The organism is Kitasatospora cheerisanensis KCTC 2395 (genome assembly GCF_000696185.1).
Classification (GTDB): Bacteria; Actinomycetota; Actinomycetes; order Streptomycetales; family Streptomycetaceae; genus Kitasatospora; species Kitasatospora cheerisanensis.
On sequence record NZ_KK853997.1, the window covers coordinates 1352756 to 1407549 of the forward strand.

Below are 54794 nucleotides of genomic sequence, written 5' to 3' on the forward strand. Positions count from 1 at the left end.
CCTCCGCCCCTGCCTCCGCGCCCTCCCCGCCGACGCCCGCGACCGCATCGGCTCCCTGGTCGCCGCCACCCCCTACCGGCCCCGGCCGAGCTCACCTGGTCCACCCTCTGGGCCGACTGGCACCACAGCCGCGGCACCGGCCTGGTCGGCCGCCTCTTCGGCCGGCCCCGCACCGGCCCGCCCCGCCGCGGCGCGACCGAACTGACCCCCGACCAGGACGACCGGAGGCCCCGGTGACCCGCCCCGAACGCAGGAGACAGCCGTGATCCAGGTCGGTCAGGTGGTGCAGTGGGCCGGGATCGGGCTCGGCGGGTTCGTCTCGGTGACGGCCGCGCTGACGGTGCTGCGGACCGGCCCGGAGTTCTACGGGGTCGCGGCGTTGACGGCGGGTCGGGCGCTCGGGCCGTGGCAGGCCGGGCGGGACGATCCGCGGGTGCCGCTGCCGGGCGGGTCGGGCGAGCCGGCCCACCGGTCGTACTGGTGGCGGCAGGTGTGGGTGGACGCCGGGCACGCGCTGCTGGCCGGCGTCGCGGAGGCGTGGCAGCGGCTGACCGAGGACTGGCTCGCCGAGCCGGCGTCGCGGAGGCGTGGCAGCGGCTGACCGAGGACTGGCTCCCCGAGCGCGCCTGGCGGGATGATGCTGGGCCGCAGCGCCAAGGCGGTCCGGTCCGGAACGGTCTCGGCCGCAAGCTGGTCCGCCTGGTCGGCGCGGGCGTGGCGCTGGGCGCGTCCTGGGTGCGCTGCTCGCGGCGGCCGTCGTGCTGGTGATGGCCGCGCTGTTCGGCCTGCTGCTGGGGCGCGGCGTGGCTCGGCGCGGGGGCGCTGGCGGTGTCCTGAACGGGCGGGCCGGGTGCTGCCGAAGGCGCGGGGATCCGTCCCGCGCTGCCCGTACCCGGGCTGCTGGGAGGCCGTTCCCGCTGCCGGTGTACGGTGCCCGAACTGCCCCGCGCACCCACCGGGCGCTGCGGCCGGGCCGTACGGGGTGCTGCGCCGGGTGTGCCAGTGCGGCACCCGGGTGCCGCTGGCCGGTTCGGCGGCCGGCGGAGCTGGACGCGTAACTGTCCGCACTGGCGAACCGGCGGTTGCCGGACGTGCTGGGGCGCGCGCCGCTGGTGCACCTGCCGCTGCTGGGCGCGGACTCGGCGGGCAAGACGATGTTCCTGATGGCGGCCGTCGGCGGGCTGCGGGCGCTCGCGGGGCCGGGGGTGACGGTCGGGTTCGGCACGGCCGAGGACCGGGACCGCTTGAGCACGCGGAGCGCCAACTGCGGGGCGGGCCGTGGGTGAACTCCACCGCGGACCCGCTGCCGCAGGCCTTCCTGCTGGTGGTGTCCCGGGGCGCAGGCGCCGCCTGGTGTACCTGTACGACCCGATGGGCGAGACCGTCCGCAACGAGGCCTCGCTGCGCGACCAGCGCTACCTGGCGCACGCGGACGCCCTGGTGCTGGTGTGCGACGTGCTCGCGGAGCCGGAGGTGCGGCGGTCGTTGGCGCCCGCCGACGCGGCGCTGGCCGGTGCGCCCGCCCGCCCGGGAGGGCCCGCGACACGGCCGGGCGGCTGGTCGGCGAGTTCGGCCGGGCGCGCGGCGCGACCCCGGTGGCCGTGGTGGTGACCAAGCGGGACGTGCTGGACGCCTGTCGGCGCTGCCGGTCGCGCCGCGCGGCGACGTCCGGGAGTGGCTGGGCCGGATCGGCCTGGCGCACCTGGTGCAGTTGCTGGCCAACGAGTTCGGCGGCCACCGCCTGGGCGGTGAGCGCCCGGGCGGCGACCGCGCCGGGCGCGGCCCGGAGGAGTCCCGCCTGGGCCGCCCGGCGCTGCTGTGGCTGCTGTCCCGGCGCGGCCTGCGCCTGGCCGAGGACCCCGGACGATCGGAGGAAAGGCATGACGCCCCGTCACCCCGCCCACGGCATCCGGGTGGTGCGGTGAGACTTCCCGCACGTCGTACGGCAGCGCCGCGTCGTGGTGGCGCTGTTCGCGGTCGCCGCCACCGCGGCGGGTCTCGGCGCGCTCGCGCGCTGTGGCTGCTCGGCGCCGGACTGCGCTGAGCCGTCGATCCATTCGTCCCGGGGCGCCGCGTCCGCGCCGGCCCGGACCTTCACCAGGGAGCGAGACACCATGAGTGACATGCCCGGCGGGCCGATGGCCACCCGCCCGGTCCACTTCTTCTGGATTCTGGACTGCTCGTACTCGATGGAGCTGGAGGGAAGATCGCGAGTCTGAACTACGCGATCCAGGAGGCGCTGCCGGAGATGCGCTCGGTCGCGGACGACAACCCGTCCGCCGACCTGCTGGTCCGGGTGCTGACGTTCTCGTCCACGGCGCGCTGGCTGCAGCCCACGCCGACGCCGATCAACGACTTCCGCTGGCAGCCGGTGCAGACCGACGGCGCGACCAACCTCGGCGAGGCGCTGAAGCTGGTGGCCCGGAGCTGGAGGTGCCGCGATGCCGCTGCGGGCGTTGAAGCCGTGCTGGCGCTGGTCTGGACGGCAGCCGACGGACGACTGGCGGGCGGGCCTGCGCGCGGTGGACGCCACCCCGTGGGGGCGCGGGCGGTGCGGGTGGCGATCGCGATCGGCAAGGACGCCGACCGGGCGCAGCTGAAGGAGTTCCTCGGCAACCCGGAGCTCGAACCGCTGGACGCGGACTCCCCCAAGAAGCTCGCGGCGGCGATCCGCTGGGCGTCCACGGTGGCGTTGAAGGCCGCTTCGACGCCGCTCGCCCAGGCCGATTCGGCGGAGGGCGGGTACGGCCCGTACGCGCCGCCGCCGGTGGCCGCGGACGACGATGACGACGACGTCTGGTGAGCCCGGTGGCACCTGAGGAACCGTCGGACGGCGCCGGCCCGGCCCGGACCGCGCCGGTCCGGAGCCGGGCGGCGACGGCTGGCGGCTGACGGCCCGACAGTCCGCGGCCCGCGCAAGGCGCGCTGCCAGGACCGGGCCGTCGCCGCGGAGTTGCCGAGCCGGACGGCGGCCGGCGGGCGTGCTGCTCGCGGTGCGGACGGCCACGGCTCGGCGCCGCACAGCCGCAGCCACCTGGGCGCGGAGTTCGCGGTCGAGTGTTCCTGCGGCTGGCCCGCCGGTTCGCGGCGGCCGCGCTGTCCGGGCGGGCGGCGCTGCCGGCGCTGCGCGCCGAGGCGCAGCAGCGGCTGCCGTGGAACCTGGTCCGGGAGTGGGAGGACCGGTGCGCCGGCCACCTGCGCGCGGAGCCGCTGGAGGGCTTCCCGGAGCCGCCGCCGGCCAGCTGCGGGACCGCTCCCAGCTGGTGCCGTACGGCACGACGCTGCTGGGCGCGGCGCTGCTGCCGGGCCTGCTGGTGGCCTGGCAGCTGGGTGACGGCGACCTGGTGCTGGTCGACCGTTCGAGCGGCGGGGTGCTGCCGCTGGCCCCGGCCGCGCCCGAACTCGGCGACGAGACCGACTCCCTGTGCAGCAAGGACGCGGCCGGCTGGTGCGGACGCACTGGTCGCCGATCGTCGGCGCGGCCGAGCCGCCGGGCCTGCTGCTGCTGTCCACCGACGGCCTGTCGAAGAGTTTCGCGGAGCCCTCGGGCTTCGACGGCTTCGCCGCCGGCCTGTACCAGCGGCTGCGGGACGACGGCCACGCGGCGGTCGTCGAGCAGCTCGGCGGCTGGCTGGAGCGGGCGGCCTCGTTCTCGGGCGACGACACCTCGGTGGCGCTCGCCTGGCACGACCCGCACCGGCCGGCCGCCCGGGAGCCCCGACCGCCGCCGGACGGCGCGCACCGCCGGACCCGAACGCCACCCCGGAGGAACCGTCATGAGCAACGGGATGCTCGATCCCCACCGTCCTGCGCACCGAGGACGGCGATGCCGTCACGGTGGTCGAACTGCTCGGCGCGGGCGGCCAGGGCGAGGTGTACCGGGCCCGCACCGGCCGTGGCGAGTACGCGCTGAAGTGGTACTTCCCGGCGTCCGGCACCGAGCAGCAGCGCCGGATCGTGGAGGACCTGGTCTCCCGGACTTCGACGATCCGCGGTTCCTGTGGCCGGAGCAGCTGGTGGAGGACGGGCCGGCGGCGCGTTCGGCTACCTGATGGGGCTGCGGCCGGAGCGGTTCAGGAGCCCTGCCGCAGCTGTTCCGCCGTCAGGTGCCGTTCACGGTGCGGTCGCTGCTGATGGCGGCGGTGCACATGGTGGAGGGCTACAAGGCGCTGCACTCGCAGGGCGTCGCCTACCGGGACATCTCCTGGGGCAACGTCTTCATCGACCCGGCCGACGGCTCGATCCTGATCTGCGACAACGACAACGCCGTCCCGGAGACGGCGGCGGCCGGGATCAGCGGCACCATGAAGTTCATGGCGCCGGAGCTGATCCGCCGCGATCCGGGGGCGCGGCCGTCCACCCAGACCGACCTGCACTCGCTGGCGGTGCTGCTGTTCATGCTGCTGATGAACCACCACCCGCTGGAGGGCCGGCTGGCGTTGGCGATCCGCTGCCTGGACGAGGCGGCCGAGCGGCGGCTGTACGGGGAGCGGCCGGTGTTCGTCTTCGACCCGGCGGACGCGCCAACCTGCCCGACGAGGACGAGCAGGCCGGGGTGCGGGCGAACTGGTCGGTGACGCCGCCGGTGCTGCGCCGGCTGTTCGAGCAGAGCTTCACCGAGGGGCTGCACGACCCGGGCGCCGGGTCCGCGAGTCGCAGTGGCGGGACGCGCTCGGCCAGGTACTGGACACGGTGGTCGACTGCGCGTCCTGCGGGCGGGCCAACATGACCGAGCCGACCAGCACCCGGGCCCGGGCATGCTGGAGCTGCGGCGCCCAACTGGTGCTCCCGGCACGGCTGGTGGTGACCACGGCCAGCCCGCGGTGGCCCGCACGGTGCGGCTGGGCCGCACCGCCCGGCTGTTCCGGCACCACCTGGTCGCGGAGCCGCCCCGGCACGACTTCACCGAGGCGCGGTGATCGCCCGGATCGGCGAGAACCCGAAGCGGCCGGGGCAGTTCGGCCTCACCAACGAGACCGCCCGGGAGTGGACCGGCCGCCGCACCGACGGCCGGCAGCTGCAGGTGCCGCCGCGGAGACCGTGCCGCTGCTGGACGGGCTGCGCCTCGACCTCGGCGACGGCGTCGAGGCCGAGGTGCACACCGACTGACGGCCGGCCGTCACTGGCCGCGCCGCGGTGGGCGGCCGGCCTGTCACAGGCCGAGGGCGCGCACCAGCCCCTCGGCCGCGGTGGCGGCCGCGCCGCCGGCGGTGACGCCGCGGACGATCAGCTCCCAGCCAGCCGCGCAGCCGTCCCGGTTCGGCGGTGCGGCCCTCGTCCTCGGCGGTGGCCAGTTCGCCGTGCACGGCGTCCGCGGTGGGCGCCAGCGCGGGCGCCTCCTGCTGCACCAGCCGGGCCAGCTCCGCGGCGAGTTCGCGCACCGCGGGGGCCTGGTCGGCGGCCGGGCCGGCGTAGTTGTTCTGCACGTTGCCGGTGCCGCCGATCACCGACTGGGTGATCGGGGCGTTGAAGGTGAACTGGTCGCCACCGGACACGGGGCACTCCTCGGGTCGCTCGCGGGTCAAGGACTGGGTGCGGCGGGCGGGTTGGGCCCGCCGGCGCTGCTGCCGCCGCCGGGCGGGGCGACGTAGTTGTTCTGCACGTTGCCGACGCCGCCGATCACGGCGTTCTGGATCGCGCCGTTGAAGATGGTGGTCTGGGTGTTGAAGATCTGCTGCTGCTGTTGGGCGGTGAGGTCGGCGGTGTCGATGTGGTGGGCCGTCAGGAAGTGCTCGGTGGCATCCAGCACGGCCTGCACCATCAGCTTGAAGTAGGTGGAGGAGTCCCGGCGTTCGGCGAACTCCATGTACGGCCAGAACGAGGCCCGCTCGCGCAGGCTGTTGGTGGTGCCGTAGTCGATGGTGCCGTAGTTCTTGCGGATCTCCCGGCGGGTCCGCTCCAGCCGCCGGGCCTTCCCGGCGGCGTCCGCGGCCCGCCCGAGCAGCGCGCCCACCGAGCCGAACAGCAGGCCGGGGGTGGCGTGCGCGGCGTCCGCGAGCGCCCGCATCCGCAGCCGGACGGGGCCCGCGACCTGACGGTCCGGCAGGTCGAAGCGGGGACCGAGCGGCGGCAGGACGTACGCGTTGACGTTCCAGGTCAGCGAGGTGCGGGTGAGCTGGGCGCGCAGGTGCATGGAGACCACCACCCGGCCGCCGTCGCCGATCATCCGCAGGCACAGGTAGGTCTCCAGGCCCGTGGTGGGGTTGGCGGCGCCGGACTTCACCCACTGGCTGTCGACCACCGTCAGCGGGCGGCCGGTCGGGTCGGGCAGCGCCCAGGGCAGGTTGCCCAGGAAGGTGCCGCGGGCGTAGAGCCGGTTGCGCACCGAGATGCCGTCCAGGCCGCTGTCCTTGATGATCCAGCGGGCGACCTGGTGGTGGATGTCGGCGGCGTTGAACGGGACCGGGGTGAGCGGGTTGCCCGCCGGGTCCTTCGCCGGGCGGGCGGTGTTGATCGGCGCCCAGACCTGCTCGTAGATCCGCCAGCCGCTGCCGACGAACGGGTTCACGCCCGCGACGTCCTCGTGGTAGACCACCAGGTTGGCGCGCTTGAGCTGCTCCAGCTGCCGTTCCAGCTCGGGTTCCACGGGCGGCGCCTGGACGGCGGCGGCGCCCGGGCCCTCGCCGAGTTCGCGGGCGATCCGCCAGGACGTCCACAGCTCCCGGTACACCACCGCGAGCGCGGCCAGCAGCACCGCCGGCAGCGCGGCGGCGGCCGCGGCCGCCGGTCCGCCGTGACCGTGCGTCAGGCTCCAGCCCGCGAGCGCGAGCAGGGCCAGCAGCAGGGTCAGCAGTCCGGCCAGCACCCGGTCCCGGCGCAGCACCCGCGCCTCGGCCTGCCGGGCGTGCCGGACCACCGCGACGACGTTGACCCCGACCGGCAGTCCGGCCGCCCGGATCCCGTCCTCCGCGTACTCGGCGAGCACCTCGCGCGCGAACCCCGGATCCAGCTGGGCCGTCCGGCACATCCGCCGACTGACCAGATCCGTACGGTACTTGGGCAGCGCGGGCAGCGGCCCGATCGGCATCCACCCTCCCCCGGTGAGACGCACCGCGCGACGCCGCGCGTGGGGGCGAGTGTATGCCCGGCGCGCCCGGCCCGGCAGCGCTTCGGGCGGATTCCGGGCCCGCTCCGGGGTCGACGTCCCGCGGGTCGCCGGGCCCCGGAACTTCTTCCCCCGCGACCGATGAGTCCTGGCCGCCGCGGTCGTCGAACCCGGTGAGAGCAACGACCGCCCACCGGGGAGACCACAGATGTCCAGCACCACCACCGCTTCCGCCGCCGCCCCTCCGCCTCCGCCCCCGCCCCCGGCGCGTCCGGTACGTCCGGAAAGGCGCTCGGCCGCACGGTCCTGACGCTGCGGATCCTGCTCGCGCTGTTCTTCGCCCTGGCCAGCGCGCTGCCCAAGCTGCTCGCGCTGCCCGCCGCCACCTCCGTGTTCGACGCCGTCGGCGCCGGCGACTGGTTCATGTACCTCACCGGCGCGGTGGAGCTGGCCGGTGCCGTCGGCCTGCTGCTGCGCCGGCTGGCCGGGCCGGCCGCGACGGCGCTGATCGGGTTCCTGCTGTGCGCGTTCGTCACCCAGCTCACCGCCATGCACGGCGAGAACGCCGGGACGCCGTTCCTGTTCATGGTGCCGCTGGCCGTCGTCGCCTGGCACCGGCGCGCCGAGACGGCCGCGTTCCTCCGCCTCGGGCGCTGAGCGCCGACGGCCTGCCGGCCCGGGGCCGGGCCGGTCAGCCGAGCCGGGCGACGCCGCCGTAGCAGCCCGCCTGCGCGTCGGTGACGGCCGCGGCGCCGGCCTCGGGGCGCCAGCGCGGGCTGGCGACCACCCCGGGGTCGAGCAGCCGCCAGTCGCCGAACAGCGAGGTGACCTCTGCCCGGGTGCGCGCCTGCAGGTCGGTGCCGGAGCTGCGGTAGACGTTCTCCATCCGGGCGGTGGCCTCGGGGTCGAAGTCGGCGGTGAAGTGCGTGATGACCAGGTAACTGCCGGGCGCGAGCCGGGAGGTGAACGCCTCGACCACGTCGAGGGCGCTCTCGCCGGGGCGGTCGGCGACGAAGTGCAGAAGCGCGACCATGCTGAGCGCCACCGGCCGGTCGAGGTCGAGCGTCCGGGCGGCGGCGTCCAGGATGGTCCCGGCGTCGCGGACGTCGCCCTGGACGTACGCGGTGCGGCCCTGGGCGGTGCCCTCCAGCAGCGCCTCGGCGTGGGTGAGCACGATCGGGTCGTTGTCGGCGTAGACCACCCGGGCCCCGGCGTCGACGCCCTGGGCGACCTCGTGCAGGTTGGGCGAGGTCGGGATGCCGGTGCCGATGTCCAGGAACTGGTCGACGCCGAGTTCGGCGATGGTCCGGGTGGCGCGGCGCATGAAGGCCCGGTTCGCGTGCGCGGCGAGCCGGGCGTTGGGGAAGGCGGCGAGCGCCCGGCCGGCGGCCTCGCGGTCGGCCGGGAAGTTGGTCACACCGCCCAGGTAGTAGTCGTACATCCGGGCCGAATGGGCCTGGTGGATGTTGAGGTTGATGCCGATCTGCGGCGTCTGGTGAGCGGTTTCGTCAGCCATCGCGCGTCCCCCTGGTCGCTGAACGTCCTCCGGTTCCGGCACACCTTCGGGCGCGCATGCTGCGCCCCTTGCACGGAACCGGTCCGATCATGCCCCGGAAACGACCGGGCGACCAGACGGGCGTGCGACCCCCGCAGTGCTTGCCCGCGTACGCCCGGGCCAACCCCCGGCGAGGCGCATCGACCGGAGCCGGTCGCCCCGGCCACCCCAACTGCCCGCCTGGCTTACACTTTTGTGCGCCGGATGTTCGCAGATTTCCGTTTTCACCACGGACCGCCGCCATACGCTGAAATGGTGGTGCGAGGGGACAGCGGCCCCCCTCGTCGGGGCATCGGCGTGTGGCGTGACGGGGACGCCGGTCGCGGTCCGGTCGGCGCGGGAGCTCCCCACTCCCGCCGGGAGGGATGACGGTGGACCCCGAGTTCGGGTTGATGGCACCGCAGCGGCGTGACCAGCTGACCTTCGACGCGTTCTGCGAGACGCACGAGCGCGCGTGGCTCGCGACGGCGCGGGCGTCCCGGCTGTCCGACGAGCAGGCCCTCGCGGTGGTCGACACGGTCCGCGACCAGCTGTGGGAGGACTGGCAGCTGCTGCTGCGGGAACCTGTCCCGGCGGCCTCCGCCTGGCGGGTGCTCAAGGACCGGATCGCGCAGGCGGACCTGGCGGCGGCCGCCGCCCGCGGCGAGCACGGGCCTCCGGAGCCCTGGCGGGCCGCCATCGGCGCCGTGGTCGACCGGATGCACCTGACCGTCGGGTCCGCGCCGGACCTGCAAGGCGTCCACGAGGCGATCCGCTCGCTGCCCGAACGCCAGCAGGACGTGGTGATGCTCCGCTTCGCGCTGGACCTGCCCGAGGAGACGGTGGCCGACTACCTGGACTCGACGGTGGCGACCGTGCGCTCCCACGCGCGCCACGCGAGAACCCGCCTCGGCGAGAAGCTCGGCCGGAGGAACGCGTGAACGGTCCGTCCCCGGCGGCGGAGGCGGCGCCGGAGCACGCCCTCGGGGCGGCGCCCGCACCGCTGCGGCTGGCGCACCGTCAGGCCCGGCACGAACTGGCCATGCTGTGCTCGCTGATCCTGGCGAACCCGGCCTCGGCGGCCTCGCTGGCCCGGCTGGTCGACAGCGAGGTGGAACGGCCGGACGGCGCCCTGGTGCTGGGCGTCCTGCTGCACCTGGCCGACTACCAGGAGGGCGCGCGCTTCTGGTGGGAGTTCGCGGCGGGCGGCGGAAACCACCTGGCCGCCTCCTGCCTGTGGTTCTGGCACCAGTCCCGGGCGAGCCCGGGGACGCCCGGTTCTGGCGCGTCCAGGCCGAGTCGCTGGCCGAACTCCCCCAACCCGCCTGGCGGCTGGCCTCGCCGGACCGGCCGCTGGTGCCGCGCGGCGTCCGCGCCGAGATACTCGCCCTCTGCAAGCAGGGCATGGTCCCCCGACTGCCGCCACGGCTGGCCGCCGTCCTGAAGTCCCTCCCCGTGGAGGACGACGACGGCGACTGGCCCGAGATCCCGCACTGGAGCCCGGACGTCGTCCACCGCCTGCGCACCGCCGCCGAGGAGCCGCCCCGCTGACGGCGGGGCGACACCTCGACGCGGGCCCGAGCGGCTCAGGTGAGCGGGTTGTCCTGCCAGGGGCTGTAGTAGCAGCGGCCGCCGTCGATGCAGGTCACCACCCGCACGGCGCCGACGTAGTAGCCGGCGTCGTAGGTGAGGCCGGACCAGTAGCCGTCCGTCGGGTCGCAGCCGTCCGGGTCCTTCCGGTCCTTCGTCGGGACGACCACCCCGTTGAACCTGACCTCGAAGTGGACGTAGGCGTTCTTGCCGTCGCACAGGGTGTCCCGCACCGCGGCGTTGCCGTCGGTCCAACCGGTCGTCGTCCACTGCCAGTTCGCGGACCCGTAGACCTCCGGGCCGTACGCGGTGGCCGCGCCGCGGGCAGCCGCCGAGGCGACTCCGGCGGACGCCAGCAGGGCGGTCGCGGCGGCGGCGGCGACCAGCCCGGTGCGCCGCAGGGTGCCTTTGAGACGTCGTTCCATGGTTCCCCCTTCGGGTCGTCGAGGACGGGTCACGGCGACCTGCCCCCCGACCGGCCCGTCCGACGGTAGGCGGACCCGGGCCCGCACGGGACCTCTGGTCTCAGAGGTTCCGCCAGCCACCGGGACGTGGTACCCGGGGCCGTCCGGCAGTCCCGGCCTCCCGCGTCGGGCGTCGCGCGTCGATGACTGCTGGCCGTTCGCCGTTGACGGGGCATCAGCCACTGAGGGGCTTTTAATAAGTCTTTATGCGCGCCCTCCTTCCTCGGTACGGGCGGAGCGGCGAAGCTTTCGCTCTGTCTCCGCCGGAACGCGCGACCGCGCCGCCGGCGCTGTATGGGGAGGACCCACCACCGTGCCCAACAGGCAACGCCGACGGCTCCTGCTTCCCGCCGTTACCCTGACCGCGCTCGGGCTGACCACCACTCAGGCCCTGGCCGCGCCCGTCGACGCTCCGCGCCCGCACCAGGCCCGGCACCTGGCCGAGATCGGCGCGAAGCACGCCGCGAAGATCAAGGGCCCCGCCGGGCCGGCGTTCAGTGCCGGGGCCGACGCGCCCGGCGAGGACGACGGCGACGAGGCGGAGAACTCCGCCGAGGGCACCGCGCAGTACACCGAGGCCCGCACCGCCCCCGGCGTGGTCGCGCCCGGCGCGTACGGCGCGGCCTGGGCGCAGCTGCAGTCGATGCCGCGCACCGGCGGCGACTGGGACCACGTCACCGACAAGCCGTACAACTCGGACGACCCGCGCTACCGCGACGCCGAGTCCAACTCCAGCGGCGGCTCGGGCTACGTGACGGGCCGGATCACCGGCATCGCCGCCGACCGGGACGGCTACGTGTACGCGGGCGGCGCCAACGGCGGCGTGTTCCGCTCCCGCACCGGCGGCGGCCGGTGGCAGTCGATCTCGGACAAACTGCCGTCGCTGTCGACCGGCACCCTGGACCTCGACCCGTCCGGCCGGCTCTGGTACGCCACCGGCGAGTCCAACACCGGCGCGACCTCGTACGTCGGCACCGGCGTGTACGTGCTCGCCGACCCGCAGCACGGCGAGTTCCAGCCCGGCATGCGGGTCGGCGGCGCCGAACTGGAGTCGACGATCATCCATGCGCTGCGCTTCGGCGGCGGCAAGGTGTGGGCGGCCACCAGCCGCGGCGTGTGGAGCCACTCGGCGACCGCCCTCGCCGGCCCGTGGACGCTGGAGTTCGCGCCCAACCCCGCGTACCTGCCCGGCGGTTCGAAGGCCGCCGACCCGGCCGCGCCGTACAAGAACATCGCCAACGACATCGCCATCGACCCCAAGGACCCGAGCAGGGTGGTGCTGGCGGTCGGCTGGCGCGGCGGCGACACCTACAACGGCTTCTACAGCAAGGCCGCGGACGGCAGTTGGCAGCGCGTCGGCTCGCTGGGCGACCTGCCGGGCGACGCCGCGAACGTCGGCAACGTGACCTTCGCCGCCTCGGCCGACGGCTCCCGCTACTACGCGATCGACCAGTCGCCGCTGCTCACGGCGACCGACCCGGACAGCGGCCTGAAGGGCATCTACGTCTCCAAGTCCGGCTCCCCGTTCGGCCCTTGGACGCAGATCGCGGACAAGGACAAGCTGAAGGACTCCGGCTCCGCGCTCCAGGACGAGGGCTACCAGCCGGGCATCCAGTCCTGGTACAACCAGTTCCTCCAGGTCGACCCCGCCGACCCGGAGCACGTGTACGCCGGCCTCGAAGAGGTCATGGAGACGAAGAACGGCGGCGCCTCCTGGACCGTCCCGGGCCCGTACTGGAACTTCGGCTTCTCCTGCTGGAGCATCGACCCGGCCAAGCAGACCGGCGACTGCTCGCCGACCACGCACTCCGACCAGCACGCCGTCGCCATCGGCGCCTACCAGGGCAGGCCGACCGTCTACGTCGGCAACGACGGCGGCATCTACAGCCGCCCGGTGAACGGCGCCGCCGACGCCGCCGGGCACGCCACCGACTGGAAGTCGCTGGCCGACGGCACCATCGACACCCTGCAGTACTACTCGGTCGGCGTCGGCAAGGACCCGGCGGACCGCTCCGGCCGCGGCGTCGTGGTCAGCGGCGGCCTCCAGGACAACGGCGAATCGGTCCTGCGCGCCCACGACAGGGGGATGGGCTCCAACTTCGGCGGCGACGGCGCCGACACCCTGGTCAACCCGGCCAACGGCTGCGACATCGCCGAGGAGTACGTCTACCTCGACGTCTGGGTGACCCAGAACTGCGCGGTCAACGACGGCAGTTGGCAGAGCGACCCGAGCCGCGCCACCTCCTTCGAGGTGGCTCCGCCGGACAAGGAGGACTCCGCCGCCCGCTTCATCGCGCCGCTCACCACCGACCCGAAGGACGTCGACACCTGGGTCGCCGGCGGGCGGCACGTGTGGGTGCAGCACCACGGCTGGGCGATCCGCAGCGGCGACGAGTGGACCAGCGCCTACGACCTCGGCGCCGGGCACGTCGCCACGGCCGTCGCCACCGTCGACGGCACGGTGTACGCGGGCTGGTGCGGGCCCTGCAACAACCAGGGCTTCAGCCGCGGCATCGCCGTCGGCAGGTCGGACGGCACCGGCTGGCACCAGCTCGACCTGCCCGTGGACGGCACCCTGCCGAACCGGTACATCTCCTCCTTCGCCGTCGACGAGAACGACGCGCAGCACGTCCTGGTCGCCTTCAACGGCTTCTCCCGGACGTGGACCGAGGGCCCGGGCGCCGGCGTCGGCCACCTCTTCGAGACCCGCGACGGCGGCGCCACCTGGACCGACGTCTCGGCCAACCTGCCCGACGTGCCCGCCACTTCGGTCAAGGTCCTGCCGAACGGCGGCCTCGCCCTCGGCACCGACCTCGCCGCCTTCTACCGCGCCCCCGGCGAGACCGACTGGCGGGTCCTCGGTCGCAACCTCCCCACCACCGCCGTCCAACAGCTGAAGACCGGCCCCGACGGCCGGCTCTACGCCGCCACCTTCGGCCGCGGCATCTGGTCCTTCGACCTCCGCCGCCTCGGCCACGGGCGGCCCGACGAGCTGGCCGACTGACCGGCTGACCGACTGGCCGGCTGACCGGCTGACCGGCTGGCCGGCTGACCGGCTGACCGGCTGACCGGCTGACCGGCTGACCGGCTGACCGGACACCGCACCCCCGCCGGGGCCTGAGCGCCGCCGGCGGGGGTGCGCGGGGGCGGCTCAGGCCTGGGCGGCCTGTTCGCCGATGCCCCGGAGGACCGCCTCGATGCCGTTGCGGAGGCTGCTGAGGCGGGCCTCCAGGACGGCCTCCTCCTGGTCCGGGTGGCTCTCGACGAAGGCGTGGATGGGGGTGCGCAGGTTGCCCAGGCGCATGCCGTGGCGGACCCGGGTGCCGTCGCCGTCGGGGGCCAGCTCGTAGTGCCAGCGGGCGAAGGCGTCGCCCTGCGCGGTGGCGGTGTCCGGCAGGACCGACCAGGCGAAGCGGTGCAGCGGGGTGAACTCGGTGATCCGGTTGACGGTCCGCCAGCGCTGCCCGTCCGGGCGGGCGTTGTGCCCGGCGAAGTGGGCGCCGACGGCCGGCCCGTCCGCGCCGTCCAGCCACTCGGTGCGCTGGAGTTCCGGGCTGAAGCGGGGGGAGGTGGAGATGTCCGCCACCAGGTCCCAGACGCGCTGCGGCGGGGCGGGGATGGTCACCTCGACCACCACACCGGGTTCGTCGGAGAGTCGCACTGTTGCCTCGTTCCTGTTCTCGTGTCGATCGTGTCGGCTTGCGCCGCGGCCCGCCGGGGCCGGTCGCCCTGCAAGGGTGTCACCGGCCGACGGCGGAAGGGGAATTCGGAGCGCCGGGGCTACGGCTCGGCGCTACGGCCCGGCCGCCGGAACCTCGACCGCCGAGGCGATCACCCCGTGGGCGACCCGCCAGCGGCCGGCGGCGGCCGGGAGCGGCCCGGGCACGGTGACCGTGGCGCGGAAGCCCCCGGCGGGCTCGGGCCCGGGGTCCACGGACAGCCGCACCCGGGCCTCCAGGAAGTCGAGTTCGCGGCGGGCCAGCGGGTACCAGGCCTTGAAGATCGCCTCCTTCACGCTGAACAGCACCCGCCCCCAGCAGACGTCCGGCCGGAGCAGGGCCAGCGCGGCGAGGTGCGCGCGCTCCGCCGGGTCGGCGACCATCTCCAGCACCCCGTCGGCGAGCGGCGCGTGGGGTTCGGCGTCGACGCCGAGCCCGGCCGTGCCGTCGGACCGGCGGGCGACCGCCGCGGCCCGGTAGCCGGCGCAGTGCGTCATCGACCCCACCACTCCGTGCGGCCAGCGCGGTTCCCCGCGCGGGCCGGGCAGCAGCGCGACCGGCGGTTCGCCGAGCGCCTCCAGCGCCTGTCTGGCGCGGACCCGCACCTCGGCGAACTCCCGGCGCCGCTTGTCGCCGGCGTGGGCCATCGCCCGGATCTCGGCCGGGTGCAGTCCGGCCCGCCAGTCGCCGCCGCGGGCGCCGAACGACTCGACCGCCACCACGTGCGGCGGCAGCAGGGAGGCCAGCAGCAGCGTAGGCACCGGCACCGGCGGGTACTGCGGGGCGGGCTCCGCCCCCAAGGCGAACGGTCTTGCAAGAAAAGCTTGTTGACGTGGCGTCACCGTATCGGTCCTTGCTCTCGCGGGAACGCCGAGCCGGGCGCGGCCGGCGGTGGGGCGGCGTCAGCGCCAGCTGACGGGGTTGCGGTACTGGACGAGGCGCTCGGGTCGCCGCCAGCGGGACCGCAGGCGGCCTCCGCTGTGCGCGAAGCGCGGCTCGGGCGCCTGCCGGGCGGCGGCCGCACGGGCCATCAGCACGGCGGTCAGCACGGCGAGTTCCTCCTCGGTGGGGTTGCCGTGTTCGATGCGCAGGTCCATCGGGGCTCCCTGGGGTTCGGCCGGCTCCGCGTCCCCGGCGGGGCGGCGGCGGGGCCGGCGGGCGGGGTCATTGCGGCGGGTTGCCGTGCTTGCGGCTCGGGAGCGCCGCGTCCTTGGTGCGGAGCATGGCGAGGGAGGAGGCGAGGACGGCGCGGGTCTCGGCGGGGTCGATGACGTCGTCGACGAGGCCGCGTTCGGCCGCGTAGTACGGGTGCATCAGCTCGCTCTTGTACTCCTTGATCTTCTGCGCGCGCATCGCCTCGGGGTCGTCGGCGCCGTTGATGTCGCGGCGGAAGATCACGTTGGCGGCGCCCTCGGCGCCCATCACGGCGATCTCGTTGGTCGGCCACGCGAACGACAGGTCCGCGCCGATCGAGCGGGAGTCCATCACGATGTACGCGCCGCCGTAGGCCTTGCGCAGGATCAGCTGGATCCGCGGCACGGTGGCGTTGCAGTACGCGTACAGCAGCTTCGCGCCGTGCCGGATGATGCCGTCGTGCTCCTGGTCCACGCCCGGCAGGAACCCGGGCACGTCGAGCATGGTCACCAGCGGGATGTTGAACGCGTCGCACATCTGCACGAACCGCGCCGACTTCTCCGAGGCGTTGATGTCCAGCACGCCCGCCAGCGACTGCGGCTGGTTGGCGATGATGCCCACCACGTGCCCGTCCACCCGCGCCAGCGCGCAGATCACGTTGGTCGCCCAGCGCTCGTGGACCTCCAGGTACTCGCCGTGGTCGACGATCTCCTCGATCACCTTGCGCATGTCGTACGGCCGGTTGCCGTCCGCCGGGACCAGGTCCAGCAGCGAGTCGTTGCGGCGCTCCACCGGGTCGTCGCTCGCCACCACCGGCGGCATCTCGCGGTTGTTCTGCGGCAGCAGCGACAGCAGGTAGCGGACCTCCTCGATGCACGACTGCTCGTCGTCGTACACGAAGTGCGACACGCCCGACACCGAGGAGTGCACGTCCGCGCCGCCCAGACCGTTCTGGGTGATCTTCTCGCCCGTCACCGCCTGCACCACGTCCGGACCGGTGATGAACATCTGCGAGGTCTCACGGACCATGAACACGAAGTCCGTCAGCGCCGGCGAGTACGCCGCACCGCCCGCACACGGGCCCAGCATCACCGAGATCTGCGGGATCACCCCCGACGCCCGCGTGTTGCGCTGGAAGATCCCGCCGTAGCCGGCCAGCGCCGTCACACCCTCCTGGATGCGGGCGCCCGCGCCGTCGTTCAGCGACACCAGCGGCGCACCCGCCGCAATGGCCATGTCCATGATCTTGTGGATCTTCTGCGCGTGCGCCTCACCCAGCGCACCCCCGAAGATCCGGAAATCGTGCGCGTAGGTGAACACCGTCCGCCCGTGCACCGTCCCCCAGCCCACCACCACACCGTCGGTGTGCGGCTTCTTCGCCTCCAGGCCGAAACCCTGCGCACGGTGCCGCCGCAGCGGCTCCACCTCGTGGAACGAGCCCTCGTCCAGCAGCAGCTCGATCCGCTCGCGCGCCGTCAGCTTGCCCTTCGCGTGCTGCGCCTCGGTGGCCTTCTCGCTGGGGCCCCGGCGGACCTGCTCCCGCAGCTCGTGCAGTTCCTGCACGCCGCCGCGCGCGTCGGCCGTCACGCCGCCACCTGCACCGGGGCGGCGAGCTCCAGGACGTCGCCCGGGCTGCGCACGGCGAGGGTGCGGGCGTCCGGGTCGGTGCGCTGGAGCAGGCGGGTGAGCGGGCCGGCCGGGGCCAGTTCGAGGTGCAGCGCGCCCGGGGCGAGGCGGGCGATCGCCGCCGCGCACAGGTCCCAGCGGACCGGGGCGATGATCTGGGTGATCAACCGGCTGCGCAGCTCGTCGGGGCCGGTGACGGGCGCGCCGTCGGCGTTGCCGAGCAGCGTCGCGGCGGACGGGACGAACCGGGCCTGCCGGGCGGCGCGGGCGAACGCGTCCACGGCGGGCGCCATCGCCGAGGTGTGGAACGCGCCGGCCACGGCCAGCGGCGAGACCCGGGTGCCGGGCGCGGGGACGGCGGCCAGCGCCTCGACCCGCTCCAGCGGCCCGGCGGCCACGAACTGGTGGCTGCCGTTCCAGTTGGCCACGGTGAGGCCGGCGGCGGTGATCGCGGCCGCGATCTCGGCGTCGGTCGCGCCCGCCCGCCTGGTCGGCATCACGGCCGCCATGCCGGTCGGCGCGGTGGCGCACGCCGCGGACATCGCCGCGCCGCGGACCCGGGCCAGCCGGACCGCCTCCCCGGGGCTGAGGTACCCGGCGGCGGACGCGGCGGCCAGCTCGCCCACCGAGTGCCCGGCGAACAGCACCTCGCCGGCCGCCATCGGGAGCCGCTCGCGCAGCAGCCGGTACGACAGCAGGGAGGTGGCGACGATCAGCGGCTGCGCGTAGGCCGTGTCGGCCAGCAGTTCGGCGTCCCGGCCGGCCTCGGCCAGGTCGAAGCCGGCCGCCCGCGACCAGTCGGCGACCAGGGCGTGCGCCCCGGGGACGCCGTCCAGCCAGGGGTCGAGCATCCCGGGGTGTTGCACTCCCTGTCCGGGAGCGGTCACCACGTAGCGGTACACGATCGGTTCTCCTTCACGAGCGGACGGACGGGCGGGTGGTGCGGGTCGAACGGGCTTGCGGGGAAGGGCGGGTGGGGCCCCGGGCCGGACGGACGGCCGTCGGGCCCGGGGCTCAGGCGGCGCCGGCGTCCAGCGAGCCGGCCGGGCGGATCAGGGTGATGGCGCGGTCGACCTCCAGGACGACCCGGCCGTCGCCCGCCGCCCGGGAGCGGCCGGTGAAGGTGGCGGTCTCCTCGTCGCGGTCGACGAGTTCGACGTTGTGCACCAGCAGTTCGCCGGCGCCGACCGCGCCGAGCACCCGCACGCCGCGGGCGGAGCCGAAGATCAGCAGCTGGCCGCCGGCGTCCTCGGACTCCTGGAGGACCAGCAGCCCGCAGGCCTGGAGGAAGGACTCCAGGGCCAGCGTGGCGGGGAACCGGCCGGGCCGGGCGCTGCCCAGGTGGCTGTCCAGCTCGTGGTAGGTCACGGCCTTCACGGCCTCCAGCGCGCCGGGCGTGTGCCGGACGATCCGGTCGACGTGCAGGGCCGGGTAGCCGTAGGGCAGCAGGTCGCCCGGGTCGGGGTGGTGCTGCGTCATGTCCGGTGCCTCCACGTCGCGTTGATGCGGGCGCAGCGCCGGCCGCCGGTGCTGCAGTCCGCGCGGGTGGTCAGGTGGGTGCCGTCGTCGGTGAGCGTGACGTCGAACCGGACGTCGTCGCCGGCCAGGGCGGGGCTGCTGAACCTGGCGGAGTCGATCCGGACCAGTTCGACGCCGCCGAGGGCGCCGTCGAGGTGCAGTTCGAGCATCTGCTGCAGGCTCTCGATCAGGAACACGCCGGGGTAGACGGTCAGCGAGGGGAAGTGCCCGGCGAGGTACGGGTCGTCGGCGGTGACCCGCTTGCGGCCGGTGAAGCCGCCCTCGACGGCCTCGATGTGGTCCACGGCGACCAGCGGCAGCCGGCGGGAGTCGCGGCGGATCGGGAACGCGGTGGCCACGGCGTCACACGCCCATGCCGACGCCGCCGCCGATCGGGATCGACGAGCCGGTGATGAACCCGGCGTCCTCGGAGACCAGGTAGGCGACCAGGGCGGCCACCTCCTCGGGCCGGCCGGTCCGACGCAGCGGCGTCTGGGAGATGATCTCCTTGCGCCGGGCCTCGGAGAGGTCGGCGATCATGTCGGTCTCGACCAGGCCGGGCAGCACCACGTTGGAGGTGATGCCGGCGCGGCCGAGCTCCCAGGCCAGCGAGCGGGCGAGGCCGATCAGGCCGCTCTTGGAGGCCGCGTAGTTGACCTGCCCGGGCGAGCCCCACAGCGCGACGATCGAGGACACGAAGACCAGCCGGCCCCACTTGTTGCCCATCATGTCGGGCACGGTCTCGCGGGCGACGTTGATGGAGCCGGTGAGGTTGGTGTCCAGGACGTCCTGGACGGCCTCGTGGGTCTGGGTGAGCAGCAGGCCGTCGTTCATGATGCCGGCGCAGTTGACGACGATGTCGATCTCGCCGAGGATCTCGCGGGCCTGGGCGGCGGCGGTGGCCACCGACTGCGCGTCGCGGACGTCGCAGTGGACGAAGGAGACGCCTTCCACGTCGGGCGTGGTGGTGGTGCGGGATGTGCCGACCACGCGGTAGCCGCGCTTGTTCAGGTCGGCGGCGATCGCGGCGCCGATGCCTCGGCTGGCACCGGTGACGAACACTCCTCGGCTGGTCATCGTGCTGCTCCCTGGTAGTGGTGGGTGTCGGTTGCGGCGGAAACGGTGGCGGGGGTGCGCAGCAGGGCGTCGATCCGGGCGACGGCGGCGGGAGTGGAGGACCCGCCGCCGGGGATCGCGGTCCAGCCGGCGCGGCGGGCGCCGGCCAGGTTGTCGTCCAGGTCGTCGACCAGGACGTTGGCCTGCGGCGGGAGGCCGGAGCGGCGCTCGGCGAGGCGGAACATCCGCGGGTCGGGCTTGCGGGCGGCGACGTCGCAGGAGAGCAGCACCTCGTCGAACATCTGCTCCCAGGGGCCGAAGCCGGCGAAGTGCTCCTTCCAGTCGGCGGGGAGGTTGGAGATCATCCCGACGAAGACGCCCGCCGAGCGCCAGCGCAGCAGGGCGCCGATCCACTCGGTGTCGACCCGGCGGTCGCTCCACCACTCGGCGCCGAGGCCGGACAGGTCGGCGTCGATGCCGTACCGGGCGGACAGCTCCTCGGCGATCCGGCGGGTCCACTGCCGCTCGTCGAGGATCCCGGAGTCCAGCACCGCCATGCCGTCCGGGCAGCCGTGGGCGTCGGCGAGCGCCCGCAGGCACGGGCCGAGCTGTTCGGGCGTGAACGGCTTGCCCTCGCAGTAGCGGCGCAGGCCCTCCCGCAGCGGCGGGGTGAGGACGCCGCGGAAGTCGGTCCAGATCGCGTGGCCGGTCACCGCGCCTCCCCCGCCGGGGCGACCCGGAACGACATGCGGGTGACGGGCAGCCCGTGCTGGAGGCACTCCACGTCCACCCACTGCTCCCGGCGCGCCGCCACCACGCTGGTGGGGGCGTCGAGTTCGGCGAACTGCGGGAAGGTCGCGCGGACCGCGGTCACCACGTGGGCGGTGGGGTCGCCGGTGGCGTGCAGGGCGAGCTGGCGGCCGGCCTCGATCAGGACCATCGCCGGGAAGTGGTCGTAGTCGTGGTCGAACAGGCTGGCGTTGGCCAGGTCGGGGGCCAGGGTGGCCTCGACGGTGTCCGCGCCGGTGCGGAGGTCGGCGAGGACGACGTTGGCGGCCAGCGTCCGGGCCACACTGCCCGGGGCGGCCAGGGTGCCCGGCCGGGGCGCGGCGCCGCGCAGTTCGGCCGTGGTCGGCGGGGGCGAGCCCGCCCGCTGGTAGGCCCGCAGCTCCTGGTAGCGGTCCTTCGGGACGCCCTGGACGGCCATCGAGGCGCGGGCGGCCGGCTCCCCGCCGGGGGTGGTGCAGTGCTGGGTGTAGGCGATCTGCTTGGGCGAGCCGTCGGACCGCAGCCGCAGCGCCTCGAACCCGGTGGTGATCGCCAGTTCGCCGCCGGCGGCGGCCAGCGCGGCCGGGTCGGTGAGCTCCAGGTCGATCGAGTTGAAGAAGAACGCGATGCCGGTGGAGAGGCCCTCGTACTCGTGCGCGGCGCTGAGCGCGGCCTGCCGGCAGGCCTCGACCAGCAGCAGCGCGTCGAGCAGCGGCGGGCCGGGGTGGTCGCGGTAGTAGGGGCTGACGGCGTCGGTGGCGGTGGTGCTGCGGTAGCCGCCGCCGGGCTCCCGCCGGGGCGGGGAGACCAGCACCTCCTGCTCGTTGGCGCGGTGCACCAGCTCCCGGCGCACCCGGGCGCCGGCCGGGGCCGGGGCCCCGGCCAGGACCGGGGCCGCGGCCGGGGTCACGAGGCGGCCCCGAGGGTGAGGACCGCCGCGGCCACCGCGCCGGAGGCGTCGATGCCGGTGATCAGCACCCCGCTGCCGGGCTCGCCGAGGGCGAGCGCGGCGGCCAGCTGCATGGCGCCCAGCGCGCCGCCGCACTCGCCGACCGCGGTGCGGACGTCGACCCGTTCGACGCCGGCCAGGGCGTCGGCGCCGTCGAGGGCGGCCTGTTCGGCGGCGGCGAGGGCGGTGCCGACGTTGCCGGGCAGCACCAGGCGGATGTCGACGCCGGCGTCGGCCGCGGCGGCGGTGGCGCGGTCCACGGCGCGGCGCAGGGCGGTGGCGCGGCCCTCGGTGCCGCGTTCGGGTGTGAACAGCACCTCGCAGGCGGTGACGGTGGCCAGCGCGGGCGGGCCGTCGGCGCTGGCGGGCTCCAGGGCGAGCAGCGCCGCGCCCTCGCCGATCGCCACCGTCTCGTCGACCTCGCCCTTGAGGCGGGTGCCCCACGCGGTGTGCGGGGACAGTTCCTCGACGCCGCCGACCAGCATCCGGTGGGCGTGCCCGCAGCGGATCAGCCGGGAGGCGTAGCGCAGCGCGGACAGCGCGCTGACGGTGCCGTTGGCGACGGTGGCGTTGGGGCCGCGGAAGTGGTGCCAGATGGCGATCTGGCTGGCGCAGCAGTTCATCGTGGTGTTGGGGAAGACCGCGGGGTTGACCAGGTCGATGCCCTTGCCCTCGGATGACGTCGATGTCGAGCTGGATGCTGCTGCGCAGGCTGCCGACGGTGGTGCCCATCGCGATGCCGGTGGTCTCCCAGGAGGCGTCGGTGGTGCCGGGCCTGGCGCCGAGTTCCTGCTTGAGCAGGGTGCTGGCGGCGAGGCCGAGGGCGGTGCTGCGGTCGAGGTTCTTGGTGCCCTTCCGCGGCACGTAGTCGGTGATCGCGAAGCCGGGACGGCGGCGACGCGGCCCGGCAGTCCGGCGTACTGGTCGGCGTCGGCGGGGGCCGGGTCGGCGCCGAGCGGGGCGGCGGCGGCTCGCGCAGGCGCTCGCGGAGCGCGTCGAGGCCGACGCCGGCGGCGGAGAGCACCGCCGCGTGGGTGATGCCGAGTTCCTGGGTGGTCATCGTCCTTCCTCCTGCGCTCCGGCCGGCTCGCGGTCGGTGTAGGCGCCGAAAATGGTGATGGCGTTGTTGCCGCCGAACGCGAAGCCGTGGTTCTGGGCGATCCGGACGTCGGCGGTCCGGGCGCCGTCGCCGACGAAGTCGATGCCCTCGCCGAAGGCCGGGTCCGCGGTGCGGAGGTTGATGGTGGGCGGCAGGAACGATTCCTCGATGGCCTTGCAGCAGGCGATCGCGCCGAAGCCGCTGGCCGCGCCCATGGTGTGGCCGAGCATCGACTTCAGGGAGCTCATCGGGGGGTGCCGGTCGCCGAACACCAGCCGGGTGGCGGTGACTTCGGTGATGTCGTTGGTGGGGGTGCCGGTGCCGTGGGCGCCTGATCCAGTCCACGTCCTCCGCGGCGATGCCGGCGTTGGCGTGCGCCCGGCGGATGCAGTCGGCGATGCTCTCCGCGTCCGGGTGGACGATGTGGTGGGCGTCGCAGCTGAGTCCGTAGCCGAGCAGTTCGGCGTAGATGTGGGCGCCGCGGGCCTTGGCGTGCTCCAGCTCCTCCAGCACCAGGACGGCGCCGCCCTCGGCGGTGACGATGCCGGTGCGGTCCCGGTCGAACGGCTGCGGGACCTCGTCGGCGACCGCGCCCAGGCTGTGGAAGCCGGCGTGGGTGAAGCGGTTGACGCTGTCCGCGCCGCCGGCCACCATCACCTCGGACTCGCCGGCGATGATCTTGTCGGCGGCGCTGCCGATCGCGTAGTTGGCCGCGGAGCAGGCGGTCGGGATGACCACCGTCTCGCCGTACAGTCCGAGTTCGACCGAGACCGCCGCCGCGATGTTCCCGGCGGGGATCTTGGCCACCAGGTCGGCGGAGATGCTCGCCGGGCCGCCCTCCAGCCACTGCCGGGTGAGGGTGTCCACGGAGGGCGCCTCGCCGTTGGTGGTGCCGATGATCGCGCCGGTGGTGGCGCGGGTGTCCTCGTCGAACTCGATCCCGGCGTCCTCGACGGCCAGCCGGGCGGCGGCGGCCGCGAAGTGCGCGGTGCGGCCCACTCCGCCAGATCGATGCGGCGGACGATCCCGGCGGGGTCGAACCCCTGGACCTCGCCGGCCAGGTGCGACGGGAGCTCGCTGCTGTCGAAGGAGGTGATCGGGCCGATCCCGCTGCGGCCGGCCCGGATGCCCTCGGTGAATTCCTTCGCCCCGGTCCCGATGCTGCTCACGCAGCCCAGGCCGGTGACCACGACCCGGCGCGCCCGGCTCACTGGTCGGCGCCCTTGCCGTCACGGATCTCGATGATCCGCTGCACCAGCAGGGTCACCGTGCGCAGGTCGACGACCTGCTCGCGCGGCACCCGGATCGACAGCTGCTTGTTCACCCGGGCCAGCACCTGGATCAGGCCGAGCGAGTCGGCGCCGTAGACGTCGATCAGGTCGGCGTCCACGTCGACGTCGGCGGGCTCGATGTCGAGCTCCAGCTCGTCCACGATGATGTCGAGGGTGGTGGTGCGGACGACCTCGTCGGAAACGACAGTGATCACTTTTTCATCCATTTCTTCGGGAATTCCTGGAATTCATGCGATGACGTGCGGCGGGGATTTCTCCCCGCATTTCGGGGGCCGCCCCGGGATTCTCTGCGGAATACTCCGGAGGTTCCTCCCGGGCGGGGCCCGGAGGCGGGGGTCAGACCCGGGCCGGCCGGTGGCCGGGGACGTGCAGCTGGCACATCCGGGCGACCCGCTCCAGGTGGGCCTGCGGGTCGGAGCCGATCGCCGCGTAGCGGCGGTCACGGTCGGCGATGTCGGCCTCGGCGCCGAGCCCGCCGTCCTTCGCGTGCTCGACGGCGGTCGCCATGATCAGGCGGATCGCATTCTGCCGTTCCGTGTCGTAGTCCGGCAGGAAATCTTCTTCCGTGCCGTTCTTCCGTGCCTCGACAATACGCCGGGAAAGGGCTGCCGCGTCAAGCATTCCGGCATTCATTCCCTGACCGCCGGCCGGTGCCATCAGGTGGGCGGAATCGCCCGCGAGGAAGCACCGCCCGGCGCCGAAGCGGTCCGCGACGGCGAAGCGGGTGTCGAAGTCGGCGGTGGCGAGGATCTCCCGGACGACGGGGCGCGCGTGGCGCGGGCCGCGTTCGTCGAGGATGCGCTGGAAGGCCGCCGGGTCGGCGGGTGCGGCGGCGTCCGGCGAGCCGGGCGCCAGCCGGTGGGCGAGCCGGAAGGCGTGGCGGTCGTGCGGGCCGATGGCCAGCCCTCCGCCGGGTGTCCAGCAGTAGCCGGCCTCGTCGCCGGGCAGGCCGTCGACCAGGGCGTCGGCGATCCGGAACCGGACCCTGGGCCCGACGTCCGCCATCGTGATGCCGAGCAGGTCCCGCACGGTACTTGACGCGCCGTCGGCGCCGATCAGGTAGCGGGCGCTGTGCTGGAGGTCGCGGCCGTCGGCGCGGACCCGGACCCGGACCTGGCCGTCGTCCTGTTCGAGGTCGACGACTTCGCCGTCCTCCAGTTCGCCGCCGGCCGCCCGGAACGCCGCCTCCAGGGCGGCCTCGGTGTCGTGCTGGGAGGCTCCGAGGGCGTAGCCGAAGCGGGTGTCGGTCAGCCGGTCGAGCTCGAACCGGGCGATGGGTGTGCCGGAGGAGTAGTAGCCGAGGGCGGTGACCCGTCCGCCGGTGGCGGCGACGGCGTCCAGGGCGCCGGTGTCCGCCAGGATCTCCAGGGCGTGCGGCCAGATCACCGAGGCCCGGGAGTGGCCGCTGAACGGCCGGTGCTTGCGGACGGCGCGCACCCGCAGCCCGGCCCGGGCCAGCAGGCAGCCGGCGGTCAGGCCGGTGGGGCCGGCGCCGACGATCAGGACGTCGATCACGCCGCCTCCAGGACCAGGCAGGACCAGGTGTAGCCGCCGCCGGCGTTGACGACCACGGTCACCTCGCCGGGGTTCAGCTCGCCGCGGGCGTGCGTGTCGGCGATGTTCGCGCCGACGTCGGCGACGCCCAGGTGGGCGCTCTCGCCGCCCTGCCAGCGGAGCTTGTGCTCGCCGAAGAACGGGCCGAGCAGCGGCCGGTAGACCTGGTCGAAGATCTTCCGGCTCAGCCGGGGGACGGTGACGGTGCGGATCCGCTCCTCCGCGCCGGTGAGTCCGGCGTCCTCCAGCGCCCGGCCGACGCACGCCGTGAGCGAGGCGCCGGAGCGGCTGGTGAAGCCCTGGATGCCGTACTGCGTCAGGTAGGCCTTCTTGGCGGCCTTGAGGTCCACGGTGCCGTCGCCGCGCAGGGCGGGGCCGCTGGTGGGGGGAAGGCCGGAGCGGTTCATCTCCTCCAGTTCGGGGGCGGCGGTGGAGGCCACCGAGAGGATCCGGAAGGAGTTGCCGGCGGCGGGCCCGCGCTGCACCAGCAGCGCGGTGCCGGCGTCGCCGTGCACGCAGCCGTAGTTGAGGTTCCACCGGTCGACGCGGGGCGCGAGCATCGCGTCGGAGGCGGTGACGGCGGCGGTCCGGACGCCGGGGTCGGCGAGCATCGAGCGGGTGGCGAGTTCCAGCGCCGCCATCGGGGCGTTGCAGCCCTGCGACAGGTTGACCGGCAGCGCGCCGAGCGCGTCGGTGCGGTGCGCCACGTAGTGCGCGGCGCTCCAGATGTCCCAGCCCTGGTGCCACCAGCCGCAGTGCAGCAGCAGGTCGATCTCCCGGGGGTCGGCGCCGGTCTCCTTGAGGGTCTGCTCCAGCGCGTCGACGGCGAGGTCGGCGGCCGGGCGGTCCTCGTCGTGGACCGGGACCTGCGGGTCGCCCAGCGACTCGTCGGCGTCGTGGAGCAGCCCCTGCTCGACGGCGAGGGACAGCGGGACGCGGGTGGCGGGGTAGGCGGTGGCGCAGCCGTTGAGGTAGAGGCCGTCGATGCGCATCAGGCCTCCTTGTTCTCGCGCCGGCCCTGCAGGTGGTTGCCGAACAGGGTGAACAGGGCGGCGACCACCAGGAAGGCGGCGGCCACCGCGACGAAGCCGGCCCGGGTGCCGCTCGCCGCGCTCACCCCGGCGAAGACCGCGCCGAGCAGGGCGACGCCCAGGGCCAGGGTGGTCTGCTGGGTGGTGGTGACGATGCCGCTGCCGACGCCGATCCGCTCCGGCGGGATCGAGGACAGCACGGTGCGGTAGACGGTCGGCACGAACAGGCCGTTGCCGACGCCGATCAGGAACATGCCGACGATCAGGTGGTAGAAGCGCAGGTGCGGCCACCACACCAGGGCGGGCACGATCAGGCAGACCAGGCCGAGGACCTGGGCGGCGCCGCCGGCCTGCAGGGTGCGCACGCCGATCCGTCCGATCAGCTTGGGGGCGCGCACCGCGGCGAGGAACTGGCCGAGCGCCATCGGCGCCATCGACAGGCCGGACTCGAAGGCGTCCATGCCGTTGCCGCCCTGCAGGGCCAGCGCGAAGACGAAGATGAAGCCGCCGAAGGCGAGGAAGCCGCTGCCGAGGACGAGCAGGCCCCGGCGCATGACGGCCTGCCGCAGCAGGGCCGGCGAGACCAGCGGGGCGGTGCCGCCGTCCTCCACGCCCTTCTCGTAGCGCCACAGCACCACGCCGGCGACGGCGGCCAGCACCAGCAGCGCCCAGCACCACAGCGGCCAGTGCGACTGCCGGCCCATGCTGAGCGGGATCAGCAGCGCCAGCACGAACGCGCCGAACAGGGCGGTGCCGCCGAGGTCCGCGCCCTGGCGCTGCTGGGCCCTGGTCTCGGGCACCCAGCGGCGGGTGCCGAGCACGGCGAGGACGCCCAGCGGCACGTTGACCAGGAAGATCGGCCGCCAGCCCAGGCCGGCGATGTCGGCCCAGACGAACAGGCCGCCGAGCAGTTGCCCGACCGCGGCCGACAGGCCGCCGACCGCGCCGTAGTGGCTGACCGCCCGGGTCCTGGCGGGTTCGACCAGCGCGGCCTGGATGGTGGACAGCACCTGCGGCAGCAGCAGCGCCGCGGCCGCGCCCTGCACGACGCGGGCGGCGATCAGGGTGCCGATGTTCGGAGCGAGGCCGCAGGCCGCGGAGGCGAGGGTGAACGCCGTGATGCCGATCTGGATCAGCCGGCGGCGCCCGAAGCGGTCGCCGAAGCGGCCGCCGAGGACCAGCAGCACGGCGTAGGTGATGCCGTAGCAGCTGACCACGAACTGCGAGGTGGACGCGGAGACCTCGAAGGAGTCCTGGATGGACGGCAGGGCCACGTTGACGATGAACGCGTCGACGGTGGTCAGGGCGGCGGCGACCAGCAGTGTCGCCTGTCCGAATCCGCTGAAGCCCTCCGTCGCGGGCGCCGCGGGGGGCGCCTTGGCGGTCACGGTGGTCATGGGGCGGTTTCCTTTCACCGGTAGGACTGGTAGACGAACTGGCGCAGCCGGTTCGCGATCGGCAGGGTCCGCGACGGGAAGAGCTGCGGCACGATCACCGCGGTCACGCCCGTCGAGGGGTCGACGAAGAAGTTGGTGCTGCTCGCCGAGAGCCAGCCGTACTCGCCCTCGCGGGTCAGCCAGTGGCTCTGGTGCGGGGTCTTGACGGTCATGAAGCCCAGGCCGAAGCCGACGGAGGTCATCAGCTCGTTGATCGCGGGGACGGGCCAGTAGCCGTAGCCGGAGCCGAGGACGGTGTCGCCGGGCAGGTGGTTGGAGCGCATCGAGGCGACGGTCATCGGCGACAGCAGGTGGTCGTCGGTGCCGGCGATGCGGCCGTCGGCGGCGAGCATGCCGAGGAACGCGGTGTAGTCCTCGGCGGTGGTGTAGATGCCGCCGCCGCCGGAGAGGAACAGCGGCGCCTTGGTGTCGACCGGCAGGCCGAGCGGCGCGAGGCCGCCCTCCGGGCCGGGGGTGTAGATCTCGGCGTAGCGGTGGGCCTCGGACTCGGCGACGTGGAAGCCGGTGTCGCGCAGGCCGAGCGGCTCGAACAGGGCCTCGGCGAGGTAGGCGTCCAGGCTGCGGCCGGAGACCACCTCGATGACGCGGCCCAGCACGTCGGTGCTGACGCCGTAGTTCCAGGCGGTGCCGGGCTGGAAGCGCAGCGGGAACGAGCCCCAGGCCTCGGTGGCGGCCTTCAGGTCGGTCTCCGGCGGCACGCCGAGCGCGTAGCCGGCGCCGGAGTACAGCGAGTCCACCGCGTGGGACTGGTGGGAGCCGTAGCCGAGGCCGGAGGTGTGGGTGAGCAGGTGCCAGATCCGCATCGGCTCGACCAGGCCCTCGGTGATCGGCGCCTCCGCCAGGCCCGTCCGGTAGACCCGCATCCGGTCGAAGCCCGGCAGGTAGTCGGCGACCGGGTCGTTCAGCGCGACCAGGCCCTTCTCGACCAGCGTCATGAACGCGACCGAGGTCATCGCCTTGCTCAGCGACCAGGCCCGGAACACGCTGTCGGTCTTCATCGGGCTGCCCTTGGCGATGTCCGCCATCCCGCCGGACGCCGCGTACTTCACCTCCCCGCGCTGGGCGACCACGCACGTCCAGCCGGGCAACCGGCCTTCCTCGACCTGGCGGTCGAAATACACACCGAGGGCGGACAAGCGATCCGCGTCGAGCTGCACCGAGAACACTCCTGCCATGAGAGAAGAGAAGAAATTTGACGGGCCACGGTCAATCAAGTGGCGACGGCTCCGCTCCGGGCCCGCGACCGCGCCGACCGGGCCACCCCCGCAGGCCCGGTGACCCGCACCTGCCGGGGGCCCCGCGCCGACCGGCGGACCGGACAGCCGCCGCGCGGACGATCCGCGCGACCGTGGGGGGACGGGGGACTTACAGACGGGCGCCGCTCGACCGGCCCAGGTGCTCGCGCAGCCTCGGACCGATGCTGCGGCACTCCTGGGACTCGAGGTCGAACACGACCATCCGGCTCACCGCCTTCACGCTGACCTGCTTCCGGTCGTCGAGGATCCGGAAGTTGAACTCGAAGCTCGACCGCCGGATGTTCGACGTCCACAGCTCGACCGAGACCGGCTCCACCGAGTACCGCAGCGGCCGCAGGTACCCGATCTCGTGCGAGGCCACCACCGCGGCCTCACCCTCGAAGACCCCGCCGGCGAGCAGCCACCGGACCCGGGCCTCCTCGATGATCCGCACGATCTCGCAGTTGTTGACGTGCCCGTAGGAGTCCACGTCGCCCCAGCGCAGCGATATCTCGACGGACGACGGCCCCTCCCCCCGCAGCGGGGAGTCGGAGCGTTCCGGGCGTTCCAGAGTTACGGATGAGGACCTGCTCATCGAATCCAACCTCGTCTCAGCGTGGACGTCTGCACTCGACCGCCCGAAGAAGATTCCTACGGGTAGGAATTCTCCCGAGAGCGGGGTTCACCGCGATGATCCGATCGTGCCACAGGCAACATACCTTTGGGAAGGTATTTTCTTCGGAGCCCGTTCGAGTGCCTGTCCTTCGACACCCGATCAGGGTTGTCCGCGCAGGTCAGAGCCACGCGCCGGAAGCGGAGACGAACATCCGACTGAGCACGGGGCGCTCGGCCGGAGCCGGCGCCCCGGGCAGCAGCCGGGCCCCGGGCAGGCGGGCGGCCAGCTGCGGGGCGCCGACCAGGACGGGGTGCCCGACCTCGGCGAGCATCGGCAGGTCGGACACGTGGTCGCCGTACGCGTAGCAGCGCGCCGGATCGACGTGCGGCAGGGCGCGCAGCACCCCCCGCACCAGCCTGCGCTTCTCCTCGCCGATCACCGGAGCGCCCGCCAGCCCGCCGGTGAACACCCCGCCGCGCACCTCCGGGCGGCTGCACAGCACGGCCGCCCCGACGTGCCGGGCGAGCGGCTTGACGATCGCCGCGAACGAGCCGGACACCAGCACGATCCGGTCGCCGGCCGCCCGGTGCGCGGCCAGCGCCTCGCGGACCGACGCGATCCAGAAGCCGTCCTCGCGCGCCCGCTCCGCGAACCAGGCACGGCCCGACTCCCCCACCGCCGCGGCCGGTTCGCCGACCCACGCCCGGTAGTACGTCCGGTTCGCGCGCTCCCGCGGCACCCCGGAGGCGACCGCCGCCGCCAGGTCCGCGCGCACCGCGCGGGCCCGGCGCAGCCCGGCCGGCCCGTAGCGGCGCCCGAGGTGGAAGTCGAGGAAGTCGAACATGCTCTTGCAGTCGATCAGCGTCTCGTCGACGTCGCTGAACACCAGGCGCGCGGCCACTGACACCACCAGCTCCTCGAAGACCTGGCCCGCCCCGAGCGGGCGGGCCGAACCGGGCCCGCCCGGAGCGCGCCGGGCAGGCCGAACCGCCGCCCGGCGGGCCCGGTCCGGGCCCGCGCCCCGGCCCCGGCGGGCGGGCGGCCGGGGAGGGCGGCTGTCACCCCCTCCGCGGAGGGGGTTCGCGGGTCAGCCGTTGCCCGGGCCGCGCGGCTTGGCGCGCAGGGCCGGGAACAGCAGGTCCCGCACCTCCCTCCAGCGTTCGGCGAAGTCCGCCCGGTCGTAGAGGTTGTTGGAGATGTGCTGCGCGCCGAAGAAGGCGGCGACCGCGACCCGGGCGGCGACCTCCGGGTCCACGTCCTCGGCCAGCTGCCCCTGGGCGGCGGCCTCGCGCAGCAGCGAGGAGATCAGCGTCGTCCAGTCCACGTACGGCAGCGGGAGTTCGACGTCGATGACGTCGCGCTCGTTCTGCAGGCGGGTGCCGGCCTGCATGATCGGGTCGTTCAGGAAGGCGGAGGTCGCCTCGTTGAACATCTCGATCACGGTGTCCAGCGGGGACAGGCCCTTGGCCCGGACCGCCTCCAGCGTGCGGGGCCAGGTCGCGTAGAGCGCCTCGACCACCGCGACCGCCAGGGCCTGCTTGTTGGGGAAGTGGAAGTAGACGGCGCCCTTGGTCATCCCCACCTGCTCGGCGACGTCCTTGATGCCGGTCTGCTGGTAGCCCCGCTCCGCGAAGAGCCGCGCCGCGCAGCGCAGGATCTCCGCGCGGGTCCGCACCGCCCGGTCCTGCCGCAAGTCGGGCCCCTGCGGCACCGCGGACGCTCCGGTCCTGGCCGTCGACCACAGCGGTGGGGTCGCGTCAGCCTGTCTCTGAGTCACAGCTCACTGATCCTTCCTTACGTTCGATTCCCCCTAGCAATATACCTTCCCAGAGGTATATTTTCTCATCGTGCTCAAACGGCCGCCCGGCCAGGCCCCTCCGAGGGCTTCCGAGGCGTCGGCGGCCACCGCTCGGTACGGCCCGAATGGGGAGATCGGAATGACCACCAGCACCGTCGCACCGCCGCACCACATACCCGCCCAGCCCGTCCGCGGGCTCTCCTTCTCGTCGCTCATGTCGCCCGACGCCGTCCACAAGAGTGCCGCCGGGGAGGTCTTCCTCACCGACGCGGTCCGCCTGGCCGAGGACCACGTCGCGGTCGCCGCCCGCTGGCACCGCGACCGCTTCCTCCCCGCCCCCGGCGCCCCCTCCGCCGCCGGCCCGCCGACCCGCTGCTGGTGGTGGAAACCGTCCGACAGAGCCTGATCCACCTGTCGCACCAGGTCTACGGCGCCCCCGCAACCACCCGTTCGTGCTCAACGCCCTCGAACTGGAACTGGCCACCGGGGCCCCCGCCGCCCCCGCCCCGCGCCCGGTGCTGCTCGACATCACCTGCACCCGCAACGCCCGCACGCCCCGCCGCCAGGGCCTGACCCTCGACGCGGCCGTGCTCGCCGACGGCGCCGCCCTCGCCCGCGTCCGGATGCGCTGGGAGATCCTCGACCCGCGCCTCTACGCGCTCGCCCGCACCCGCGCCCGCCAGGACGCCCTGGCCGCCGCCGCCACCCCGAGGCGCTCGCCCCCCGCCGGCTCGCAGCCCACGAGGCCGGCTGCGCCCGGCAGCGCGACGTGCTGCTCGCCCGCACCCCCGAGGACGCCCCCGGCGCCTTCCGCCTCGACGTCGACACCACCCACCCGGTGCTGTACGACCACCCGTGCGACCACACCCCCGGCATGGTGCTGCTGGAGGCGTTCCTGCAGGCCGCCACCGCCGCGGCCCCGTCCGGCGCTGCGGCCCGGGCCGGCCTGACCCGGCTGGCCGCGACCTTCAACGCCTTCGGCGAGCCGGACGCCCCCGTCCTGCTCACCGCGCAGCCGGGCGCCACCGCCGCCGGCCTGCACGCCACCCGGCTCACCGCCGCCCAGGGCCCCACCACCCTCGCCACGGCCCAGCTCACCCACCTCCCCCGCCTCCCCCACGTCCCCGCCGCGCGCCGGAGCGCCCCGCGCCCGACCGTCCCGTTCCAGGTGGCCCCGTGAACCGCGTCGACACCCTGCTGCCCGCCCCGGCCGACGCCGCGCCGCGGTTGCCGGCCGCGGCCTCCACCGCCACCGGCTTCGACGAGGCCGCGGTGCGGAACATCGCCCGGATCGCCCGCAGCGAGCACCTCGCCACCGACCGCCGGCGCCGCATCAGCGCCCGCGCCGCGACGGCCGTCGTCCGGGCCGGCTTCGCCCGGCACTTCGTCCCCCGGCACCTCGGCGGCAGCGCCGGCTCCTTCTCCGCCCTGCTGGACGCCGCCACCGAACTCGGGCGGACCTGCCTGTCCACCGCCTGGTGCGCCACCCTCTACGCCGCGCACGGACGACTCGCCTCCTACCTGCCCGAACCGGGGCGGCAGCAGCTGTGGGCCGACGGCCCCGACACCCTGATCGCCACCTCGATCGCCCCGCAGGGAACGGCCGTCGAGGAGGACGGCGGCTGGCGCCTGCACGGCCGGTGGAACACCGCCAGCGGCGTCACCCACGCGCGGTGGATCCTGCTCGGCGCCCTCGTCCCCGGCCCGGCGGGCCCGAGCACCGCGTCTTCGCCGTCCCGCGCGCCCACTGGACGATCCTCGACAGCTGGCACACCCTCGGCATGCGCGGCACCGGCAGCCACAGCGTCCAGCTGGCGCCCGTGCACGTCCCCCGGCACCTCACCTTCGCCTTCGAGCGGCTGGAGCGGCCGCTGGAGGACGGCGCCGCCCCGTGCCACCGCGTCCCCTCGCTGATGGTCGGCGCCCCGATGTTCGCGATGCCGATCGTCGGAGCGGCGCAGGGCGCGCTCGACGCCTGGCGGGCCGCCGCTCCCCCGCACCCGGACACCGAGCGCCTGCTGGCCGAGAGCTCCGCCCGGATCGACGCCGCCCGGCTGCTCCTCGAACGCGCCGCCCGCACCGCCGACCGGACCGCGCCCACCCCGCTGCTCACCGCGCGCGGCCGCCGCGACGCGGCCACCGCCGCCGCCTGGTCCGTGGCCACCGCCGACGGGCTGTTCCACGCGTCCGGCGCCCGCGTGCACCATCCGCACGACCCGCTCCAGCGGCACTGGCGGGACATCACCACCGCCGCCACCCACCACGCGCTCAACGCCCGGGCCGCCGCTGCCGCGTACGCCGAGGCGCTCGCCCCGTCCTGACCGGGCCTCAGGTCCGGAAGGTGCGGCGGTAGGCGTCCGGCGGGACGCCGAGGGTGCGGTGGAAGTGCCGGCGCAGCGTGGTCGCCGTGCCCAGCCCGGAGGCCTCGGCGACGGCCTCGATGCTGTCGTCGGTGGACTCCAGCAGCTCCTGGGCGCGGCGGATCCGCTGGGTCAGCAGCCACTGCAGCGGGGTGGTGCCGGTCACCGCGCGGAACTGGCGGCCGAGGTGACGCGAACTCAGGTTGGCGCGGCGGGCCAGGTCCTCGACGGTGAGCGGCCGGTCCAGCCGGCGCATCACCCACGGGAGCAGCTCGGCCAGCGGGTGACCGTCCTGCTCGGGCACCGGCGTGACGACGAACTGGGCCTGCCCGCCGGCCCGGTGGGGCGGGACGACCAGCCGCCGGGCGGCCACGTTGGCGACCGCCGCGCCGTGGTCGCGGCGGACCAGGTGCAGGCACAGGTCCATCGCCGCGCTCTTGCCGGCGGAGGTGAGCACGCTGCCGTTGTCGACGTAGAGCACGTCCGGGTCGACCTCGACCAGCGGGTGGCGGGCGGCCAGTTCCCCGGTGTGCGCCCAGTGCGTGGTGGCGCGCAGCCCGTCCAGCAGGCCGGCGGCGGCGAGCACGAACGCGCCCGTGCACAGCGAGACCACCCGCGCGCCCGCCCGGTGGGCCGCGCGCACCGCCTCGACCAGGTCGGCCGGCGGGTCCCGGTCGATGTCGGCCAGGGCCGGGACGATCACGGTGCCGGCCTCGGCGAGCCGGTCGAGCCCGCAGTCCGGCTCCAGCAGGAAGCGGCCGACCCGGACGGCGTGCGGGCCGCACACCCTCACCTGGTACCAGGGGACCGTCACGGCGGCCGGGGCCGAGCCGAACACCTCGTACGCCAGGGCGAGTTCGAGGTGCAGCATGCCGTCCGTGGCGGCGATCGCGACGGAGCGCGGCGCGGAATCCATGTCGGGAATTGTACGGGTCGTGTCGTTCCGGACACTGGGCGGCGGCTCCCGGAGCGGACAGGATCGTTCCCGGCCGAGCACCTCGGCCGGGTCGTCGAGCACGCGGGAGCAGGCAATGGATTCGGGACGGGTCGTGGCGGTCTACGGGGCCTCCGGGCACACCGGCCGGTTCGTGGTGGCGGAGCTGCACGAGCGCGGGTACGTCCCGCTGCTGGTCGGCCGCGACGCGGACCGGCTGGCGGCGCTGGCGCAGGCCGGGCCGGGCTTCGAGGCGCGGCGGGCGGCGGTCGACGACCCGGCCGCGCTGGACCGGGCGCTGCGCGGCGCGGCCGCCGTGGTCAACTGCGCCGGGCCGTTCGCCGACACGGCCGCCCCGCTGGTGGAGGCGGCGCTGCGCGCGGGCGTCCCGTACGTGGACGTGGCGGCCGAGATCGAGGCGAACCTCGACACCTTCGCGCGGTTCGGGCCGCGGGCCCGGGCCGCGGGCGTTCCGGTGGTCCCGGCGATGGCGTTCTTCGGCGCGCTCGGCGACCTGCTGGTCACCGCGGCGATGGCCGAGTGGACCTCGGCGGACGAGGCGCACGTCGCCTACGGCCTGAGCAGCTGGCACCCGACGGCCGGCACGCTCGCGGCGGGCGCGGTGTCGGGGCGGCGGCGGGGCGGGCGCCGGGTCCGGTTCACCGGCGGCGGGCTGGCGTACCACCAGGATCCGCTGCCGACCCTGGTGTGGCCGTTCCCGGCCCCGCTGGGCCCGCAGCCGGTCCTCGGCGAGTTCGCCATGGCCGACGTGGTGACCGTCCCCAGCCACCTGGACGTCCCCGAGGTGCGCTCGTACATGACCGTGAAGGCCGCCGCGGACCTGGCGGCGCCCGCCCCGGCCCCGCCGGCCGCCGTCGACGGGCGCGGCCGCTCCGCGCAGACCTTCGTGGTGGACGTCCTGGTCCGCTCCGGCGGCGCCGAGCGCCGCGCGGTCGCCGCCGGGCAGGACATCTACGCGGTCAGCGCGCCGCTCGCGGTGGAGGCCGTCGACCGCCTGCTCACCGGCCGGGCCAGGACGGCCGGCGTGGCCTCCGCGGGCGCGATGTTCGACGCCCCGGACTTCCTGCGCGCGCTGTCCGGGCACCTCGCCCTGGGCGCCCCGCTCGGCTGACCGCCGTGCCGGGGGCGGCCGTCCGACGCCGGACGCGCCGCCCCGCGCCGGCCGTGCGCCCCGCGGTACCCCAGAAGCACCTGTCGCTGCCCTTGCGCCAATAACATACCTATTGGAAGGTATGTTATCTGTCACCCGACGGCAGAGGAGTGCGAGGTTGCTTCAGCGGTGAAACAGACACGGGCACAACGGACCCACGAACGCGTGCTGGACGCCGCCGCGCACGAATTCGCCCTCCACGGCTACCAGTCGGCCAAACTCCACGACGTCATCACCCGCACGGGCATGACCAAGGGCGCCCTCTACGCGCACTTCCCGTCCAAGCACCACCTGGCCACCGCCCTGGTCGACGACACCGCCGCGCACTGGCAGCAGCCGCCCGCGCCGGCGGCCCTCACCCACCTGCTGCACGACCTGGTCACCCGCCTGCACACCGACCCGCGGTTCCGGGCGGCGCTGCGCCTCACCGTCGACCCGGACTGGACGCCCGACCGGCCGCCGGTGCTGTACCACCGCCTCCACCACCACCTCACCACCGCGATCCGGGCCGGCCACCCCGCCACCCCGCGCCCGCCGCACACCCACGCCCACCTGATCCTCGCCGTCCTGCACGGCACCACCCGGCTCTCCCCCGCGCCCGCCCCGCACCACATCCACCACACCACCCGCATCCTGCACGCCACCCTCCACACCACCCGCCCGCCCGCACCGGACTGACGGACCGTCAGCTGCCCGCGCCGGCGAACGACTCCGGCCGCCCGTTCGTCGGAGGGGTGTGATCACCGCTGTGACCGCCACAGCGAGGAAGGGGGAACGGTGCACTCACCGGACTGCGCGCTCGTACTCGGCCCGGGCGGGCCCGTCGGAACCGCCTGGATGGCCGGTCTCGCCCACGGCCTGCGCGGCCTCGGCGTCGACCTGACCGCCGCGGACCTGGTGGTCGGCACCTCGGCCGGCGCGATCGTGGGCGCCGCGCTGGCCACCGGCCGGGACCTCGCGCTCCTCGCCGAGCCGGGCGGTGCCGACGGCTCCGCGCCGCCGCCGCCCGACCGGCGCCTGATGGGCGAGGTCTTCGCGGTGCTCGGCGCCGGCCTGCCGCCGGAGGAGGCCCGCGCCCGGGTCGGACGGATCGCCCTCGGCGCGGCCGACCCGGACGCCGAACGGGCGCTGGTCGCCGCCCGGCGCCGGCTCGTCGGCACCGACGCCTGGCCGGCCGGCCGCCGCCTGCTCGTCCCCGCCGTGGCGGCGGAGACCGGCGAGAGCGTCGTCCGGGACGGCGACAGCGGCGTCCCGCTGGCCACCGCCGTCGCGGCCTCCAGCGCCTTCCCCGGCGCGGCGCCGCCCGTCACGGTCGGCGCGCTCCACTACGTCGACGGCGCGCTGCGCTCCGGCGCCAACCTGGACCTGGCGGCGGGCGCCCGCACCGTGCTCCTCCTGGACCCGATGGCCCGTCAGGCCGCCGACGCACCGGCCGCCGCCGACGGGCAGACCCTGCTGACGCTGTTCCCCGACGAGGCCGCGGCGGCCATCTTCGGCCCGGACCCGACCGACCTCTCCGGCTGGGCCGCCACCTTCCGGGCGGGCCGTCACCAGGCCGCGGCGGTACGGGAGCAGGTCGCCGCGCTCCGGTGAACCGAGGGGCGCCCCGGCCGGCCGCGCCTCAGGAAGCGCCGCAGGTCAGGTCCGCGGCGGGCAGCCGGCCCGTGGTCAGGTAGCGCGTCACGCCGGCGTCCGCGCAGGACGGGCCGGCCACCACCACGCCGTGGCCCTCGCCGCCGGCGACGGTGACCATCCGCGCGCCGTGCATCGCGCGGCGCATGCCCTGCGCCATGGCGAGGGTCGCCTGCGGATCCCACTCGTTCTGCACGATCAGCGCCCCGACGTCGTTGTTCACGGCGGTGGCCGGCTCGCGGGCCGCCGGCTTCCAGAACGCGCACGGCTGGACGGTGGCCCCGAGGTCGCCGGCCAGCGGGTAGCGGGCCCGGTCGCGGACGGCGTCCCGGCGGTACTGCTCGGGGTCGCGCGGCCAGCTGCGGGAGTCCCCGCAGAAGACGGCCCAGGTGACGGCCGCCGCGTTGTCCGACACCTCGCCCGCCGGCAACGCGGGCGCGGCCGGCCCGCCCGCAGCCGCGGCCCGCAGCGCGACGATCCAGGGCGTGACGGCCTCCGGGTGGACGAACGCGCCGTACCCGGACCGGATCGCATCGCCGTCGAGCGGCCCGCCGTCGGTCGGCACGGGCGTGGCGTCGGCGTGCGCGATCAGCTCCCAGTACGCCCGACGGACCTCGGCCGCGGTGGCGCCCAGGCCGTACCCGGCGTCGCGGGCGGCGGCCCACTCCGTCCAGCGGGTGAAGGCGAGTTCGGCCGCCGGCGCCCAGCCCCGGAAGCTCCCCCGCCAGGCCAGCGCCGGGTCGAGCGCGCTGTCGAGCACGAACCGGTCCGCGCGCTGCGGGAACAGCTGCGTGTAGACGGCACCCAGGTACGTGCCGTACGAGTAGCCGAAGTAGGAGATCCTCCGCTCCCCCAGCACCGCCCGCAGGACGTCCATGTCCCGCGCCGTGTTGCGGGTGGTGAGGTGCGGCAGCACGTCCCCCGCCTTCTCCCGGCACTTGTCGGCGACCGACCGGGCCCGGGCCGTGTCCGCCGCGAAGGTGCTGTCCCGGTACGGGTGGTGGACGGTCCGCTCGTCGGCCGTCAGCCCGCAGCCGACCGGGGAGCTCCGGCCGACGCCGCGCGGGTCGAACCCGATCAGGTCGAACCGGTCCCGCACCTCGGCCGGCAGCAGCGGCTCCATCTCCACCGGCATCGTCAGCCCCTGGACGCCCGGGCCGCCGGGGTTCATCAGCATCACCCCGTGCCGCTTCGCCGCGCTGCCCGCCCGGACCCGCGACACGGCGAGCTCGATGCTCCGGCCGGCCGGGTCCGCGTAGTCCAGCGGAACCCGCACCTTCGCGCACTCGAACCCCGCCGGACCGCCCGCCTCGCAGCGCTCCCAGCGCAGTTCCTGCTGCGCGTACCGCCGCAGCGGATCCCCCGCGGCGAACGCCGCCACCGGGGCGAGCGCCGCCAGCGCGGCCGTCACCGCCCCCACCGTCAGCACGGACCTCGTCCGCCGGTACCGCACCAGCATGCCGCTCCCCTTTGCTTCGAACCGGCCTCTCGCCGTGCCTCCCAGTCTCCGGTCCGCTGCCCCCGCGTCCCGTACGGCCGGGGGACGGTCCGCCCCTCCGACTCCCGGCGTACGCGGCGGGACCGCCGTAGGGCCGGACTCCCACCCGGGTTTCACCGCCGCAGGCCGGGTACACGCGCCGACAGCCGATCACCCGGCGAACCGGAGGAGGACCCGTGGACGACGTTCCTCAGGGCGGAGCCGGTGGCGCTCCGCTCGACGACCAGGACCAGAAGCACCCGCTCAACACACCCGCCGAAGACACCGAACCGGACTCCGGCGAGCAGGGCGACGCGACCACCGCCGAACCGAGCAGGAGTCGCCGCCTCGCCCCGGAGGAGATCAGAGACGAAGACGCCGAAGAGTCGACCGAGAGCTGACGCCGACACCCTCGAATCTCCTCGAAGCCCCACTCCATGAACAGGCGGCCCGCACCGACCGGGGCGGGCCACCGACGTCGTCCAGCAGGCCACCGAGGTGGTGACGCCCACTCAGACCGCATGGCAGGCCGGGCCATTGCGCAACAAGGAGGGGCCGTGCCGCGCCGCACGTCTGCTGTGCGAAGCTCCTCGGATGTGCTTCTCCAAGGCCTTCAGCGGGACGCTGGGCAAGCTCGCGCGACCTGCGAGGACGTGGGCGCGCAAGTCCGGCATGGGCAATGCGCGGGCAGCCGGGACCCGCGCAGGGCAGGTGAACCCGTGACCGGGGCCGTGGCGACCACGCTTGCCGTGGACGGCGGACGGACGGTTCTCAGCGGCGCGCTCGTCGTGGCGGTGCCGGTGGCGCTGCTCGCCGGCCTGGTCTCCTTCTTCTCGCCGTGCGTCCTGCCCCTCGTTCCGGGCTACCTCTCCTACGTCACCGGGCTCTCGGCCGGGGACCTGGCCGACGCGGAAGGCCGACGGCGCGGCCGCCTGCTGACCGGGGCGGCGCTCTTCGTCCTGGGCTTCACCGCCGTCTTCGTCTCGGAAGGCGCGCTCTTCGGCTACTTCGGGCAGACCCTGCAGAACCACCAGCGACTCATCGAGCAGATCTCCGGGGTCTTCACCATCCTCATGGGACTCTCCTTCGCCGGAGTCCTCCCGGGTTTCGCGCAGCGCGAGTTCCGCAGCCACCACCGCCCGGCCGTCGGCCTCCTGGGCGCTCCCGTCCTCGGACTGGTCTTCGGCATCGGGTGGACGCCCTGCATGGGGCCGACGCTCTCCTCCGTCCAGTCCCTGGACCCGGCGGGCGCCGACGCGGCAAGGTCGCCGTCGGCCCGCACGGCCTGAAGAACGGCCTCGTCGAACTCACCACCCGCACCACCGCACCGCAGTTCAGCGCTCCCGGCCGCGGGGCTTGAGGGGGAGGGCGGGGAGGGGTGGTGCGGGCAGGCGGGGGCCGGGGTAGCCGTGGACTTCGCCGAAGCGGGTGCCGGTGGTCCAGTCCTCGCGGGCCTGGGCGATCTCGTCGTGGGTGCGACCGATGAAGTTCCACCACATGACGAGGCGTTCGGTGAAGGGTTCGCCGCCGAGGAGGAGGACGGCGGCGTCGGTGCGGGCGCGGAGGGGGAGTTCGCGGCGGCCGCAGCCGAGGTAGAGCAGCGAGCCGGGTTCGACGGGGACGCCGTCGACCTCGGCGCTGCCGGACATGGCGAGGACGGCGTACTCGAAGCCCTCCTCGACGGGGAGGCGGTGGGCGGCGCCGGCCCGGAGGGTGAGGTCGGCTCCGGTGAGCGGGTGTAGGTGGTGCCGGGGGAGGTCGCGCCGTCGAGGGTTCCGAGGATGAGGTGGGCGGTGAGCCCGTCCGCGGTGACGACCGGCAGCTCGGGGTGGTGCTCGAAGGCGGGTCCGGTGTGCCGGTGGGAGTCGGGGAGGGCCACCCACAGCTGGGCGCCGTGCAGGTAGCGGGCGTGCTCGCGGGGCGACTCCTCGGAGTGCGAGATGGCCCGCCCGGAGGTCATCAGCCCCAACTCGCGGGGCCGGACGGTCTGCAGGCTGCCGAGGCTGTCGCGGTGCAGCACGCTTCCCTCGTGCAGCCAGCTGACGGTCTGCAGGCCCATGTGCGGGTGCGGCGGCACCTGCATGCCGGGTTCGTCGGCGATGTCGTCGGGCCCGTAGTGGTCGACGAAGCACCAGGCGCCGACCATCCGCCGCCCGAGGCCGGGCAGCAGCCGCCGCACCACGGTGGACTCCCCGAGCGGCACCTGACGGCCGGTCAGCAGGTCCTTGACGGGGCCGGCCGCGGCCTGCTGACCGCACACCGCCGGGGCGGGCTTGAGATCGAGGTTGCTCATGGCGGCCAGTATCGGCCCGCCGCCCCGCCCGCCCCGGTTGCGGCGTCCCGACACGTCGCCGGGTCACCGCTGGAGGACCGGCGGTCAGCGGCCCGCGAGCAGCGCCATCGCGTCCGGCATGACGCGCCGCCAGAACCCGGCGGTGTGCTCGCCGCGCGGGAAGGAAGTGCGGGTGGCGGGCGGGCCGGAGAGCTTGCGGGCGGCGGGGCAGAACGGGTCCTCGGTGCCGCACCAGACGCCGATCCGGTCGACCCGGCCGAGCTGGTCGAGGTGCTGGAGCGGCTCGTGCGCCTGCCAGTCCGCCTGGTCGCGGTAGGCGTCGACGGTGCGGGCGTCACCCCAGTTGCGGAACAGCGCGGGGCTGAGCAGGGCGACCGCGGACAGCCGCCCCTGGTGGGCGCGGGCGTACTGGAGCGCCCCCGAGCCGCCCATCGAGATGCCCAGCACGGCGCTGGGGGCGGCCAGTCGGCGCGCGGCGAGCCAGCCGGGCAGTTCGGCGGTGAGCATGGCCATCGGGTCGTCGGCCGGGGTGCGGGCGTGCCAGTAGCTGTCGCCGCCGTCGACCGCGACCACCCGGAACGGCGCGGCGCCGGCGCCGACCGCCTCGGCCAGGAACTGCGGGACGCCGAGGTCGACGAAGTTCGTCGCGTCGCCGCCGTGCCCGTGCAGGGCCAGGCAGACCGGCAGGTCCGAACGGTCCGCTCCGGGCGGGTCCATGACGACCAGTCGGACGTCGCGGCCGCGGGCCCGGGAGCGCTCGGTCTCGGTGCGCACCCGCCCGGGGCTCACCGCGGGCACCTTGCCGTCGGTGCCGGTCAGCCCGACGGCGCGACGCAGCCGGGCGCCGCCGGGCAGCACGTCCTCGATCATCGCGCCGCCGACCGCGCCCGCACCGAGCACGGAGACGGCCAGCGCACCCAGCAGCCGCCGCCGTCCGAGGCTCGGCACGTCCGTCGTCCGCGGGCCACCCTCCCCAGGGCCGGCCGCCCCGCCCGCTCCGTCCGTGCCCGGGCGAACCGTCGCAACGTCAACTACCCCCGTCGGCCGCACGTTTGACCGCACGCCTGACCGCCCCCTCGCCCGCACCTCTGCTCCGCTCCGCCCATGACCCGCCGTCACCTGCGAGTCGCCGCCATTCGTGACACCCACCTCGGCCGTGACGTGCCGTCACCGCTGAACGCCCGGAAGACTCGTCAGGCGCATCACAGGACGCCCGCCGGGTCGGTCCGGTTTCACCCCGGGCCGAACCGCACCGACCCACCGACCGCACCGACCGCGCCGGTGCCCCGGCACGGCTCCGCCGTCAGTGGCGGCAGCCCCACCCGGCCGCGGCCGTCGCCGTCTCGGCCTGGGCCCGCAGGGCGCGCACCGCCTCGGCGGGGTCGGCCGCGCCGTACACGGCCGAGCCAGCCACGAAGACGTCCGCTCCGGCCTCGGCGCAGGCCTCGATGGTGGCGGGGGCGACGCCGCCGTCCACCTGGAGCCAGAGGTCGAGGCCGTGCTTGTCGATCAGCTGCCGGGTGCGGCGGATCTTGGGCAGCATGATGTCGAGGAAGGACTGGCCGCCGAAGCCGGGCTCCACCGTCATGATCAGCAGCATGTCGAGTTCGGGGAGCAGGTCCTCGTAGGGCTCGATCGGGGTGGCGGGCTTGAGCGCCATGGAGGCGCGGGCGCCCTTGGCGCGGATCTCGCGGGCCAGCCGGACGGGCGCGGCGGCGGCCTCCACGTGGAAGGTGACGGAGCCGGCGCCGGCTTCGACGTACTGGGGGGCCCAGCGGTCGGGCTGTTCGATCATCAGGTGGCAGTCCAGCGGGGTGCTGGTGGCCCGGGCCAGGGACTCGACGATCGGCACGCCGAGCGTGAGGTTGGGGACGAAGTGGTTGTCCATCACGTCGACGTGCAGCCAGTCCGCGCCGCGCACCGCCTCGGCCTCCTCGGCGAGGCGGGCGAAGTCCGCCGACAGGATGCTGGGGTTGATCTGCGCCATGACCGACTGCCTTCGTGCGAGGGGGTGGAGGGCAGCGCGGGCCGCGTGCCTGGTCCCATCATCCCGTGCCGGGGCACCGGCTTCCCCGCGCCCCGCCCCCGGGTGATCGTCGTCACACCCCGGCCGGGGTTACCGGGGCCGTCGCCGTGGTCATCAGCACGTGGACGGCCTCCCGCGCCAACGGCCGTCCGCGTCCGTCCGGCAGTCCCGTGGGAGGTCCCGATGTCCGAACCCGTCCACCCCGCCCGCGCCCTGTGGCGGCTCTTCGAGCCGGTGTACGCCGTCGCCTTCCTCCAGCCGGAGAGCCGCGCGGCCTTCGAGGGGATCGGCCTGGACGGCAGCTGGCGCGGCTACTTCGCCGCCCGCTCGGCCCCGTTGGGCGCGGTGGACGCGCCGCAGGTGATCGCCGCGTTCTTCAGCTTCGCGCCGCGGATGGTGGAGTCGGCCCTGCCGGAGGTGTGGAAGCACGCGAGCCCCGAGCAGGCGCTGGCCGCCCGGGTGGAGAGTTCGGCGGCGGCGCTGGCCCGGCTGCTGGAGCCGGTGGACGTCGGGCAGGTGGCGGAGGCGGCGGCCGCGCTGGAGCAGGCGGTGGCCCGACTCGACTGCGCGGGGCGGGTGTTGGCCTCCGCGAACGTCGCTCTCCCGCGGCCGGCGGACCGGTTCGGACAGCTGTGGCAGGCGGCGAACGACCTCCGCGAGCACCGCGGGGACGGCCACGTCGCGGCACTGGTCGCGGCCGGGCTGGACGGCTGCGAGGCGCCGGTGCTGCACTGCGCGCTGGACGCCGACCGCAGGGTGCTCCAGCCGATGCGCGGGTGGACGGACCAGGAGTGGGACGCCGCGGCGGCACGGCTGGCCGAACGGGGCTGGCTGACCCCGGAGGGCGCCGTGACCGAGCTCGGCCGGAGCGGCCACCAGGCCGTCGAGGCCGCCACCGACCTGGCCGCGGGCCGGGTGTGGGAGGGGCTGTCGCAGCCCGAACTCGACCGGTTGACGGCCGTGTTGAGGCCGATCGCGGCGATCTGCCGGGCCCGGATGCCGATCAACCCGCTGGCGATGCCGCCCGTCGAACCGTGACCTGTCCCCACACCGTGGGAACCTCTTGACCCGTCGCCCCGGCGGAACTGTTCACACGCCCGCAATGTCCGCCCTTCCCGCCGCCGACCCGCTCTGGCAGGCTCACGGGGCAGTTGGACCCCACGCGCTCGGCCCGCGCAGTCGGACCACGCCGTTGGACCCGCAGCCCGACCCTCACCGAAAGGCGTCCGATGACCCAGGTCGTCCACCCCGCCCGTGCCCTGTGGTGGCTGTTCGAACCCGTCCACGCCCTCACCTACTTCTCCCCCGAGGCCCGCGCCGCGTACGAGTCGGCGGGCCTGCGCGGCTACTGGCGCGGCTACTTCGGCGGCCGGTCGGCGCCGCTCGGGGCGGTGGACGCCGCGCCGGTGGTCGCCGCGTTCTTCAACTTCGCGCCGCAGATGGTGGAACGGGCGCTGCCGGAGCTGTGGGACCGGGCCGCGCCCGAACTGGCCCTCCAGGCCCGGCTGGACGGCGCGACGGGCGCGCTCGGCCGGGTGCTGGTCGACGTCAAGCCGGACCTGATCGACCGTTCGGTGGAACTGCTGGAACGCGCCGTGGACGGACTGGACTGCGCCGGCCGGGTGCTGGCCGCGGCGAACGCCGTGCTCCCCCGGCCGGACGGGTCGCTGGCCCGGCTGTGGCAGGCCACCACGGTGCTGCGCGAGCACCGCGGCGACGGCCACGTCGCGGCGCTGGTCGCCGAGGGCCTGGACGGCTGCGAGGCGCTGGTGGTGCGCTGCGCGCTGGACACCCGCCGGGAGACCCTCCAGCCGCACCGCGGCTGGACCGACGCCGAATGGGACGAGGCGACGGCCCGCCTGACCGAACGTCACTGGCTGGCCCCGGACGGCTCGCTGACCCCCGAGGGCCGCCGCCGCCACCTCGCCCTGGAGGCCGCCACCGACCTGGCCGCGGCCCGGGTCTGGACGCACTTCCACCGCTCCGAGCTCGACGAGCTCGCCGCCGCGCTCCGCCCGATCTCCACCCTCTGTCGCGCCGACCTGCCACCCACCACGCCGATCGGCCTGCCGAACGCCTCCTGACGACCCGTCGGCCCGGCACCGGCACCGGGCCAGTACGGGCGGCGCATCAGTACGGCAACGCGTCAGCGCCACAGCGCATCAGCGCGTCAGTACGGCGGCGGGCCGAGCAGGATGCCCCGGCCGGCGTAGAACCGGTCGAGGTCGGCCCAGGGGACGCGGGCGGCACGCTGCGAGCCGTCGGGGAAGCCGGACGGGTTGTGGATGTACAGCGCGTCGTCGTCCGCCCCGACGGCCAGCACCAGGTGGCCGCCGGGGCGGGGCACGTCGGCGGCGAGCGTCCGGATGCCGGGGTGGACGGAGATCATCGGGAGCACGCCGCGGGCGAGTTCCTCCGGCAGCCGGTCGGCGGGCAGCGGGCTGACCGCCTGCGCGTCCAGGCCCCAGCGGGTGCGGGCGTAGTCGGCGAACGGCGAGTGGATCAGGCCGTCGAGCCGCCCGTCGGGGTGCCGGACGTACGCGCCGGCGAGCTCGCACTCCTCGGCGAGCCGCACCGCCGCCGGGGCGACGCCCCACCAGTGGTCGAGGACCATCCGCAGGCAGGCCATGCCGCACAGCCGCCACGACCAGTACTCGTACTCGGCCTCGTCGGCCGCGCCGGACCGCTCCCACAGCGGGTCGTCCGCGGCGCGCAGCGTGCCGTCCAGGATGTCGGGCACGAGTTCGGGCGACTCCCACTGGGAGTAGTAGGGCACCGCATGGCTGATCGGCTTCACCCGGTCATCCTGACGTACTTTCATCCCGATCCCGCGGACGTCCGCCCGCGACACCCCACGCCGACAGCCCCACGCCGGCACCCACGCCGACAGCCCTACGCCGACAGCCCCGCACCGTCGCGCCCGCACCCCCGCACCCCTGCGCCCGCGCCGTCCACCCCGCGCCCCCGGTTCCCCAGCCGGGCCGGGCCCCGCGCCGTCCCGGCTGTGCGATGATCGCCGTCTCCCCGGCGAACGGAGCGCCCCATGAACGGAACCGGACCAGTGGTCAACCTGTGGCGGGCCGGCCTCGCCACCGTGCCGGAGCACGTCTGGCAGCGCACCGACGCCGAGGTGCTCATCCTCGCCGACAACCGGCTGACCGAACTCCCGGACGCCATCGGCGACTTCCCCGCGCTGCGCACCCTGGACCTCGGCCACAACGCGCTCACCGCCGTGCCCGAGCGGATCGGCGACCTGACCGGACTCGGCGGCTTCCTCTACCTGCACGACAACCGGCTCACCGCGCTGCCCGCCTCGCTCGGCCGCCTGCACCGCCTGCGCTACCTGAACGTCGGCGACAACCCGCTCGCCGAACTGCCCGGCACCATCGGCGACCTGGCCTCGCTGGTGGAACTCCGGGCGCAGAACTGCGGGTTGAAGAGCCTGCCGGAGACCGTCGGCGCGCTGGCCCGGCTGCGCGAGCTGCGCCTGCAAGGCAACTCCCTGACCACGCTGCCGGATTCGCTCGGCGCGCTGCGCGAGCTGCGCTGCCTGGAGCTGCGCGACAACGCCCTGACGGCGCTGCCGGATTCGCTCGCCGCGCTGCCGCGGCTGCGCGAACTCGACCTGCGGGCCTGCCCGTTGACGTCGCTGCCGGAGTGGCTGGCCGACCTGCCCGCACTGGAGAAGCTGGACCTGCGCTGGGTGCCGTCCGCGCCGGATCCGGGGCTGGTGGAGCGGCTGGAGGGGCGCGGCTGCACGGTCTGGTTCTGACCGTCCCGCGGCGGCCGCGCCCCCGGGCTCACCAGGCGTAGTGCTCCGGCGCGGTGCGGTGGCCGGGGAAGATCTCGTCCAGCCGCTCCAGCGTCTTCGCGTCCAGCTCGACGTCCAGGGACCGTACGGCGGCGGCGAGTTGCTCCTCGGTGCGGGGGCCCACGATCGGCGCGGTGACGGCGGGGCGGCTGCGCAGCCAGGCGAGCGCGACGTCGCCGGGCTCGTGGCCGAGCTCCTCGCACAGGTCCTCGTACGCCTGGATCTGCTCGCGGCGCTCGTTCAGCGTGTCGACGGCCCGGCCCTGGGTGCGGCGCACGCCCTCGCGCTCCTTGCGCAGCACGCCGCCGAGCAGGCCGCCGTGCAGCGGCGACCAGGCGATCAGGCCGAGGCCGTAGTGCTGGGCGGCGGGCGCGACCTCGAGTTCGACGCTGCGTTCGATCAGGTTGTAGAGCGACTGCTCGCTGGTCAGGCCGAGGAAGTGGCGGGCCTTGGCGGCCTCCTGGGCCTGGGCGAGGTGCCAGCCGGCGAAGTTGGACGAGCCGACGTAGACGATCTTGCCCTGGAGGGTGAGCACCTCCATCGCCTGCCAGATCTCGTCCCAGGGGGTCGCCCGGTCGATGTGGTGCATCTGGTAGAGGTCGATGTGGTCGGTCTGCAGGCGGCGCAGGCTGGCGTCGACGGCGCGGCGGATGTTGAGCGCGGAGAGCCGGCCCTCGTTGGGCCAGTCGCCCATGTCGCCGTACAGCTTGGTGGCGATCACGGTCTTCTCGCGCCGGCCGCCGCCCTTGGCGAACCAGTTGCCGATGATGGTCTCGGTGAGGCCCTTGTTCTCGCCCCAGCCGTAGACGTTGGCGGTGTCGAAGAAGTTGATGCCGTGCCCGTGCGCGGCGTCCATGATCCGGTGCGCGTCCGCCTCTTCGGTGTGCACGCCGAAGTTCATGGTGCCCAGGCAGAGCCGGGACACGGACAGGCCGGTGCGGCCGAGGTGGGTGTACTCCATGGCGCCACCCTCTGCCGCACCGGCCCGGATGTCCAGTAGGCGACGCTGGCCGTCGGGTTGACGGCGGATCAGCGCCCGGAGCGGGCGAAGTTGCGGACGGCCAGCGGCACCGCGACGAGCAGCAGCAGGGCGCACCAGCCGAGCGCGGCGGCCACCGGGTGCTGTGCGGGCCAGGCCCCGCCGGGCGCGGACGGGTTGCCGAACAGCTGCCGGCCGGCCTCGACCACGGCGCTCACCGGGTTCCACTCGGCGACCGCGGCCAGCCAGCCCGGCATCCCGCCGGTCGGCACGAAGGCGCTGGTCAGCATCGACAACGGGATGGCCAGGACGGCGAGTTGACCGGCCGTCTCCTCCTTGCCGACGGCCAGGCCGAGCGCGGTGCCGAGCCAGCCGCAGGCGAACCGGAACAGCAGCAGCAGTCCGAACGCGCCGAGCGCGGGCCCAGCCCGTGCCGGATCCGCCAGCCCGCCGCGAGGCCGACCAGCGCGGTCGGCACCAGGACGACGGCCGCCACCAGCAGGTCCGCCAGCGCCTGCCCGGTGAGCAGCCCGAGCCGGGACACCGACATCGACCGCAGCCGGTCGGTGACGCCCCGTCCGGCGTCCCGGGCGCCGCCGACCATGGCGGGCATGACGGCGTTCAGTGCGACCATCGCGAACAGTCCGGGCATCAGGAACTCCCGGTAGTCGCCGCCGCCCGGTACGTTCATCGCGCTGCCGAACACGTACCCGAACACGCCGACCATGGCGACCGGCACCGCGAGCGAGGAGAGCAGCAGCCCGGGCGAGTGCCGGTAGACCAGCAGGATCCGGCGGGCGGACGCGGCGGCGTCCACGGGCATCGTCATCGTGCTCATGCGGCCAACTCCTTCTGCTCGGCGCCGGTCAGCGCCAGGAACACGTCGTCCAGCGAGGGCGTGCGCACCGCCACGTCCACGGCGACCACCCCGGCCGCGTCCAACTCCCGTACCAGCAGCGGCAGGACGAGCGACCGGGCCGGGTCGGAGACGGCGCTGACCCGGAGCTGCTCGGCGTCCACCACGGGCGCGCCGCCGGTGAGCACGGCCAGTACGGCGCGGGCCCGCTCCAGGTCGGCGTCCTCGGGCAGGGTGACCTCGACCAGGGCGCCGATCGCGGCCTTCAGCCGCTGCGGGGTGTCGTCGGCGACGGCCCGCCCGCGGTCCAGCACGGTGATCCGGTCGGCCAGCCGGTCGGCCTCGTCCAGGTACTGGGTGGTGAGCAGCACGGTGGAGCCCTGGGCGGCCAACTCCCGTACGGCCGACCAGATCTCGCGCCGGCTGCGGGGGTCGAGCCCGGTGGTCGGCTCGTCCAGGAACAGCACCCGGGGGCGGGTGATCAGGCTGGCCGCCAGGTCGAGGCGGCGGCGCATGCCGCCCGACCAGCCGCGCACCAGGCGGTCGGCGGCCTCCTCCAGCCGGTACTCCGCGAGCAGCTCCGCCGCCCGGGCCCGGGCCTTCGCCGCGCCCAAGTGGTGCATCCGGCCGAGCAGTTCGAGGTTCTCCCGGCCGGTGATCCCCTCTTCCACTGCCGCGTACTGCCCGGCCAGTCCGATCACCCGGCGCACCGCCGCCGCGTCCCGCGCGACGTCGTGCCCGCACACCCGCGCCTCCCCGCGGTCGGGCCGCACCAGCGTGGCGAGGATCCGCACCAGGGTGGTCTTGCCGGCCCCGTTGGGCCCCAGCAGACCGCACACCGCCCCTTCCGGGACGTCGAGTTCGAGTCCGTCGAGCGCGCGGGTGTCGCCGAACGTCTTGCCCAGGCCGCGGACGGCAATGACCGGGTCGCTCATGGCAGGCCCTTTCTGAGTACATCGTACGTAGTACCGCTGCACAGCAGAGTACTAGGTACGACGTACGGAGAAAAGGGGTGCGCGGCGGCCGGCCGCCGACCCGCGCGGGTCAGTCCTCGGTGTCGAACTCCGCCAGCAGGTCCACCACGTCCTGGAGCGCCTCGCCGAACTCCCCCGGGTCCTCCTCGGCCAGCGCGCGGTGGAGCAGGAGCGCCTCCTGCAGCGCCTCCCGGGCGTCGTCGTCCCGGCCGACCGCCTCCCGCCACAGCCCGAGCCGGACCAGGCACAGTGCCAGCGCGGGTCCGGCCGCGGGATCCCCGGCGAGCAGCGCGCGCCAGTGCCCCGCCGACTCCTCGGCGGTCTCGGCCGCCTCGGCGAAGCGGTCCAGCAGGTGCAGCACCACCGCCCGACTGTCCAGCACGCCCGCCAGCCACGCCGTCCGCTCGGCGCTGCCCGGTTCCTCCGCCAGGCGCTCCCGGCCGACCGCGACCGCCTCCTGAACGGCCGTCAGCGCCTCCTCCGGCAGCTCGACGGCGAGCAGCGCGTCGGCCAGTCCGCGCAGCGAGTCGGCGTACAGCGGCAGGTACCGGTCCGGGTCCTGTTCGGCCGCCCACCGGCGGTGCTCGACGACCACGCACCAGGACTGCCCCGCCGCCTCGAAGCGGCCCTGCCGGTACAGCGCCGCGGCGGCCACGTTCCACCCGCTCGCGAGCGCGGAACAGAGGTTCGCCGGATCCGGCGCCTCCGCCGACCGGATCCGGTCCGCCGCCCCGGCGTCCAGTTCCTCGGCCTCCGCGAGCCGGCCGAGCGCCACCAGCGCGCCCGCCAGCAGGCCGGCCGTCTCGGCCACCGTGGGCAGGAACAGCTCGGGCCGGTCCTCCGCCAGCGTCTCCAGCAGCTCGCCCCCGGCCGCCCAGTGCTCCGCGGCCTCCTCCCAGCGGCCGGACTCGGCCAGCGCGCGGGCCGGCACCAGCCGGACGAACGCCGCCAGCGCCCGATCGGCGAACGGGGCGTCCTCGGGCAGCGGCCCGAACAGCTCCGGAATCTCCCGACTCGCCGTCAGCGCCTCCTCCCACCGCCCCAGGACGCCCAGTTGGATCAGGTGGGCGCCGAGCACCCGGACGAACGTCGGCCGGTGGGTGAGCGAATCGTCCGCCGCCGCGGCCCGCAGCAGGCCGACCGCCTCCTCGCCGGCCGCGACCGCCTCCGCGACCTGCCCCAGCGCTGCCGCCGCCCCCGCCCAACTGCCCAGCGCCCCGCCCAGCTCCGCCGACCCGCCGCCGTCCGGGCCGGCCGCCGCCCGCAGCAGCCCGACGGCCTCCGCCGCCACGGGCAGCGCCTCCGCCGGACGCCCCGACGCCAGCAGCGCCGCGGACATGCTGGACAGCGCCAGGGCGAGTTCCGTCGGGCGCTCCGGCAGCTCCCGCAGCAGCCCGATGGCCTCCGCGCAGTCCGCCATCCCCTCCTCCCAGCGGCCCACCATCAGCAGCCCGCCCGCCCGCGCCGCCAAGGCGTCGGCCAGCTCCGGCCGGTTCCGCCCGTCGGCCGCCACCGCGCGCAGCCGCCGCACCAGTTCGGCGCCCTCCGCCAGCGCCTCCTCCCAGCGGCCGGACGAGGAGAGCATCGCCGCGTACCCGTTCACCGCCCGGACGTACAGCGCCGTGTGCAGGTCGGGCGCCGACCCGGCCAGCGCCGACGCCAGGTCGACCGCCTCCCGGAGGTCGGCCGTCGCCTCGTCCGGGCGGCCCGCCGCACGCGAGCCCTCGGCCCGCTCGCACAGCGCCTCCACCAGGTCCGGCCGGTGCTCCGGATCCTGTCGGGCCAGCTCCCGCAGGTGCCCGACCGCCTCGTCCCGCAACGCCGCGGACTCCTCCGGCCGGTCGATCCGGTCCAGCACCGCCGCCAGCACGACCAGGCTCCCGGCCAGCGCCGCCAGGTGCACGGGGGACAGCGCCGCCGACCGGCGGCGCAGCTCGACGGCCTCCCGCCCGGCGGCGGCGGCCTCCGCCGGCCGGTCGGCCTCCGCCAGGTCGATCGTCAGGCCGCCGAGGGCCGTGGCCAGGCCGTCCCGGTACACCCGCGGCCGGCGGGCGACGGCCGTCCGGAAGTGCGCCACCGCCTCCTCGCGGGCCGCCAACGCCCGTTCCGTGTCGCCGAGTTCGCCGAGGCCCCGGGCGAGCGTGTCCAGCGCGTGCGCCAGCTGCGGCGTGCACCCGACCGGTTGGGCGGCCAGCCCGCTCCGGCACAGTGCGACGGCCTCGCCCGCCAGCTCCACCGAGCGCTCCCACTGCCCGGCCGCGCCGAGGTTGGCCGCCTGGACGTTCAACGCCAGGAACAGCCCCTGCCGGTGGGCGCCCGGGTTGCGGGCGGCCAGCTCCCGGCAGCACGCCAGCGCCTCCTCCCCCGCCGTCAGCGCCTCGTCGGTCCGGCCGACCGCGGCGAGCGCCTTGGCGTGGAAGGTCAGCACCACGCCGAGCCCGGACCGCCGCCCGGAGGCCCGCCGCCCGTCGACCGCCTCGGCGATCACCCGCAGCGCCTCCTCGAACCGGCCGGTGTCGTTCAGCACGCCGTACAGCGCGAGCAGGGCGGTCGCCGAACGGTGCCGCCGGCCGGGCAGGGCCTCGCGGCCGGCCGACAGAATCTCCCGGCTCGCCCGCTCCGCCGCCTCCCACTCGCCCAGCGCGCAGAAGCTCGCCGCCCGCAGCGCGAGCGCCTCTTCGAGCATCTGCTGCCGGCGGCCGGCGCGGAACCCGGCGGCCGCCCGCTCGGCGGCCGGCAGCGCCTCGGCGTGCCGGTCCAGGGCGTTCAGCGCCCGGGCCTCGCTCATCAGCGCCGCCGCCAAGCCGATCGGCTGCTCCGCGGCGTCCTGCTCCGCGGCGTCCCGGTCCGCGGCGTCCCGGTCCGCAGCGTCCTGCTCCGCGGCCGGGTCGAACAGCTCGACCGCTTCCCGGGCCACCGCCCGGGCGTCCTCCCAACGGCCCTGGTCGCCCAGCGCCTTGGCGAGTGCGACCAGGGCCAGTGCCAGTGGCTGCCGGCGCCCTCCGCCGCCCAGTCCCGCCAGGCGGCGGTGGTGCCGCACCGACTCGGCCGCGGTCTCCAACGCCGAGTCCCACTCCTCCAGTTCGCCGAGCTGAATGGCCAGGTTGTTCAACTCCTGTGCCAGGTGCTTCAGTTGAGCGTCCGGGTCGTCGGCCGCGAGCGGCCGGAGCCGGTCGACGGCCTCCCGGGCCAGCTCCACGGCCTCCCCGTGGCGGCCCGCCTCGCCCAGGATCCGGGACAGGCCGGCCAGCGCCTGGGCGAGGCCGAGCTCCGCCGTCCTGCCCCGCTCCGCCAGCTCCCGCAGGCCCGCCACCGCCTCCCGGGCCGCCCCGGCCGCCTCCTCGGCCCGGCCCGCCTCGCCGAGGCACCCGGACAGCACGCCGAGCGCCAGCACCAGGACCAGCAGCTCGTCCGGGCCGGGCTCCGGCCGTGCCCGCAGCCGATCCACCGCCTCGCGGGCCGGCTCCACCGCCTCCCCGGCCTGCCCGACGGCGGCCAGGCCGGCCGCCTGGAGGACCAGCATCAGCGCGAGGTGCGGCAGGTAGCGCAGCGGGTCGGCGCCGGCCAGCAGCCGGAACCGGCCCACCGACTCCCGGGTGGCCTGCGACAGTTCGGCGTCCGGCGGCCGCACCGCCACCGCCCGCCCCGGCCCGGCCGCGTCCAGCAGGTAGCCGCCGTCCAGCCCGGTCAGGCCACGGCTCACCTCGACCGCCTCCCGCAGCACCGGCAGCGACTCCTCGTTGCGGCCCGCCACCAGCAGCACCTTCGACAGCGTGCCCAGGGCCAGCGCGAGCCTCGGCAACTGCTCCTCCGGGTCGTGCTCGGCGAGCCGCCGGTGCAGCTCCACCGCCTCCGCGGCCGTCGCCACCGCCTCCCCGGGCCGCCCGGCCTCGCCCAGCGCCTCCGCCAGCTCCCCCAGGGCCACCGCCAGCACCGGCAGCCCGGCGCCCGGATCGGCCGCGGCCTCCGCCCGGCACCCCTCGACGATCCGCTGCCCCAGCCGCACCGCCGTGTCCGCCAGCGCCACGCTCGCCGCCGGGAACAGCCCGTGCAGCGCCCGCAGGTCCGCCAGCGGCACCGACCGGTCCTCGATGACGGTGCGCAGCGCGGCGACCAGCGGCGCCGGCCGGGCGCTGCGGGTGACGGCGTCCACCACCGCCCGCGCCAGCAGGCCGTGGTGACGGACGCACAGCTCGGTGAGGTGCGCGTCCAGGCCGCCGGCCAGCAGCGGATCCGCCGCGGCCCGCGCGTACACGGTGACCAGCTGCCCGCGCTGCGCCCGGTCCGCGCCCGCCACCAGCCCGCCCGCCAGCGCGGGGTCCGCCTGCAGGACGCGGGCCACCTGACGCTCCGCCAGCCGGTCCGGCTGCAGGCTGCCGAACGGCTGCGGCGCGACGGCCGGGTACAGACCGGCGAGCCAGCGGGTGACCCGGTCGCGGACGTCGGCCGGCTGGTCCGCGAGCACGGGGACCCGCAGCCACAGCTCGCGCGCCTGCTCCAGCCCGGCGGCGCCGGTCAGGTGGGCGGCCGCGAGCGCCGCCTCCAGGGTGTCCGGCGACAGCACGGCGGTGAGCCCGCGCGCCTGCGCGGCGCGCAGCCAGTAGCGGCGCTCGTGGTCGAGCAGCCGGTCCTCGACCTGCTGCGTGCCGCCCTGGCGGGCGCCCGGCCGGGCCGCGTCCAGCAGGTCGGCGAGGGCGGTCATGTGCAGGGTCAGCGGATTGCCGTACCGCAGGTCGCCGAGCCCGCCGGGGCCGGGGAGCGCGGCGGCGAGCGCCGCCCAGTCCGGGCCCTCGCAC

57 protein-coding genes and 5 pseudogenes (1 of these 62 cut by a window edge) are annotated in these 54794 nt (G+C 75.2%); 25 read left to right on the top strand and 37 right to left on the bottom strand.

The window, feature by feature from the left end; all coding sequences use genetic code 11:
- Window positions 1-262 precede the first annotated feature (262 nt).
- From KCH_RS36930 to KCH_RS46500, 8 genes and pseudogenes are all read left to right on the top strand, one after another.
- Window positions 263-601 carry a hypothetical protein gene (locus KCH_RS36930; protein ID WP_051652794.1) on the top strand — a complete coding sequence of 113 codons (339 nt, stop codon included), beginning with the start codon at window positions 263-265 and terminating at the stop codon, window positions 599-601.
- Between the two features lie 490 nt (window positions 602-1091).
- Entirely contained in the window at window positions 1092-1286 is a 195-nt protein-coding gene (locus tag KCH_RS36935) for a hypothetical protein (protein WP_157031914.1), read from the top strand.
- Between the two features lie 67 nt (window positions 1287-1353).
- Window positions 1354-1611, top strand: coding sequence for a hypothetical protein (locus KCH_RS36940; protein ID WP_051652796.1), 258 nt, complete (start codon window positions 1354-1356; stop codon window positions 1609-1611).
- A gap of 637 nt (window positions 1612-2248) precedes the next feature.
- A complete protein-coding gene (locus KCH_RS05995) occupies window positions 2249-2803 on the top strand; it encodes a vWA domain-containing protein (RefSeq protein ID WP_244305198.1) in 555 nt (184 codons plus the stop codon).
- Window positions 2804-3182: 379 nt separating this feature from the next.
- A pseudogene (locus KCH_RS47070) lies at window positions 3183-3434 on the top strand (protein phosphatase 2C domain-containing protein); the annotation flags it as partial.
- A 14-nt stretch (window positions 3435-3448) separates the two neighbouring features.
- Window positions 3449-3913, top strand: coding sequence for a PP2C family serine/threonine-protein phosphatase (locus tag KCH_RS46490; protein WP_157031915.1), 465 nt, complete (start codon window positions 3449-3451; stop codon window positions 3911-3913).
- Window positions 3914-4106: 193 nt separating this feature from the next.
- Window positions 4107-4577 carry a protein kinase domain-containing protein gene (locus KCH_RS46495; RefSeq protein ID WP_341865348.1) on the top strand — a complete coding sequence of 157 codons (471 nt, stop codon included), beginning with the start codon at window positions 4107-4109 and terminating at the stop codon, window positions 4575-4577.
- A 180-nt stretch (window positions 4578-4757) separates the two neighbouring features.
- Entirely contained in the window at window positions 4758-4919 is a 162-nt protein-coding gene (locus KCH_RS46500; protein ID WP_341865349.1) for a hypothetical protein, read from the top strand.
- A 45-nt stretch (window positions 4920-4964) separates the two neighbouring features.
- Here the strand turns inward: KCH_RS46500 and KCH_RS46505 are convergent, their stop codons facing one another.
- Together KCH_RS46505 and KCH_RS06015 are read right to left on the bottom strand one after the other, a co-directional pair.
- Window positions 4965-5495, bottom strand: a complete 531-nt coding sequence (locus KCH_RS46505; RefSeq protein ID WP_341865350.1) for a hypothetical protein — start codon at window positions 5493-5495, stop codon at window positions 4965-4967.
- Window positions 5496-5521: 26 nt separating this feature from the next.
- Window positions 5522-7027: a hypothetical protein gene (locus tag KCH_RS06015; protein WP_051652798.1), complete on the bottom strand. Its 1506-nt coding sequence runs from the start codon at window positions 7025-7027 to the stop codon at window positions 5522-5524.
- A 330-nt stretch (window positions 7028-7357) separates the two neighbouring features.
- Between KCH_RS06015 and KCH_RS38555 the strand changes: the two genes are divergently transcribed.
- Complete coding sequence (locus KCH_RS38555) at window positions 7358-7702, top strand: DoxX family protein (RefSeq protein WP_425268885.1); 345 nt, start codon at window positions 7358-7360, stop codon at window positions 7700-7702.
- 34 nt (window positions 7703-7736) lie between these two features.
- On the opposite strand, the gene KCH_RS06025 is transcribed toward KCH_RS38555, so the two are convergent.
- A complete protein-coding gene (locus KCH_RS06025) occupies window positions 7737-8561 on the bottom strand; it encodes an SAM-dependent methyltransferase (RefSeq protein WP_035859794.1) in 825 nt (274 codons plus the stop codon).
- A 404-nt stretch (window positions 8562-8965) separates the two neighbouring features.
- Here KCH_RS06025 and KCH_RS06030 point away from each other — a divergent pair, with 404 nt between their 5' ends.
- Both KCH_RS06030 and KCH_RS06035 read left to right on the top strand, forming a co-directional pair.
- Window positions 8966-9520, top strand: coding sequence for an RNA polymerase sigma factor (locus KCH_RS06030; protein ID WP_051652800.1), 555 nt, complete (start codon window positions 8966-8968; stop codon window positions 9518-9520).
- On the top strand, window positions 9517-10023 hold the full coding sequence (locus KCH_RS06035; protein WP_051652801.1) for a hypothetical protein: 507 nt from the start codon (window positions 9517-9519) through the stop codon (window positions 10021-10023). Before KCH_RS06030 ends, KCH_RS06035 begins: the two co-directional genes overlap by 4 nt.
- Before the next feature lie 142 nt (window positions 10024-10165).
- Here the strand turns inward: KCH_RS06035 and KCH_RS06040 are convergent, their stop codons facing one another.
- Window positions 10166-10594: a hypothetical protein gene (locus tag KCH_RS06040; RefSeq protein WP_035859797.1), complete on the bottom strand. Its 429-nt coding sequence runs from the start codon at window positions 10592-10594 to the stop codon at window positions 10166-10168.
- Window positions 10595-10946: 352 nt separating this feature from the next.
- Between KCH_RS06040 and KCH_RS06045 the strand changes: the two genes are divergently transcribed.
- Entirely contained in the window at window positions 10947-13637 is a 2691-nt protein-coding gene (locus tag KCH_RS06045; protein ID WP_035859798.1) for a hypothetical protein, read from the top strand.
- 147 nt (window positions 13638-13784) lie between these two features.
- Here the strand turns inward: KCH_RS06045 and KCH_RS06050 are convergent, their stop codons facing one another.
- The 11 genes from KCH_RS06050 to KCH_RS44090 form a co-directional block, all read right to left on the bottom strand.
- Window positions 13785-14294 carry an SRPBCC family protein gene (locus KCH_RS06050; protein ID WP_035859801.1) on the bottom strand — a complete coding sequence of 170 codons (510 nt, stop codon included), beginning with the start codon at window positions 14292-14294 and terminating at the stop codon, window positions 13785-13787.
- A 132-nt stretch (window positions 14295-14426) separates the two neighbouring features.
- Complete coding sequence (locus KCH_RS06055; RefSeq protein WP_244305199.1) at window positions 14427-15119, bottom strand: 4'-phosphopantetheinyl transferase family protein; 693 nt, start codon at window positions 15117-15119, stop codon at window positions 14427-14429.
- A gap of 135 nt (window positions 15120-15254) precedes the next feature.
- Complete coding sequence (locus KCH_RS06060) at window positions 15255-15449, bottom strand: acyl-CoA carboxylase subunit epsilon (protein ID WP_035859804.1); 195 nt, start codon at window positions 15447-15449, stop codon at window positions 15255-15257.
- Window positions 15450-15516: 67 nt separating this feature from the next.
- Window positions 15517-17073: an acyl-CoA carboxylase subunit beta gene (locus KCH_RS06065; protein ID WP_035859807.1), complete on the bottom strand. Its 1557-nt coding sequence runs from the start codon at window positions 17071-17073 to the stop codon at window positions 15517-15519.
- Window positions 17070-18014, bottom strand: coding sequence for an ACP S-malonyltransferase (locus KCH_RS06070; protein WP_035859821.1), 945 nt, complete (start codon window positions 18012-18014; stop codon window positions 17070-17072). Before KCH_RS06070 ends, KCH_RS06065 begins: the two co-directional genes overlap by 4 nt.
- Before the next feature lie 112 nt (window positions 18015-18126).
- Window positions 18127-18591: a 3-hydroxyacyl-ACP dehydratase FabZ family protein gene (locus tag KCH_RS36950; protein WP_051652802.1), complete on the bottom strand. Its 465-nt coding sequence runs from the start codon at window positions 18589-18591 to the stop codon at window positions 18127-18129.
- Window positions 18588-18989: an ApeI family dehydratase gene (locus tag KCH_RS36955; protein WP_051652803.1), complete on the bottom strand. Its 402-nt coding sequence runs from the start codon at window positions 18987-18989 to the stop codon at window positions 18588-18590. Before KCH_RS36955 ends, KCH_RS36950 begins: the two co-directional genes overlap by 4 nt.
- Before the next feature lie 4 nt (window positions 18990-18993).
- Window positions 18994-19707 carry an SDR family oxidoreductase gene (locus tag KCH_RS06085; RefSeq protein ID WP_035859823.1) on the bottom strand — a complete coding sequence of 238 codons (714 nt, stop codon included), beginning with the start codon at window positions 19705-19707 and terminating at the stop codon, window positions 18994-18996.
- Window positions 19704-20399, bottom strand: a complete 696-nt coding sequence (locus tag KCH_RS45870) for an HAD family hydrolase (RefSeq protein WP_051652804.1) — start codon at window positions 20397-20399, stop codon at window positions 19704-19706. Before KCH_RS45870 ends, KCH_RS06085 begins: the two co-directional genes overlap by 4 nt.
- Window positions 20396-21364: an AfsA-related hotdog domain-containing protein gene (locus KCH_RS41000; protein ID WP_035859824.1), complete on the bottom strand. Its 969-nt coding sequence runs from the start codon at window positions 21362-21364 to the stop codon at window positions 20396-20398. Before KCH_RS41000 ends, KCH_RS45870 begins: the two co-directional genes overlap by 4 nt.
- Complete coding sequence (locus tag KCH_RS44090; RefSeq protein ID WP_341865473.1) at window positions 21361-22065, bottom strand: beta-ketoacyl synthase N-terminal-like domain-containing protein; 705 nt, start codon at window positions 22063-22065, stop codon at window positions 21361-21363. Before KCH_RS44090 ends, KCH_RS41000 begins: the two co-directional genes overlap by 4 nt.
- Window positions 22066-22088: 23 nt before the next feature.
- Here KCH_RS44090 and KCH_RS44095 point away from each other — a divergent pair, with 23 nt between their 5' ends.
- Complete coding sequence (locus tag KCH_RS44095; RefSeq protein WP_157031917.1) at window positions 22089-22271, top strand: hypothetical protein; 183 nt, start codon at window positions 22089-22091, stop codon at window positions 22269-22271.
- A 188-nt stretch (window positions 22272-22459) separates the two neighbouring features.
- Here the strand turns inward: KCH_RS44095 and KCH_RS46510 are convergent, their stop codons facing one another.
- The 11 genes and pseudogenes from KCH_RS46510 to KCH_RS06145 all read right to left on the bottom strand — a co-directional run bounded on the left by KCH_RS46510 (window position 22460) and on the right by KCH_RS06145 (window position 31362).
- Window positions 22460-22774 (bottom strand): hypothetical protein, encoded by a 315-nt coding sequence (locus tag KCH_RS46510; protein ID WP_341865351.1) that lies wholly within the window; start codon window positions 22772-22774, stop codon window positions 22460-22462.
- Window positions 22775-22895: 121 nt separating this feature from the next.
- A pseudogene (locus KCH_RS46515) lies at window positions 22896-23501 on the bottom strand (beta-ketoacyl synthase N-terminal-like domain-containing protein); the annotation flags it as partial.
- Window positions 23502-23602: 101 nt separating this feature from the next.
- A pseudogene (locus KCH_RS46520) lies at window positions 23603-23713 on the bottom strand (beta-ketoacyl synthase N-terminal-like domain-containing protein); the annotation flags it as partial.
- Window positions 23710-23988, bottom strand: coding sequence for an acyl carrier protein (locus KCH_RS06110; RefSeq protein ID WP_035859826.1), 279 nt, complete (start codon window positions 23986-23988; stop codon window positions 23710-23712). The gene KCH_RS06110 and the pseudogene KCH_RS46520, both read right to left, overlap by 4 nt.
- Window positions 23989-24130: 142 nt before the next feature.
- Window positions 24131-25309 carry an FAD-dependent oxidoreductase gene (locus KCH_RS06115; protein ID WP_035859829.1) on the bottom strand — a complete coding sequence of 393 codons (1179 nt, stop codon included), beginning with the start codon at window positions 25307-25309 and terminating at the stop codon, window positions 24131-24133.
- Window positions 25306-26340, bottom strand: a complete 1035-nt coding sequence (locus tag KCH_RS06120) for a ketoacyl-ACP synthase III family protein (protein WP_035859832.1) — start codon at window positions 26338-26340, stop codon at window positions 25306-25308. Before KCH_RS06120 ends, KCH_RS06115 begins: the two co-directional genes overlap by 4 nt.
- Window positions 26340-27776: an MFS transporter gene (locus KCH_RS06125; protein ID WP_063750124.1), complete on the bottom strand. Its 1437-nt coding sequence runs from the start codon at window positions 27774-27776 to the stop codon at window positions 26340-26342. The genes KCH_RS06120 and KCH_RS06125 overlap by 1 nt, the downstream gene beginning before the upstream one ends.
- 14 nt (window positions 27777-27790) lie before the next feature.
- Window positions 27791-29011 (bottom strand): serine hydrolase domain-containing protein, encoded by a 1221-nt coding sequence (locus KCH_RS06130; protein ID WP_035859835.1) that lies wholly within the window; start codon window positions 29009-29011, stop codon window positions 27791-27793.
- A 190-nt stretch (window positions 29012-29201) separates the two neighbouring features.
- Window positions 29202-29666 (bottom strand): acyl-CoA thioesterase, encoded by a 465-nt coding sequence (locus KCH_RS06135; RefSeq protein WP_084223317.1) that lies wholly within the window; start codon window positions 29664-29666, stop codon window positions 29202-29204.
- Window positions 29667-29865: 199 nt separating this feature from the next.
- Window positions 29866-30594 (bottom strand): HAD family hydrolase, encoded by a 729-nt coding sequence (locus KCH_RS06140; protein ID WP_051652809.1) that lies wholly within the window; start codon window positions 30592-30594, stop codon window positions 29866-29868.
- Between the two features lie 180 nt (window positions 30595-30774).
- The gene (locus KCH_RS06145; RefSeq protein ID WP_244305201.1) at window positions 30775-31362 is read right to left on the bottom strand and encodes a ScbR family autoregulator-binding transcription factor; all 588 of its coding nucleotides are present in this window, start codon (window positions 31360-31362) and stop codon (window positions 30775-30777) included.
- A gap of 262 nt (window positions 31363-31624) precedes the next feature.
- Between KCH_RS06145 and KCH_RS06150 the strand changes: the two genes are divergently transcribed.
- The 4 genes from KCH_RS06150 to KCH_RS39255 all read left to right on the top strand — a co-directional run bounded on the left by KCH_RS06150 (window position 31625) and on the right by KCH_RS39255 (window position 33806).
- A complete protein-coding gene (locus tag KCH_RS06150) occupies window positions 31625-31891 on the top strand; it encodes a hypothetical protein (protein WP_035859837.1) in 267 nt (88 codons plus the stop codon).
- A gap of 222 nt (window positions 31892-32113) precedes the next feature.
- Window positions 32114-32665 carry an AfsA-related hotdog domain-containing protein gene (locus KCH_RS42345; protein WP_341865474.1) on the top strand — a complete coding sequence of 184 codons (552 nt, stop codon included), beginning with the start codon at window positions 32114-32116 and terminating at the stop codon, window positions 32663-32665.
- Window positions 32662-33399 carry an acyl-CoA dehydrogenase family protein gene (locus KCH_RS42350; RefSeq protein ID WP_051652811.1) on the top strand — a complete coding sequence of 246 codons (738 nt, stop codon included), beginning with the start codon at window positions 32662-32664 and terminating at the stop codon, window positions 33397-33399. The genes KCH_RS42345 and KCH_RS42350 overlap by 4 nt, the downstream gene beginning before the upstream one ends.
- Complete coding sequence (locus KCH_RS39255) at window positions 33306-33806, top strand: acyl-CoA dehydrogenase family protein (protein WP_051652812.1); 501 nt, start codon at window positions 33306-33308, stop codon at window positions 33804-33806. The genes KCH_RS42350 and KCH_RS39255 overlap by 94 nt, the downstream gene beginning before the upstream one ends.
- Before the next feature lie 7 nt (window positions 33807-33813).
- On the opposite strand, the gene KCH_RS06165 is transcribed toward KCH_RS39255, so the two are convergent.
- A complete protein-coding gene (locus tag KCH_RS06165) occupies window positions 33814-34761 on the bottom strand; it encodes a helix-turn-helix domain-containing protein (RefSeq protein ID WP_035859840.1) in 948 nt (315 codons plus the stop codon).
- A gap of 115 nt (window positions 34762-34876) precedes the next feature.
- On the opposite strand from KCH_RS06165, the gene KCH_RS06170 reads away from it, so the two are divergent.
- From KCH_RS06170 to KCH_RS06180, 3 genes are all read left to right on the top strand, one after another.
- Window positions 34877-35911, top strand: coding sequence for a saccharopine dehydrogenase family protein (locus KCH_RS06170; protein ID WP_035859844.1), 1035 nt, complete (start codon window positions 34877-34879; stop codon window positions 35909-35911).
- A gap of 168 nt (window positions 35912-36079) precedes the next feature.
- The gene (locus KCH_RS36975; protein WP_084223325.1) at window positions 36080-36628 is read left to right on the top strand and encodes a TetR/AcrR family transcriptional regulator; all 549 of its coding nucleotides are present in this window, start codon (window positions 36080-36082) and stop codon (window positions 36626-36628) included.
- Window positions 36629-36787: 159 nt separating this feature from the next.
- The gene (locus KCH_RS06180) at window positions 36788-37543 is read left to right on the top strand and encodes a patatin-like phospholipase family protein (RefSeq protein WP_063750260.1); all 756 of its coding nucleotides are present in this window, start codon (window positions 36788-36790) and stop codon (window positions 37541-37543) included.
- 28 nt (window positions 37544-37571) lie between these two features.
- On the opposite strand, the gene KCH_RS06185 is transcribed toward KCH_RS06180, so the two are convergent.
- Window positions 37572-39041 carry an alpha/beta hydrolase gene (locus KCH_RS06185; protein WP_051652814.1) on the bottom strand — a complete coding sequence of 490 codons (1470 nt, stop codon included), beginning with the start codon at window positions 39039-39041 and terminating at the stop codon, window positions 37572-37574.
- A gap of 215 nt (window positions 39042-39256) precedes the next feature.
- Between KCH_RS06185 and KCH_RS06190 the strand changes: the two genes are divergently transcribed.
- The gene (locus KCH_RS06190; RefSeq protein WP_035859846.1) at window positions 39257-39460 is read left to right on the top strand and encodes a hypothetical protein; all 204 of its coding nucleotides are present in this window, start codon (window positions 39257-39259) and stop codon (window positions 39458-39460) included.
- Window positions 39461-39790: 330 nt separating this feature from the next.
- Window positions 39791-40324 (top strand): annotated as a pseudogene (locus tag KCH_RS06195) (cytochrome c biogenesis CcdA family protein); the annotation flags it as partial.
- A gap of 69 nt (window positions 40325-40393) precedes the next feature.
- Here the strand turns inward: KCH_RS06195 and KCH_RS06200 are convergent.
- From KCH_RS06200 to rpe, 3 genes and pseudogenes are all read right to left on the bottom strand, one after another.
- Window positions 40394-41352 (bottom strand): annotated as a pseudogene (locus KCH_RS06200) (pirin family protein).
- A gap of 84 nt (window positions 41353-41436) precedes the next feature.
- Window positions 41437-42300, bottom strand: coding sequence for an alpha/beta hydrolase (locus KCH_RS06205; RefSeq protein ID WP_035859849.1), 864 nt, complete (start codon window positions 42298-42300; stop codon window positions 41437-41439).
- 355 nt (window positions 42301-42655) lie between these two features.
- Window positions 42656-43339, bottom strand: coding sequence for a ribulose-phosphate 3-epimerase (rpe, locus tag KCH_RS06210; RefSeq protein WP_035859851.1), 684 nt, complete (start codon window positions 43337-43339; stop codon window positions 42656-42658).
- Between the two features lie 222 nt (window positions 43340-43561).
- On the opposite strand from rpe, the gene KCH_RS06215 reads away from it, so the two are divergent.
- Both KCH_RS06215 and KCH_RS06220 read left to right on the top strand, forming a co-directional pair.
- Window positions 43562-44416 (top strand): SCO6745 family protein, encoded by an 855-nt coding sequence (locus KCH_RS06215; protein WP_035859853.1) that lies wholly within the window; start codon window positions 43562-43564, stop codon window positions 44414-44416.
- A gap of 191 nt (window positions 44417-44607) precedes the next feature.
- The gene (locus tag KCH_RS06220; protein ID WP_035859855.1) at window positions 44608-45462 is read left to right on the top strand and encodes an SCO6745 family protein; all 855 of its coding nucleotides are present in this window, start codon (window positions 44608-44610) and stop codon (window positions 45460-45462) included.
- A gap of 86 nt (window positions 45463-45548) precedes the next feature.
- Here KCH_RS06220 and KCH_RS06225 read toward each other — a convergent pair whose 3' ends face one another.
- Window positions 45549-46199: a C39 family peptidase gene (locus KCH_RS06225; protein ID WP_035859857.1), complete on the bottom strand. Its 651-nt coding sequence runs from the start codon at window positions 46197-46199 to the stop codon at window positions 45549-45551.
- 222 nt (window positions 46200-46421) lie between these two features.
- On the opposite strand from KCH_RS06225, the gene KCH_RS06230 reads away from it, so the two are divergent.
- A complete protein-coding gene (locus tag KCH_RS06230; protein WP_035859859.1) occupies window positions 46422-47150 on the top strand; it encodes a leucine-rich repeat domain-containing protein in 729 nt (242 codons plus the stop codon).
- Window positions 47151-47178: 28 nt separating this feature from the next.
- On the opposite strand, the gene KCH_RS06235 is transcribed toward KCH_RS06230, so the two are convergent.
- The 5 genes from KCH_RS06235 to KCH_RS45875 all read right to left on the bottom strand — a co-directional run.
- Window positions 47179-48150, bottom strand: coding sequence for an aldo/keto reductase (locus KCH_RS06235; RefSeq protein ID WP_035859861.1), 972 nt, complete (start codon window positions 48148-48150; stop codon window positions 47179-47181).
- A gap of 68 nt (window positions 48151-48218) precedes the next feature.
- On the bottom strand, window positions 48219-48569 hold the full coding sequence (locus KCH_RS46525; protein WP_341865475.1) for an ABC transporter permease: 351 nt from the start codon (window positions 48567-48569) through the stop codon (window positions 48219-48221).
- A complete protein-coding gene (locus KCH_RS46530) occupies window positions 48452-49006 on the bottom strand; it encodes an ABC transporter permease (RefSeq protein WP_341865352.1) in 555 nt (184 codons plus the stop codon). The genes KCH_RS46525 and KCH_RS46530 overlap by 118 nt, the downstream gene beginning before the upstream one ends.
- Window positions 49003-49959 carry a daunorubicin resistance protein DrrA family ABC transporter ATP-binding protein gene (locus KCH_RS06245; protein ID WP_035859866.1) on the bottom strand — a complete coding sequence of 319 codons (957 nt, stop codon included), beginning with the start codon at window positions 49957-49959 and terminating at the stop codon, window positions 49003-49005. The genes KCH_RS46530 and KCH_RS06245 overlap by 4 nt, the downstream gene beginning before the upstream one ends.
- A 109-nt stretch (window positions 49960-50068) precedes the next feature.
- Window positions 50069-54794, bottom strand: the 3' portion of a protein-coding gene (locus tag KCH_RS45875) for a P-loop NTPase family protein (protein WP_157031918.1). 1253 nt of this gene lie beyond the right edge of the window; only the last 4726 of its 5979 coding nucleotides appear in the window; its start codon lies beyond the right edge, outside the window; the stop codon is at window positions 50069-50071.

Bases quoted from the DNA above. Each gene is read 5' to 3' on its own strand.
- KCH_RS06030 (WP_051652800.1), top strand. From the start codon at position 8,966: ATGACGGTGGACCCCGAGTTCGGGTTGATGGCACCGCAGCGGCGTGAC.
- KCH_RS06220 (WP_035859855.1), top strand. From the start codon at position 44,608: ATGACCCAGGTCGTCCACCCCGCCCGTGCCCTGTGGTGGCTGTTCGAA.
- KCH_RS06085 (WP_035859823.1), bottom strand. From the start codon at position 19,707: ATGACCAGCCGAGGAGTGTTCGTCACCGGTGCCAGCCGAGGCATCGGC.
- KCH_RS06235 (WP_035859861.1), bottom strand. From the start codon at position 48,150: ATGGAGTACACCCACCTCGGCCGCACCGGCCTGTCCGTGTCCCGGCTC.
- KCH_RS46500 (WP_341865349.1), top strand. From the start codon at position 4,758: ATGCTGGAGCTGCGGCGCCCAACTGGTGCTCCCGGCACGGCTGGTGGT.
- KCH_RS06125 (WP_063750124.1), bottom strand. From the start codon at position 27,776: ATGACCACCGTGACCGCCAAGGCGCCCCCCGCGGCGCCCGCGACGGAG.
- KCH_RS06165 (WP_035859840.1), bottom strand. From the start codon at position 34,761: ATGGATTCCGCGCCGCGCTCCGTCGCGATCGCCGCCACGGACGGCATG.
- KCH_RS06025 (WP_035859794.1), bottom strand. From the start codon at position 8,561: ATGGCTGACGAAACCGCTCACCAGACGCCGCAGATCGGCATCAACCTC.
- KCH_RS36950 (WP_051652802.1), bottom strand. From the start codon at position 18,591: ATGACGCAGCACCACCCCGACCCGGGCGACCTGCTGCCCTACGGCTAC.
- KCH_RS06040 (WP_035859797.1), bottom strand. From the start codon at position 10,594: ATGGAACGACGTCTCAAAGGCACCCTGCGGCGCACCGGGCTGGTCGCC.
- KCH_RS06120 (WP_035859832.1), bottom strand. From the start codon at position 26,340: ATGCGCATCGACGGCCTCTACCTCAACGGCTGCGCCACCGCCTACCCC.
- KCH_RS06135 (WP_084223317.1), bottom strand. From the start codon at position 29,666: ATGAGCAGGTCCTCATCCGTAACTCTGGAACGCCCGGAACGCTCCGAC.
- KCH_RS06130 (WP_035859835.1), bottom strand. From the start codon at position 29,011: ATGGCAGGAGTGTTCTCGGTGCAGCTCGACGCGGATCGCTTGTCCGCC.
- KCH_RS06180 (WP_063750260.1), top strand. From the start codon at position 36,788: ATGGCCGGTCTCGCCCACGGCCTGCGCGGCCTCGGCGTCGACCTGACC.
- KCH_RS06215 (WP_035859853.1), top strand. From the start codon at position 43,562: ATGTCCGAACCCGTCCACCCCGCCCGCGCCCTGTGGCGGCTCTTCGAG.
- KCH_RS06245 (WP_035859866.1), bottom strand. From the start codon at position 49,959: ATGAGCGACCCGGTCATTGCCGTCCGCGGCCTGGGCAAGACGTTCGGC.
- KCH_RS06225 (WP_035859857.1), bottom strand. From the start codon at position 46,199: ATGAAAGTACGTCAGGATGACCGGGTGAAGCCGATCAGCCATGCGGTG.
- KCH_RS06015 (WP_051652798.1), bottom strand. From the start codon at position 7,027: ATGCCGATCGGGCCGCTGCCCGCGCTGCCCAAGTACCGTACGGATCTG.
- KCH_RS06170 (WP_035859844.1), top strand. From the start codon at position 34,877: ATGGATTCGGGACGGGTCGTGGCGGTCTACGGGGCCTCCGGGCACACC.
- KCH_RS06185 (WP_051652814.1), bottom strand. From the start codon at position 39,041: ATGCTGGTGCGGTACCGGCGGACGAGGTCCGTGCTGACGGTGGGGGCG.
- KCH_RS05995 (WP_244305198.1), top strand. From the start codon at position 2,249: ATGCGCTCGGTCGCGGACGACAACCCGTCCGCCGACCTGCTGGTCCGG.
- rpe (WP_035859851.1), bottom strand. From the start codon at position 43,339: ATGGCGCAGATCAACCCCAGCATCCTGTCGGCGGACTTCGCCCGCCTC.
- KCH_RS44095 (WP_157031917.1), top strand. From the start codon at position 22,089: ATGTCGAGCTGGATGCTGCTGCGCAGGCTGCCGACGGTGGTGCCCATC.
- KCH_RS06060 (WP_035859804.1), bottom strand. From the start codon at position 15,449: ATGGACCTGCGCATCGAACACGGCAACCCCACCGAGGAGGAACTCGCC.
- KCH_RS06150 (WP_035859837.1), top strand. From the start codon at position 31,625: ATGACCACCAGCACCGTCGCACCGCCGCACCACATACCCGCCCAGCCC.
- KCH_RS06230 (WP_035859859.1), top strand. From the start codon at position 46,422: ATGAACGGAACCGGACCAGTGGTCAACCTGTGGCGGGCCGGCCTCGCC.
- KCH_RS46530 (WP_341865352.1), bottom strand. From the start codon at position 49,006: ATGAGCACGATGACGATGCCCGTGGACGCCGCCGCGTCCGCCCGCCGG.